44 protein-coding genes, 2 tRNA genes and 1 pseudogene are annotated in these 48,399 nt (G+C 61.7%); 28 read left to right on the top strand and 19 right to left on the bottom strand.

The window, feature by feature from the left end:
- The 7 genes from HMPREF7215_RS13700 to HMPREF7215_RS12560 all read left to right on the top strand — a co-directional run.
- On the top strand, positions 1 to 375 hold a 375-nt coding region (locus HMPREF7215_RS13700), incomplete at its 5' end, for a hypothetical protein (RefSeq protein ID WP_009165889.1).
- 300 nt (positions 376 to 675) lie between these two features.
- Positions 676 to 2,286, top strand: coding sequence for an ABC transporter substrate-binding protein (locus HMPREF7215_RS10635; protein WP_009165887.1), 1,611 nt, complete (start codon positions 676 to 678; stop codon positions 2,284 to 2,286).
- A gap of 133 nt (positions 2,287 to 2,419) precedes the next feature.
- Positions 2,420 to 3,385, top strand: coding sequence for an ABC transporter permease (locus HMPREF7215_RS10630; protein WP_009165886.1), 966 nt, complete (start codon positions 2,420 to 2,422; stop codon positions 3,383 to 3,385).
- A 14-nt stretch (positions 3,386 to 3,399) separates the two neighbouring features.
- Complete coding sequence (locus tag HMPREF7215_RS10625; RefSeq protein WP_009165885.1) at positions 3,400 to 4,299, top strand: ABC transporter permease; 900 nt, start codon at positions 3,400 to 3,402, stop codon at positions 4,297 to 4,299.
- Positions 4,300 to 4,309: 10 nt separating this feature from the next.
- Positions 4,310 to 5,293 carry an ABC transporter ATP-binding protein gene (locus tag HMPREF7215_RS10620; protein ID WP_009165884.1) on the top strand — a complete coding sequence of 328 codons (984 nt, stop codon included), beginning with the start codon at positions 4,310 to 4,312 and terminating at the stop codon, positions 5,291 to 5,293.
- Position 5,294: 1 nt separating this feature from the next.
- Positions 5,295 to 6,296 (top strand): ABC transporter ATP-binding protein, encoded by a 1,002-nt coding sequence (locus tag HMPREF7215_RS10615; RefSeq protein ID WP_009165883.1) that lies wholly within the window; start codon positions 5,295 to 5,297, stop codon positions 6,294 to 6,296.
- Positions 6,297 to 6,422: 126 nt separating this feature from the next.
- On the top strand, positions 6,423 to 8,219 hold the full coding sequence (locus HMPREF7215_RS12560; protein WP_009165882.1) for a C69 family dipeptidase: 1,797 nt from the start codon (positions 6,423 to 6,425) through the stop codon (positions 8,217 to 8,219).
- 151 nt (positions 8,220 to 8,370) lie between these two features.
- On the opposite strand, the gene HMPREF7215_RS10605 is transcribed toward HMPREF7215_RS12560, so the two are convergent.
- A complete protein-coding gene (locus HMPREF7215_RS10605; RefSeq protein WP_040551150.1) occupies positions 8,371 to 9,639 on the bottom strand; it encodes a nickel pincer cofactor-dependent isomerase, group 22 in 1,269 nt (422 codons plus the stop codon).
- 197 nt (positions 9,640 to 9,836) lie between these two features.
- Positions 9,837 to 10,466, bottom strand: coding sequence for a DUF6305 family protein (locus HMPREF7215_RS12555; RefSeq protein WP_009165880.1), 630 nt, complete (start codon positions 10,464 to 10,466; stop codon positions 9,837 to 9,839).
- A 186-nt stretch (positions 10,467 to 10,652) separates the two neighbouring features.
- Here HMPREF7215_RS12555 and HMPREF7215_RS10595 point away from each other — a divergent pair, with 186 nt between their 5' ends.
- From HMPREF7215_RS10595 to HMPREF7215_RS10580, 4 genes are read left to right on the top strand one after another with little or no spacing between them, the layout of a single operon-like run.
- Positions 10,653 to 11,597: a metal ABC transporter substrate-binding protein gene (locus HMPREF7215_RS10595; protein ID WP_009165879.1), complete on the top strand. Its 945-nt coding sequence runs from the start codon at positions 10,653 to 10,655 to the stop codon at positions 11,595 to 11,597.
- Between the two features lie 15 nt (positions 11,598 to 11,612).
- The gene (locus HMPREF7215_RS10590) at positions 11,613 to 12,326 is read left to right on the top strand and encodes a metal ABC transporter ATP-binding protein (protein ID WP_009165878.1); all 714 of its coding nucleotides are present in this window, start codon (positions 11,613 to 11,615) and stop codon (positions 12,324 to 12,326) included.
- Positions 12,326 to 13,177 carry a metal ABC transporter permease gene (locus tag HMPREF7215_RS10585; protein ID WP_009165877.1) on the top strand — a complete coding sequence of 284 codons (852 nt, stop codon included), beginning with the start codon at positions 12,326 to 12,328 and terminating at the stop codon, positions 13,175 to 13,177. Before HMPREF7215_RS10590 ends, HMPREF7215_RS10585 begins: the two co-directional genes overlap by 1 nt.
- Entirely contained in the window at positions 13,174 to 13,584 is a 411-nt protein-coding gene (locus HMPREF7215_RS10580; protein ID WP_009165876.1) for a hypothetical protein, read from the top strand. Before HMPREF7215_RS10585 ends, HMPREF7215_RS10580 begins: the two co-directional genes overlap by 4 nt.
- 259 nt (positions 13,585 to 13,843) lie before the next feature.
- Here HMPREF7215_RS10580 and HMPREF7215_RS10575 read toward each other — a convergent pair whose 3' ends face one another.
- From HMPREF7215_RS10575 to murJ, 5 genes are read right to left on the bottom strand one after another with little or no spacing between them, the layout of a single operon-like run.
- Positions 13,844 to 14,299, bottom strand: coding sequence for a type II secretion system protein (locus HMPREF7215_RS10575; RefSeq protein WP_009165875.1), 456 nt, complete (start codon positions 14,297 to 14,299; stop codon positions 13,844 to 13,846).
- A complete protein-coding gene (tsaD, locus tag HMPREF7215_RS10570) occupies positions 14,296 to 15,339 on the bottom strand; it encodes a tRNA (adenosine(37)-N6)-threonylcarbamoyltransferase complex transferase subunit TsaD (protein ID WP_009165874.1) in 1,044 nt (347 codons plus the stop codon). Before tsaD ends, HMPREF7215_RS10575 begins: the two co-directional genes overlap by 4 nt.
- Positions 15,327 to 15,503 carry a regulatory protein gene (locus HMPREF7215_RS13695; protein WP_009165873.1) on the bottom strand — a complete coding sequence of 59 codons (177 nt, stop codon included), beginning with the start codon at positions 15,501 to 15,503 and terminating at the stop codon, positions 15,327 to 15,329. Before HMPREF7215_RS13695 ends, tsaD begins: the two co-directional genes overlap by 13 nt.
- 6 nt (positions 15,504 to 15,509) lie before the next feature.
- Positions 15,510 to 16,052, bottom strand: coding sequence for a hypothetical protein (locus HMPREF7215_RS10565; protein ID WP_040551143.1), 543 nt, complete (start codon positions 16,050 to 16,052; stop codon positions 15,510 to 15,512).
- Positions 16,053 to 16,100: 48 nt separating this feature from the next.
- Positions 16,101 to 17,669, bottom strand: a complete 1,569-nt coding sequence (gene murJ, locus HMPREF7215_RS10560; RefSeq protein WP_050768913.1) for a murein biosynthesis integral membrane protein MurJ — start codon at positions 17,667 to 17,669, stop codon at positions 16,101 to 16,103.
- 128 nt (positions 17,670 to 17,797) lie between these two features.
- Here murJ and HMPREF7215_RS10555 point away from each other — a divergent pair, with 128 nt between their 5' ends.
- A complete protein-coding gene (locus tag HMPREF7215_RS10555; protein WP_009165870.1) occupies positions 17,798 to 18,256 on the top strand; it encodes a hydrogenase maturation protease in 459 nt (152 codons plus the stop codon).
- A gap of 15 nt (positions 18,257 to 18,271) precedes the next feature.
- Here HMPREF7215_RS10555 and lptB read toward each other — a convergent pair whose 3' ends face one another.
- The 3 genes from lptB to HMPREF7215_RS10540 are packed head-to-tail and all read right to left on the bottom strand — an operon-like array spanning position 18,272 to position 21,189.
- On the bottom strand, positions 18,272 to 19,006 hold the full coding sequence (gene lptB, locus HMPREF7215_RS10550) for an LPS export ABC transporter ATP-binding protein (RefSeq protein ID WP_009165869.1): 735 nt from the start codon (positions 19,004 to 19,006) through the stop codon (positions 18,272 to 18,274).
- Complete coding sequence (locus tag HMPREF7215_RS10545; protein WP_198004604.1) at positions 19,003 to 19,896, bottom strand: LptA/OstA family protein; 894 nt, start codon at positions 19,894 to 19,896, stop codon at positions 19,003 to 19,005. The genes lptB and HMPREF7215_RS10545 overlap by 4 nt, the downstream gene beginning before the upstream one ends.
- Before the next feature lie 30 nt (positions 19,897 to 19,926).
- On the bottom strand, positions 19,927 to 21,189 hold the full coding sequence (locus HMPREF7215_RS10540) for a class II fructose-bisphosphate aldolase (RefSeq protein ID WP_009165867.1): 1,263 nt from the start codon (positions 21,187 to 21,189) through the stop codon (positions 19,927 to 19,929).
- 251 nt (positions 21,190 to 21,440) lie between these two features.
- Between HMPREF7215_RS10540 and HMPREF7215_RS10535 the strand changes: the two genes are divergently transcribed.
- From HMPREF7215_RS10535 to HMPREF7215_RS12550, 4 genes are all read left to right on the top strand, one after another.
- Positions 21,441 to 21,514 (top strand) — tRNA-Gln (locus tag HMPREF7215_RS10535).
- Between the two features lie 9 nt (positions 21,515 to 21,523).
- Positions 21,524 to 21,599: transfer RNA gene (locus HMPREF7215_RS10530), tRNA-Glu, on the top strand.
- 201 nt (positions 21,600 to 21,800) lie between these two features.
- Positions 21,801 to 23,003 (top strand): alpha/beta hydrolase, encoded by a 1,203-nt coding sequence (locus HMPREF7215_RS10525; RefSeq protein ID WP_009165865.1) that lies wholly within the window; start codon positions 21,801 to 21,803, stop codon positions 23,001 to 23,003.
- Between the two features lie 197 nt (positions 23,004 to 23,200).
- Positions 23,201 to 23,614 carry a PH domain-containing protein gene (locus HMPREF7215_RS12550; protein ID WP_050768912.1) on the top strand — a complete coding sequence of 138 codons (414 nt, stop codon included), beginning with the start codon at positions 23,201 to 23,203 and terminating at the stop codon, positions 23,612 to 23,614.
- Between the two features lie 64 nt (positions 23,615 to 23,678).
- Here the strand turns inward: HMPREF7215_RS12550 and HMPREF7215_RS10515 are convergent, their stop codons facing one another.
- The 5 genes from HMPREF7215_RS10515 to citD all read right to left on the bottom strand — a co-directional run bounded on the left by HMPREF7215_RS10515 (position 23,679) and on the right by citD (position 28,076).
- Positions 23,679 to 24,182: a 3-isopropylmalate dehydratase small subunit gene (locus HMPREF7215_RS10515; RefSeq protein WP_009165863.1), complete on the bottom strand. Its 504-nt coding sequence runs from the start codon at positions 24,180 to 24,182 to the stop codon at positions 23,679 to 23,681.
- 14 nt (positions 24,183 to 24,196) lie between these two features.
- Entirely contained in the window at positions 24,197 to 25,447 is a 1,251-nt protein-coding gene (locus tag HMPREF7215_RS10510; RefSeq protein WP_009165862.1) for a 3-isopropylmalate dehydratase large subunit, read from the bottom strand.
- 71 nt (positions 25,448 to 25,518) lie between these two features.
- The gene (citF, locus tag HMPREF7215_RS10505; protein ID WP_009165861.1) at positions 25,519 to 26,928 is read right to left on the bottom strand and encodes a citrate lyase subunit alpha; all 1,410 of its coding nucleotides are present in this window, start codon (positions 26,926 to 26,928) and stop codon (positions 25,519 to 25,521) included.
- Positions 26,925 to 27,803, bottom strand: coding sequence for an HpcH/HpaI aldolase/citrate lyase family protein (locus HMPREF7215_RS13365; protein WP_009165860.1), 879 nt, complete (start codon positions 27,801 to 27,803; stop codon positions 26,925 to 26,927). Before HMPREF7215_RS13365 ends, citF begins: the two co-directional genes overlap by 4 nt.
- Complete coding sequence (gene citD / locus HMPREF7215_RS10495) at positions 27,804 to 28,076, bottom strand: citrate lyase acyl carrier protein (protein WP_009165859.1); 273 nt, start codon at positions 28,074 to 28,076, stop codon at positions 27,804 to 27,806. It lies immediately after the preceding gene.
- Between the two features lie 226 nt (positions 28,077 to 28,302).
- On the opposite strand from citD, the gene HMPREF7215_RS10490 reads away from it, so the two are divergent.
- Both HMPREF7215_RS10490 and HMPREF7215_RS10485 read left to right on the top strand, forming a co-directional pair.
- The gene (locus tag HMPREF7215_RS10490; RefSeq protein ID WP_009165858.1) at positions 28,303 to 29,481 is read left to right on the top strand and encodes an NAD(P)-dependent malic enzyme; all 1,179 of its coding nucleotides are present in this window, start codon (positions 28,303 to 28,305) and stop codon (positions 29,479 to 29,481) included.
- A gap of 100 nt (positions 29,482 to 29,581) precedes the next feature.
- Positions 29,582 to 30,880 (top strand): 2-hydroxycarboxylate transporter family protein, encoded by a 1,299-nt coding sequence (locus tag HMPREF7215_RS10485; protein WP_009165856.1) that lies wholly within the window; start codon positions 29,582 to 29,584, stop codon positions 30,878 to 30,880.
- 307 nt (positions 30,881 to 31,187) lie between these two features.
- Here the strand turns inward: HMPREF7215_RS10485 and HMPREF7215_RS10480 are convergent, their stop codons facing one another.
- Together HMPREF7215_RS10480 and HMPREF7215_RS10475 are read right to left on the bottom strand one after the other, a co-directional pair.
- Entirely contained in the window at positions 31,188 to 31,859 is a 672-nt protein-coding gene (locus HMPREF7215_RS10480; protein ID WP_009165855.1) for a GntR family transcriptional regulator, read from the bottom strand.
- A gap of 256 nt (positions 31,860 to 32,115) precedes the next feature.
- Positions 32,116 to 33,315, bottom strand: coding sequence for an FprA family A-type flavoprotein (locus HMPREF7215_RS10475; protein ID WP_009165854.1), 1,200 nt, complete (start codon positions 33,313 to 33,315; stop codon positions 32,116 to 32,118).
- 234 nt (positions 33,316 to 33,549) lie between these two features.
- Between HMPREF7215_RS10475 and HMPREF7215_RS10470 the strand changes: the two genes are divergently transcribed.
- Complete coding sequence (locus HMPREF7215_RS10470) at positions 33,550 to 35,244, top strand: dipeptidase (RefSeq protein ID WP_009165853.1); 1,695 nt, start codon at positions 33,550 to 33,552, stop codon at positions 35,242 to 35,244.
- 181 nt (positions 35,245 to 35,425) lie between these two features.
- Here the strand turns inward: HMPREF7215_RS10470 and HMPREF7215_RS10465 are convergent, their stop codons facing one another.
- The gene (locus HMPREF7215_RS10465; protein WP_009165852.1) at positions 35,426 to 36,112 is read right to left on the bottom strand and encodes a response regulator; all 687 of its coding nucleotides are present in this window, start codon (positions 36,110 to 36,112) and stop codon (positions 35,426 to 35,428) included.
- The gene (locus HMPREF7215_RS10460; protein WP_009165851.1) at positions 36,096 to 38,105 is read right to left on the bottom strand and encodes an ATP-binding protein; all 2,010 of its coding nucleotides are present in this window, start codon (positions 38,103 to 38,105) and stop codon (positions 36,096 to 36,098) included. The genes HMPREF7215_RS10465 and HMPREF7215_RS10460 overlap by 17 nt, the downstream gene beginning before the upstream one ends.
- Positions 38,106 to 38,653: 548 nt before the next feature.
- Between HMPREF7215_RS10460 and HMPREF7215_RS10455 the strand changes: the two genes are divergently transcribed.
- The 9 genes and pseudogenes from HMPREF7215_RS10455 to HMPREF7215_RS12920 all read left to right on the top strand — a co-directional run.
- The gene (locus tag HMPREF7215_RS10455; protein WP_009165850.1) at positions 38,654 to 39,019 is read left to right on the top strand and encodes an arsenate reductase family protein; all 366 of its coding nucleotides are present in this window, start codon (positions 38,654 to 38,656) and stop codon (positions 39,017 to 39,019) included.
- A 471-nt stretch (positions 39,020 to 39,490) separates the two neighbouring features.
- The gene (locus HMPREF7215_RS10450) at positions 39,491 to 41,149 is read left to right on the top strand and encodes a dipeptidase (RefSeq protein WP_009165848.1); all 1,659 of its coding nucleotides are present in this window, start codon (positions 39,491 to 39,493) and stop codon (positions 41,147 to 41,149) included.
- Between the two features lie 135 nt (positions 41,150 to 41,284).
- The gene (locus HMPREF7215_RS10445; RefSeq protein ID WP_009165847.1) at positions 41,285 to 42,886 is read left to right on the top strand and encodes a dipeptidase; all 1,602 of its coding nucleotides are present in this window, start codon (positions 41,285 to 41,287) and stop codon (positions 42,884 to 42,886) included.
- A 100-nt stretch (positions 42,887 to 42,986) separates the two neighbouring features.
- The gene (locus HMPREF7215_RS10440) at positions 42,987 to 43,547 is read left to right on the top strand and encodes a DUF6305 family protein (protein ID WP_009165846.1); all 561 of its coding nucleotides are present in this window, start codon (positions 42,987 to 42,989) and stop codon (positions 43,545 to 43,547) included.
- A 98-nt stretch (positions 43,548 to 43,645) separates the two neighbouring features.
- Positions 43,646 to 44,980: a C4-dicarboxylate ABC transporter gene (locus HMPREF7215_RS10435; protein ID WP_009165845.1), complete on the top strand. Its 1,335-nt coding sequence runs from the start codon at positions 43,646 to 43,648 to the stop codon at positions 44,978 to 44,980.
- 6 nt (positions 44,981 to 44,986) lie between these two features.
- Positions 44,987 to 45,151 (top strand): hypothetical protein, encoded by a 165-nt coding sequence (locus HMPREF7215_RS13690; protein WP_009165844.1) that lies wholly within the window; start codon positions 44,987 to 44,989, stop codon positions 45,149 to 45,151.
- Positions 45,152 to 45,167: 16 nt separating this feature from the next.
- Positions 45,168 to 46,337: a M14 family metallopeptidase gene (locus tag HMPREF7215_RS10425; RefSeq protein WP_009165843.1), complete on the top strand. Its 1,170-nt coding sequence runs from the start codon at positions 45,168 to 45,170 to the stop codon at positions 46,335 to 46,337.
- A gap of 33 nt (positions 46,338 to 46,370) precedes the next feature.
- Entirely contained in the window at positions 46,371 to 48,038 is a 1,668-nt protein-coding gene (locus HMPREF7215_RS10420; RefSeq protein WP_009165842.1) for a dipeptidase, read from the top strand.
- 263 nt (positions 48,039 to 48,301) lie between these two features.
- Positions 48,302 to 48,399: pseudogene (locus HMPREF7215_RS12920) on the top strand (IS200/IS605 family transposase); the annotation flags it as partial.

Below are 48,399 nucleotides of genomic sequence, written 5' to 3'. Positions count from 1 at the left end.
GGCGGAGCCGGCGGCATCGCCGGACTGATCGGCGGCGGTATCGCCGGCGCCAGCAAGAGCTGGGGCGTCAACGACTTCCGCAATCTGACCTTCCACGTCGGCGGCACCATTGACGACCCCAAGATCGGCAGTTTCAAAGTCAACGGCAAGACCTGGGACGCCCAAGAAGCCCAGCAGGAAAACGCCAAAGTCACCGACGTCAAGGCTCAGGCCAAGAACGCCGTTGAAAAGGCCAAAGAAGACGCCGTGAACAAGCTCACCGAAAAACTCATAGGCGGCAAAAGCGGGGCCGGCGACACATCCGGCAAGAACAGCGTCAAAGATCAGCTCAACAAAGAACTTGAAAAAGGACTGAACAGCCTCTTCGGCAAATAAGAGACGGACGCCCGCGGAACAGAAAAGCGGCAGTTATGAAACATGGGCGGCGGATTCGGCAGGAATCCGCCGCCCATGTTTCATGTCGCCCGAACGCCTTTTTCCATTCGCAAGAGCGCCGCCCAACGCGCGTGATGAAGAGGCGTTTCATCTGCGCCTTTGCCGATAGTAAACATTTTAATGCAAAATTAACTGTCATTATCGTAATGATTAATATATTTTAGTGTTGAATTTTGTATCCATAAAAATTATGATTCAAACGGCTCTTAAAACTTATCATCGAATCAGGAGGGAATTACCGTGAAGAAAAGTACTCTGTGGTGCGCGCTGGCCGCTCTGGCGCTGGGGACTTCGGCCGCCTGCGCGGCGGGCCCGCGGGACGTGACGATCGGCCTGACGGGCGACGCCTATTCGTTCTATCCCTACTCGCTGAACGAAGACCTCAACAACGCCATTATGGAACACGTCTTCGAGCCGCTCGTGACCCTTGACCGGGAGATCAAACCGCAGCCGCTTCTGGCCGAGAGCTGGGAGACCAACGAAGACGCTTCGGTCTGGACGTTCCATCTGCGCAAAGGCGTCACGTTCCACAACGGCAACGCTTTCAACGCCGACGACGTGCTGTTCTCGTTCGAGCGCGCCAATACGGCCGGCAAGTCGGCTTTCATTTACGCGTTCGCCACTGTCGACAAGAGCGAGAAGATCGACGATCACACCGTCAAAATCACCTGCAAGGCGCCCAACGTGCTGTTGCTGGCCCACGTCAAGGACGTGGTGATCCTCGACAAGGAGACCTGCGAAGCCCACGACGACGATTACAACGCCAACCATCCCGTCGGCACCGGCAAGTACACGCTGGCCGAGCACGTGCGCGGCGACCGCATCGTCTTCAAGCGCAACGAAGCCTACTGGGGCGCCAAGCCCGAGGCCGAGAACGTCGTCTACAAGCCGATCACCAACCCCGGCACCCGCACGGCCAACATGATGTCCGGCGCCGTCGACATGATCATTGACGTGCCGGTGCGCGACGTGGCCATGATCGAGCGCAACAAAAACATCAGCATCGTCAAGATGCCCAGCCTGCGCGTCATCTACCTCAATCCGTCCTGCGTGGAAAACCCCAGCAAGGATTCCAAGTTCCCGCTGGTCTCGCCCACGGGGAAGAACCCGATGGTCGACAAGCGCGTCCGCGCCGCCATGTATCACGCCATCAACGAGGACGAGATCGTCGCCAAGATCATGAACGGCTTCGCCCTTCCCGCCGCAACCTACTGCCCCGAGGGTTACAACGGCTACAATCCCGAGATCAAGCGCCTCGCCTACGATCCGGCGCTGGCCGAGCGTCTGCTCGACGAAGCGGGCTATCCCCGCCAGGCCGACGGCACGCGCTTTCAGGTAACGCTCGACGCGTCAAACGACCGTTACATCAACGACGGCCCCATCGCCACGGCCTGCGCGTCCTACCTCGAGAAGGTCGGCATCAAAGTCGTGCCCAATTTGATGTCGCGCAATATTTTCTTTTCCTATATCGGCGCCAGCAACAAGTCGGGAGACAACACGCATCTGTGCCAGACCGGCTGGGCCGATTCCGGCGGCGAAGGCGCGCTGATCGCCCTCGACATGATTTACTCGATGAAACCCGGCGAGTACGTCAAACAGGGCTGGGGCGGCGTCAATCGCGGCTACTACAGCAATCCCGAAGTAGACAAGCTGGTCGAGGAAGCGATGGCGACCGTCGACGCCGAAAAACGCGACCAGATCGTCCGTCAGGCGTGGAAGCTGGCCGCCGACGACGTGGCCTACATCCCGCTGCATTTTCAGATGGACGTGTACGCCGTCGGGCCGCGCATTGACTACGCGCCGCGCTATAACAAATACGTGTACGCGTGGGACGTCACGTTCAAGAAATAATTTCGGTTCCCGAAAACCACAAAATAACGCAGACGGTTCTTTTCACGCGAAAAGAACCGTCTGTCTTTGATGAAAGTCTTTTTCCGCCTTTTTCGCTCCGAAATAGGCTTCTTCCGCGGAGGTGACCTTTAAGGTGCTTCAATTTTTAGTCAAAAGGCTGACCCAGCTCGTGCTGGTCGTGCTCGTGGTCTCGCTGATCGTGTTCGTGCTCACGAGCGTGCTGGGCAATCCCGTGTATCTGATGGTGAGAGAGAACGCGACGCCCGAGGAGATCGCGGCCGTCTCGGCCTATCTCGGCCTGGACAAGCCGCTGTACGTGCAGTACTGGATCTTCGTCAAGAACGTCTTGAACGGCAATTTCGGCCAGTCGTACATGTACCATCTGCCGGCGCTGGCGCTGATCACCGAACGGCTTCCTGCCACGCTGGACATCGTCGCCGTGGCCATGGTGCTCTCGATCTTTCTCGGCATCCCGCTGGGCGTATGGTCCGGCGCGTACCCGAAGAGCCGTTTCAGCAAAAGCGTTATGGCCATGTCCATCGCCGGGATCTCCATGCCGTCGTTCTGGATCGGCATGGTGATGATTTATTTCTTCGGGCTGTATCTCGGCATCCTGCCTGTTTCCGGGCGCGGCGAAACGGGCGTGATCTTCGGCATCACAACCAGCCTCGCCACCGCCGACGGCTGGGCGCACATCATCCTGCCGTCGATCACGCTGGCGCTGGGCAACGTGGCGACGATCATCCGCCTCACGCGCGCGGGGATGCAGGAGAACATGCGCCAGGATTACGTCAAGTTCGCGCGCGCCAAGGGCGTGCCCAACCGCAAGGTGCTGTTCGGCCACGCGCTCAAGAACACGCTGATCCCGGTGGTGACGGTTTTCGGACTGCAGCTGGGCAATCTGATCGCGTTCACGACGATCACGGAGACGATCTACGCCTGGCCGGGCATCGGCAAGATGCTCATCGACGCCGTGACCAGCGCCGACCGGCCGATCATCGCCGCTTACATTCTGTTCGTGGCGGTGATGTTCGTGTTCATCAACTTCATCGTGGACCTGCTCTACGTTTTCATTGATCCGCGCATCGACTTGCAGTAGGAGGGGGACGAAAAATGTCTGACGCACAAGAGAAAAGCCGAGTCGCACGCTTTCTGGATTCGGAACTGTTTTACAATTTCCGCCACTCCCCTACGGCGATCGCCGGAGCGGCGATCGTCCTGCTCGTGATCCTGATCGCGGTCGTGGGGCCGCAGTTCACGGTGCAGAATCCCTACAACATGGCCGAGCTCGACCTGGGCGACGCCTACAAGCCGCCGTTCTGGCTGGAGGGCGGCGACCCCAAGTTCCTGCTGGGCACCAACCAGCAGGGGCGCGACATGGTCAGCGCCATGGTCTACGGCAGTCGCGTCTCGCTGGTCATCGGCCTGCTGGGCACGTTGATGGCCAGCGGCATCGGCATCGTGCTGGGGCTGATCTCGGGCTATTTCGGCGGCAAGGTGGACGCGCTCATCATGCGCTTTGCCGACGTGCAGCTGTCGTTCCCGTCGATGCTGATCGCGTTGTTTCTGATGTCCATGCTGGGGCGCAGCATCACCAACATCCTGCTGTCGCTGATGCTGGTCGGCTGGGTGCGCTACGCGCGCACGGTGCGCGGCGAAACGCTGCGCGTCAAAAAATGCGAATACATCGAGGCCACGCACGTGATCGGCCTGCCGAACTGGCGCATCCTTTACAAGCACGTGCTGCCCAATGTCTTCGCCTCCATCGTCGTGCTGTCCACGATCCAGGTGGGCGGCTTCATCCTCACCGAGGCGACGCTGAGCTTCCTCGGCCTGGGCGTGCCGATCTCGCGCCCGTCGCTTGGTATGCTCTGCAACGACGGCTTCACGGTGCTTTACAGCGGCCTGTGGTGGGTCTCGATCCTGCCAGGGCTGTACATCATGATCATCGTGTTCGGCATCAACCTTCTCGGCGACTTTTTGCGCGACGAGATGAACCCCAAGCTGAAATGAGGCGCCGCCCATGGACGATAAACTTCTTTTGCAGGTGAGGCACCTGCGCACGTGGTTCAAAACGTTCAAGGGCACCGTCAAGGCCGTGGACGACGTGTCGTTCGACATCAGGCAGGGCGAAGTGCTGGCCGTGGTCGGCGAGTCCGGCGGCGGCAAGTCGGTGACGGGATTTTCGCTGATCCGCCTGATCGAAGAGCCGGGCTATATCGAATCGGGCGAGATTCTGTTCGACGGCAAAGACCTTATGAAGCTTTCCGAGCACGAGATGAACAAGCTGCGCGGCAAGGACATCTCCATGATCTTCCAGGACCCGATGACGTCGCTCAATCCCGTCTACACGATCGGACAGCAGCTCGACGAAACGCTGCGGCTGCACACGGGCATGAGCCGCGGCGAGCGCCGCCAGGCCAGCGTCGATCTGCTCAGGGCCGTAGGCATTTCCAATCCGGAAAGCCGCCTTAAAAACTATCCGCACCAATTTTCCGGCGGCATGAGGCAGCGCGTCGTCATCGCCATCGCGCTGGCGGCCCGCCCGCGGCTGATCGTCGCCGACGAGCCGACGACGGCGCTGGACGTGACGATTCAGGCGCAGATCCTCAAGCTCATGACCGATCTGATCCGCGCCGAGGGCTCTTCGCTGATGCTCATCACCCACGATTTGGCCGTCGTTTCGGAAGTCGCCGACCGCATCAACGTGATGTACTGCGGCAAGATCGTCGAGAGCGGCGCGGCGCGCGACGTGATCGACCGCAGCGCCCATCCCTACACGCACGGGCTGATCAGCTCGATCCCCGATCTGGGCACGGAAAAAGAGCGCCTCGACACGATCCCCGGCATCGTCCCCAACATGTTCGACCTGCCTTCGGGCTGCTATTTCAGCCCGCGCTGTTCCCGCGCGCAGGAGCGCTGCCGCCGCGAAGCGCCGCAGCTGCGCGAGGTCGCCCCGGGGCACTGCGCCGCCTGCCATTTTCCGCTCTGCGGGGAGGTGAAGTAACATGAGCTGTCTGCTTTCAGTCAAAAATCTCGAACAGCGTTTCGACCTCGACCGCTCGCTCCTCAGCCAGATCCGTTTCGAAGGCGGGCGCGTCGTGCGCCGCAAACGTATCGTTCACGCCGTCAACGGTATCAGTTTCGACCTCGAAGAAGGCCAGGTCTACAGCCTCGTCGGAGAATCGGGCTGCGGCAAATCGACGGCCGCGCGCAGCATCATCCGCCTGATCGAACCGGCCGGCGGCTCGGTCCGCTACCGCGGGCAGGACATCGCGCATATTCCGCTGGACGAGATGCTGCCGCTGCGCAAAAAAATGCAGATGATCTTCCAGGATCCCTACGCCTCGCTGAACCCGCGCCAGAACGTCATGGAGATCCTCACGGAGCCGATGCTGTTCCACAGGGTTGCCGGCAGCAAAAAGGAAGCGCGCGCCCGCGCGCTCGACCTGCTGTCCCGCGTCGGCATCCGGCCCGAACAGGCGAGCCGCTATCCGCACCAGTTTTCGGGCGGACAGCGCCAGCGCATCGGCATCGCCCGCGCGCTGGCCGTGGAGCCGGAATTCATCATCGCCGACGAACCGGTGTCGGCGCTGGACGTGTCCATTCAGGCGCAGATCCTCAATCTGCTCATGGACCTGAAAGACGAGTTCCACTTCTCCTATCTGTTCATCGCCCACAACCTTTCGGTGGTCAAGCACATTTCCAACCAGGTGGCGGTCATGTATCTCGGCAGCATCGTCGAAAAGGGCAGCAAGGAGCAGATCTTCGCGTCTCCGCAGCATCCCTACACCAAGGCGCTGTTCTCTTCGATCCCGACGCTGACGGGACACAACATGCGCAACGCCGAAGGTCTGGAAGGCGAGATCCCCAGCGCCGTGAACCTGCCGTCGGGCTGCTGCTTCCACACGCGCTGCCGCTGCGCCATGCCCGTTTGCTCGCAGCGCGTGCCCGAAGAACGGGAGATCGCGCCGGGACATTGGGTGCAGTGCCACCTTTTTGATCGCTGAAATTTTTGACGTCCGCTCGAAGTTTTTCTATAATCGGCGGCGGAAAAGGAGAGGGAAAACTTTTCCTCTCCTTTTTTTGCAGAGGCTGTTTCGATTCCATCATTTTTTCGGGAAAGGATGCTTTTCATGGATCTTGTCATTCTGGCTCTGGCGCTTTTGATCGCGCTGCCCGCCGCGGCTCGCGCCTGTACGACCGTGGTGATCGGGCGCGAAGTTTCGCCGACGGGGCATGTGATCGTCGGCCACAACGAAGACGACGGCGGACGCCTCGTCAACCGACACGGCTGTGTCCCCGCCGCCGACCACGCTCCCGGCGAAACGCTGCCCGCCGAAGACGGGCACGCCGTCATCCCACAGGCGGCGCACACGCACGGCTTCTATTGGAGCGAGATGAAAGGCGCCGCCGGCGGCATGTCGACGGCCGATTCCTTCTACAACGACCAGGGCGTGCTGATCGTCAGCAACAGCTGCGTGGACTCCAAAGAAGACCCCGAAGACGCCTCGCGGCTCAGCGAGGGCGGCATCGGCTTTAACCTGCGCCGCGTCATGGCCGAGCGCGCGACGTCCGCCCGCCATGCCGTGGAAATCGGCGTCGAAATGCTCGAACGCTACGGCTACGTTTCTTCCGGAAGATCCTACACCTGCGCCGACGCCGACGAAGCCTGGATGCTCCAGGTCGTCAGCGGCCGCCGTTACGCCGCGTGCCGCGTCGGCGACCGCGAGGCGGCGTTCATTCCCAATTACTATACGATCCACGAGATCAATTTCGACGACCGCGACAACTTCATCGTCTCGCCCGATCTGGTCGAGTACGCACAAAAGAAAGGCTGGTACGATCCCGCTCAGGGCGCGTTCGACTTCGCGCGTGCCTATCAGGCCGAAAAGGACTGGATGGGGCCGGGCAACACGTACCGCAGCGCCGCCGGCTATTCGATCCTGACGCGCAGCCCCTTCTGGCGCGAAGACCGCTACCCCTTCGCCGTCGTGCCGAAGCGTCCCGTCGCCGTGGAACAGGTCATGGAAATCCTGCGCTGCTACTACGAAGGCTCGTTCCTCGACCCCGCCTGGGCGCGTATGCAGTTCCCCGGCGGCGCGCCGCACGACACGGAGATCCGCCGCATCTGCACGGGCACGACCATGGAATCGTCCGTCACCGTCTTCGGCGATCGGGATCGTCCCGAGACCACGACGATGTGGCTGTGCGCAGGACGCCCCAGCGAACTGCCCTATCTGCCCTTCCACCCGTTCTGCGGCGTGCCCGCCGCGCTGGACACGATGGGAGACGAAGCGCCGGCGCTTTTGGCCGTTCACTGCCGCCCCGACGCGGAGATCGCGACATGGCGCGACGACGGCTGGCAAAAGCTGCGCGACTTCCAGAACCTCTTCGAACTGGTCTTCCAGCAGCATCACGACGAGCACGAGCGCTGGCTGTGGAGCTACGAAAACACCCTCGCGCGAAGCGAAAGCGAACTGCAGGCGCGCGCCGCGACGCTCCACGACAGAGCGCGCGCCGTGACGCTGCTGAGCGAACGGGACGAAGCCGTCGCCGCGCAGGCGCTGCGCGACCTGGCGGAGCAGCAGAAAAACTTGCGCCCCGTCGCCGTGAGCGCTTTCCCCGCCGCCGCAGCGATGGACAGCGCCGAAGAGATCGAATTCGGCTTCGCGCTCACGGACGGACGGATCCCCGCCGAGGGGTCGCTGCTGCTCACGCTGGGCGGCACCAACGCCCGCCTCATGGGCATCCGCCCCGTCGCCGGCTCGCTGCGGGCCGACGGCGGCCGCTGGACCGTCCGCGTCAAAGCCGTCGACTTGCAGAAGGCCGGCGTGCCCGGAACCTTCGACTATTGGCTCGGCGGACGCGACCAATGGGGCCGCTCCTTCGGCGGGCGCGTCTTCTTCACGTTCACGGAACCCGCGGCATAGAAAAAGTTCCACGTGGAACATCCCGCATCGAACACGGACAGTCACACGATTCCTTCAACATGAAAAACGCACGATGACAAAAACGCCGCGGCTCGGTCAGCGCTGACCAGGCCGCGGCGTTTTTATCTCATACTGATTCTTTGCGGAGCGGTTAGAACAGGTTGCCGTCCGCGTCAAATTTCAGTTCGTACGGCGCGCCGACAACCTCCATGTGCGGATGGGCGGCAACCGTCGGCAGTAAAGCTTCGGAAACTTCGATCTCGTCGAGGGCAATGGTGTTCTTGATGCGCACGAGGCGCAATTTCGACGGGTCGAGCACGTTGCAGGTCTTGACGCACCCCTGGATGACCTGGCGGTCGCTCTTCAGCACCATGGGGATCTTCACCGTCAGCGGCACGGTGGAAGTGATGGCGTTCGGATAGGTTTGCTCCATGCTGAACTTTTTGTAGGCGCGCATGGTGGTCATGTCGAGCATGCCCAGACCGTTGCCGTTGCCGTGCGAGACGTCGGTGATGTCGAGCGCGGCGACGCGGGTGATTTTCGGGCCGCCGGAGGCGTAGGGCGTGTTGTAGCGTCCCACCACGTTCGTGTCGAAGCCCGTGCCGGCGATGTTCTTGCCGATCTCGTCCATGATCAGCACGTCGAACTCGTCGAGCTGGATCTTCGCCAGCAGCTCCCAGGCGCGCTTGAGCAGCGCCGGCTCGCGCTCGAGCACTTCGTCTTTGCGCATCAGCTCGATCTGCGCCGTCTCGTGATAGGCGTTTTCCAGCAGGGCCACGCAGCAGAGCACGTTCTTCTTGGCCAACGTTACGGCGGCGATGGCGGGAATGTTCTCGGCCATACGCCCGAAGCCTTCGGCGTGGCAGAAGTCAGCGCCTTTCTGCTTGCCCATGCCGATGGCGCACATTTTGCAGATGCCGCTCTCCACCGCGCCGCGAAATCCCGTGTGCGGCTTGACGCGGTTGACGACGATGATGGCGTCGGCCGCGTCGGCGTAGCTGTCGAGATAGACGGGGCGGCCGTTGGCCGCCGTGCCGAGCCGCACCGTTTCCATGGTGGAGCGAACCGGCGCGCCCATGGTTTCTTCGGTGATGCCGAGGCCGGCCAGCATGTTTTTCTGCCCTTCGGCGGTGGCGCCGCCGTGACTGCCCATGGCGGGGAAGATAAAGGGCTCGCCGCCGCGCCTTTTCACCGCCTCGACCAGCGTCCTGATGATCAACGGATAGTTTGTGATGCCGCGGCTGCCGGCGGTGATGGCAACGGTCATACCGGGCGCGACGGAATCGAGATAGCGCCCCGTTTCCAGCCCGGTACGCAACTCACCGGCGGGGTCCGGCACGCAAGGGCGGGGAAAGTTCTGGCGGACTTTCACGAACCGGGGGATCCGGATGGGATCCAGCGCTTCATCGATGAACGACATGAACATGCACTTCCTCTTCATGAAAAAATAGCGATCTTTCGAGGAGGTCCCGCGCAGGAGCGCGCATTCTCGAAAGTCGGACTGGCAATTCATTCCTATCACAAGTCCTTCTCTTTGTCCAAGTCGTGAAAGCGTATAACATCATGAACGCGCGGCTATGCGCCGAGGAACTCCCGCCGCCGGCTGCGAAGCGGCCATCAGGGCTGTATCATAAGCGGAATGATCTTCTTCAGGTCGGCGGTCTTTTCGATCGTGAAGAGCGGCACGCTTTTTTCGGCGCAGAGCGTGGTAAAATAGCCGTCGAGATTGCCGTCCGAACGGACGATCATGAAGTCGGCGGCGCTGGCGAAGGGCAGGAACGGTTCGGAGTTCTTGAGACGGCGCGGCTCGCCGCCCACGTGCATGGCGATGACTTTCACGTCGCGTTTCTTCGCCTCGGCCAGGATCTCGGAACAGCGAGCCGCTTCGTCGAGGATGCTCAGCCCCGACACCGTAGGGCTGGGTTTGCCGTCGCGGGTGATGACGATGGCCGTCGAATCGGCGTCGAACGAGCAGCAGTACACGCTGCTGCTGCACCCCAGGACGGCGAAGATGGTCTTGTAGCGGCTCCAGTCCACTTCCCCGGCGGGAACGTCGAGCTTGTAGTCATAGTCGATCTGCAACCGACGGCACAAAATGTTGACCGAATTGGTGTCCTGACTTTGACCGAAGCCAGTGATCAGCACGGGCGTTTCGACCCGGGGCAACGGCGGATTCGCGGCCGCGGCGTTTGCCGTCCGGAGGAAGACCGCGCAGAAAAAGACGCCCCAACAAAAGATTCTTCTCATCTTTGAAAATATCTCCTCAGCGTTACGGCAACCGAACTTATGCATTCTTTTCATTTGACAGCGGCGATGCCGCGTGCTAGCTTTTGAAATATATTTCTGCCCATGGCGCAAAAAAGTCCGCCCTTTTGCGATTATAGCACAGAGGCGCGGACAATTTTAAATTTTCTGTAACGGAGGTTTTCAGAAATGAGAAGATTTTTCCTGCTGCTGGCCGCGCTGACGCTGGCGTGCCGCGCCCCGGCCGCGGCGGCGGACAAGAAGCTGACCGTGGTCGCCACTGTTTTTCCGGCCTATGATTGGGTACGCGTCATTCTCGGCGAACGGGTCGGCCAGGTTCGCCTGAAACTGCTTTTCGACAACGGCGTGGACCTGCACAGCTATCAGCCTACCGTCAACGACATGATCCTGGTTTCGTCGTGCGACCTCTTCATCGGCGTGGGCGGCGCTTCCGACAGCGCTCTGTCCGGCGCGGTCAGCCGGGACGTGGCCGTGATCGATCTGCTTGCCTCTCTTGGCGAGAGCGCCCGGGAAGAAGTTCCCGCGGCCGGCGAAACGTCGGAGCATCACCATCATGATCACGCGCACGAAGAGCCGGAGCTGGACGAACACGTGTGGCTGTCGCTGCGTCATGCCCAGCGCTTCTGTCGTCTCATCGCCGAAAAGCTGGCGGCACTCGATCCCGAAGGCGCGCCGCTCTACCGCGCCAACGCCGCGGCCTACATCGCCCGGCTGCAGGCGCTCGACGGCGAATACGCGGCCATGACCGCCTCGGCCAAGCGCCGCGCCGTCGTCTTCGCCGACCGCTTCCCCTTCATCTACATGACCGAAGACTACGGACTGGCACACTACGCCGCTTTCAGAGGCTGTTCGGCCGAAAGCGAAGCCAGTTTCAAAACCTTGGCCGTTTTGGCGGGCAAGGTCAGGGAGCTCGACGTGCCCGCCGTGCTGGTGTTGGAAAACTCGGACCGCAAGATCGCCGCAACGGTGCTGCGCACGGCCGGCGGCCGGGAGCGGAAGATCGTCGTCATGAACTCCATGCAATCCTGCACCGCCGGGGATCTGGAACGCGGCGTGACCTACCTTTCGTTCATGCAAGACAACCTTGCCGCGCTGCGCGAAGCGCTCGACTAGGACGGGAAGACCGCCATGGCTCTGCTTACCTGCGAAAATGTCGCCGTCGGCTACGAAAACGCGGCCGTCGTGGAAGGGCTGAACTTCGCCGTCGAGCGCGGCGACTATCTCTACATCGTCGGCGAAAACGGCTCCGGCAAAAGTACGCTGATGAAGACCGTCCTCGGTCTGATCAGGCTGCGGAGGGGACGCGTCGTCACCGGTGAAGGGCTGAAACGGACCGAGATCGGCTACCTTCCCCAGCAAACCTTCGTGCAGAAAGATTTTCCCGCCAGCGTCAGGGAGATCGTGCTGTCGGGCTGCCTGAACCGCATGGGGCTGCGCCCGTTCTACTCGCGCCGGGAAAAGGAACTGGCGGCGCGGAACATGGAGCGCCTCAACCTGGCGGCGCTGGCTGGCCATTGCTACCGCGAACTCTCGGGAGGACAGCAGCAGCGCGTGCTTCTCGCCCGCGCGCTCTGTGCCACGCGCAAGCTGATCATGCTCGACGAGCCCGTGACCGGTCTCGACCCCAAAGTCACGACGGAAATGTACGAGCTTGTGGCGGCGCTGAACCGCGACGAGGGGCTCACGGTCGTCATGATCTCCCATGATATCGCCGCTGCCGTGCGCTACGCCACGCATATCCTCCACCTCGGCGACGGGAAATACTTCTTCGGCCCTTGCGCGGAATACCTAAGCAGCGCCGCCGGCCGGATCTTTACGCACGGGCAAGGGGGAAAGCAGTGATGTCAGCCATGTTCACACAACTCGCCGCGTATTTTCAGTATCCTTTCGTGCGCTACGCGTTTATCGTCGGCGTGCTCGTGGCGCTGTGCTCGTCGCTGCTCGGGGTGACGCTGGTGCTGAAACGCTTCTCGCTGATCGGCGACGGTCTGTCGCATGTGGCCTTCGGCGCCATGGCCGTGGCCGCCGTGCTGAAGATGAACAGCACCACGGCGCTGACGCTCCCCGTCACCGTGATCTGCGCCGTGCTGCTGCTCCAGGGCGGAAGAAATCGCCGCATCAAAGGCGACGCCGCCGTCGCCATGCTCTCCGTCAGCGCTCTCGCCTTGGGCTATCTGCTCATGAACGTGTTTTCACGCTCGGCCAATCTGTCCGGCGACGTGTGCAGCATTCTCTTCGGCTCTTTCTCGATCCTGACGCTGGACCCGTTCGAGGTCAAGCTCTGCGCTGTTCTGTCCTTCATTGTCATCGCCGTGTTCGTGCTGTTCTACCACAAGATTTTCGCCGTCACGTTCGACGAAGAATTCGCCGCTGCCACCGGCACGCGCGCCGGGCTGTACAATCTGGTCATCGCCGTCGTCGTCGCCGTGATCATCGTGCTGGCCATGAATCTCGTCGGTTCGCTGCTGATTTCGGCGCTGATCATTTTTCCGGCGTTGAGCGCCATGCGGCTGTTCTCGTCGTTCCTCTCGGTCACGCTCTGCTCCGCCGCCGTTTCCGTGCTGTGCGCCGCCGCCGGCATCGTCGTCTCCGTGCTGGCGGGGACGCCCGTGGGCTCCACCATCGTCGCCGGCAACATCATCTCTTTCTTGTTCTGCGCGGCGCTCGGCCGTTTGAGAGGCGTTTCGCGATGAAACGCCTCGCCGCGGCGCTGCTCCTTCTCGCGGCGCTGGCCATCCCCGCGCCGGGCGCGCCGGACGTCAACCTCACCGCCATGGGGCGCACGATGCTGTTCGCCGTCGTCCGCGACATCAAAAACAATCCCGAAAGCTACCTCGGCCGCCGCGTCAAAATGGCCGGCCAGTTCGCCATCATCCAGGGCGTCGACGCTCAGGGACAGCCCGATCCCGACAAGATTTTCTACAACTGCGTCATTCCGCTGGCGCAGAACAGCCTCGAGTTCGGCGTCGCCGGCGAGCTGTTCTACCCCGAAGATTTCCCCGATCTCGAAGCGCCCATCACCGTGGAAGGCGTTTACGAGAAATACGAGGACAACGGTACGACCTACTACCGCGTCGGCCAGTCCGCCATCGACTTTTAACGTCACCTCTTAACGGAACGGCCCGGCGGCGAGCGAGCGCCCAGATGCTAAGGCGTTCTCAAGAATCGATTGACAGTCCTATGACGCACGCGATGACAGAAAAAGGCGCTGAGAGACAGGTCTCTCAGCGCCTTTTTCATAATGCCGGGGGAACGACACTTCCGCTTTTTTCCCTTTTCAGTCTGCGGGCGTGCCGCAAAAAGCGGCGGCTTTTCTCGAAGCCTTGGCCGTCCCTTCCCCACTTTTTCGGGAACCAGCGTCACTTGACGCGCACATAAATGCCCGCCGTGCCGCCGTCGTACACGTCGGTGTCCGCCGAGGTCGTGCCGACACGCAAGCCGTTGGCGGCGGCCATTTTCTTCAGGTTCTCGCGCACGCCTACGTCGGCCCCCGCGACCTTGTAGCCGACGAACCACTGTCCCGCGTCGGCTCCGGCGACAAATTCGTACTGATCGCCGCTCAGCTTTTCCGGCGCGGTCACGTAGGTTTTCAGTCTGGCGATGTCGGGCGAGAGCGCGCCGCCGACGTTATCGGCGTAATACAGCCCGGCCGCCAGCTTGAGGCTGTGCAGATCGGTGACGATCCGCGTCGCTTCGGCCTTATCGGCGCTCGATCCCATCGTCAGCATCACGCTGCCGGAAAGGATGCCGATCACCGTGATCACGATCAGCAGTTCGATCAGCGTAAATCCCTTGCTCTTTCGCGCGTTCCTCATTCTCCGACCACCTCGTCTTCGCCGAAATCAAGCGCCGGATCGGGCGCCAGCCCAAGACCGCCGCGACGGCCGCTTTGCCAGGCCGCGTAGCCGGCCGCGGCCACCATCACCGCGTTGTCGGTGCAGAACATCTTCGAGGGCAGAAAGGGATTCCAGCCTTCGTGTTCCGCCACCGCGCGGCGAAAAGCGCTGTTGGCCGCCACGCCACCGGAGATCGCCACCGACGTCACGCCCGTCAGCCGCACGGCCTGTTCAAGACGGACGATCAAAGTCTTCACCACCGTGGCCTGAAAAGAAGCGCAGAAGTCCTCCAGCGGGACCGTTTCGCCCTTCTGGCGCAGGCGGTTCACCTGATTGATCGACGCCGTTTTCAGGCCGCTGAAACTGAAATTCAACCCGTCCAGATGGTGCACCATGTCGGGAAAACTGAACGCGTCCGCGTCGCCCGCAACGGCCAGACGGTCGATGACCGGGCCGCCGGGATAGGGCAGGCCGAGCACCTTGGCCACTTTGTCGAAGGCCTCGCCGGCCGCGTCGTCCTGCGTGGCGCCGAGCATTTCATATTCGCCGCAGCCCCTGACGAGCACGATTTCGGTGTGACCGCCGGAAACGACCATGCACAAAAAGGGAAACTGCAAATCTTCGTGATCGACCACGTTGGCGTAGATGTGCCCTTCCAGATGATTGACGCCGAGAACGGGAACGTTCCACGCCTGCGCGTACGCCTTGGCCGTCATCACGCCGACCAGCAGCGAGCCCATCAACCCGGGGCCGCGCGTCACCGCCACGAGGCCGATCTGTTTCGCGGGATCGGCGACGCCGGCTTCTTCGAGCACGGTTTGCGTCAGCGGCAGAATCGCTTCCAGATGCATGCGCGAGGCGTACTCCGGGACGACGCCGCCAAACGCCGCGTGTCGTTCGATCTGGCTGGAGATCTTCCAACTGAGGATGCGCCGCGGCCCTGCGAGCAACGCCACCGACGTGTCGTCGCAGCTGCTTTCGATCCCCAGCGTCAGAAAAACTTTCTCTAGTGACAGCATCCGCTGCAGCCGCCGCACGACCCCGTGCAGCCTGCCTTTCTCCGCAACGGTTCGCCCTCTTCATGGACGAACGCCTTGCCCCCGCACTTCGGGCAGCGCGCCGGGCGGACGTCGGAACTGACCCGCTCGCCGCAGAGCGCGCACTTGAACACATGCCCCGCCATTTTCACTCACCTCTCGGGAATCGTCAATTTCACGGAATATCCGTCGTAACCGAAAACGACCTCGCTGCCGCCGCGCGACTGCGAACGCAGCACGCCGAAGGCGATCGCGTCCTGCGTATCGGGCGCCAGATTGCCCGTCTCCTTGGAGAGCAGACTCGTGTAAATGCGCCCGGCCGGCAGCGGTTCGCCGTTGACCGTCAGCTTGCCGGGATCGAAGTTCCAGCGGTTCACGGCCCGGTAGCCGAGGATCACCAGATTGCACTTGGCGCGCGCCGCCTTGTCGATATACGACGCGTTCCAGACGATGTCGTCGGGAAAGTTGTTCGGCGCGGCGTAGATGCGCGCCGACAGAGTTCGATCCACGAACTGGAACTGCAGCTTGGCGTCGGCTCCGACCATCAGGTCGCCGACGCGCGTGCCGCCGATCCACAGCAGCGCCGAGCGGGCTCTCATCAGTTCCTCGTCTTTGCTCTTCGAAGCGGCGAGCGCCGAAACCGCCCCTATCGCCAGAAGCGCCGCCACCCCCAAAATTTTTATCGTCTTCCTCATCACTGCAAATTCACCTCCGCTTTATCCGCGCCGCGAAACAGACCGGCGTCATCTCTCCGGCGGCGCTTTCCGGCGCAGAGCCTGAGAGATCAGATTCCATTCTTCGCATTTCAGCTTCAACGTCGCAACGCCGTAAACGGCCGCGCATGCCGCGGCGATCCCGACGAGCCAGACGCCCCGCCACAGCAGAGACGCCTCAGCCGGATAGCGCCACAGCGCCCGCCAGGCCAGCCCCACGGCCGCGGTCGCCGCACAGGCCGCGGCGATCTTCGCCAGCCAGCCGCCTGAAAACAACCGCAGCGGCGCCGACATGGCACGACGCAGCAACGCCACGCCGACACCGCTCGAAAACGTGAACGCCAGCGAACTCGCCAGCGCGATGCCGTCCATCTCCATGGGGAACACCAGCGCCGCCGAGAACAGCAGCGTGCCCGCCACGCTGGCGGCCGTCATCGTCATCGCCGCGCGCGGCAGCGAACGGGCGAAAAGCGCGCGCATCAGCACCGTCGAACAGGCCATGCCCGGCAGTCCCAGCGCCGCGTAAAAAAGCGTCGAAGCCGTGCCGCGCCACGCTTCCACGCCGAAAGCGCCGCGGAAAAACAGAAAGTTCACAGCCTCGCCAGCCACGAGCAGCATGCCCAGAGTTACCGGCACGATCACGAACAGCGCGAAACGCAGCGCGTCGCGCAGCGTGCCCGCAAAGACCTCGTCGCCCTGCCGCACGCAGCGCGCCAGTTCCGGCAGCACCGCCTGCGAAATGGCGATCACCACCAGGCCGAGCGGCAGCTGGATGACGCGGTTCGAATAGTTCAGCATGGAGATGGAACCGTCGGACAGGAACGAACCGAACAACCGCCCCAGCACGGGATTGACCTGATTCAGCGACAGCCCGGCCGCGTAGGGCAGAAACAGTGCCAGCATGCGCCGAAGATCCGGATCCTGCCAATCCGGACGGGCGGGCGCCAGCAGCATGCCCTTGCGGGAGGCCGCCCACCACCACTGGAACGCCAGCTGCGCCGCGCCGCCCAAAAGCACCGCGCCGACCAGGCTTTCCACGCCGAATCTTGACGCGCAGAACAGGACGGTCATAATATAGACGGCGTTGCTGAGCGCGGGGGCGAGCGCCGGCACGAAAAAGCAGTTCAGGCTGTTGAGCGCCCCCATCGCCAGCGCAGCGACGGAAATCAGCAGCAGGAACGGAAAAAGCTGCCGCGTCATCGTCACCGCCAGAATTTTCTTTTCGCCCGCGAAGCCCGGCGCGATCAGGGCGATCAGCTGCGGGCTGAACACGATGCCGGCGGCCACCGCCAGCGCGCCGGCGCCGAGGATCACCGTCAGCGCCTGACGGGCCAGACGCTCGGCGCAGCGATGCCCGTCCCGCTCCAGAACCTGCGAGAACACCGGCACAAAGGAGGCCGACAGCGCGCCCTCGGCCAACAGCTGTCGGCCGAGATTGGCGACGGTGTAGGCCACGAAAAAAGCGTCCAGCGACCGCCCGGCGCCGAAATACGCCGCGGTGATCACCTCGCGCAGCAGCCCGAGAACGCGGCTTGAAAACGTGCCGATCATCATCGTCAGGGCGTTGCGGATCATGTTTCCCGATTTTTCGCTTGCCATAAAGTTTCTCCCGCTCTCATGCGTGTTTTCGCGGATTTTCCACAAAAGAGACTCGAACTGCCGAAACGGAATGTTCCACGTAGAACATTTCCGTTTCGGGCCGGCCAATCGAAAGGGGCCGCAAGAATATGAGAATCCATACCACCGTCTGGGGTCTCGGCAATCCCCTGCTGCGCGACGACGCCGCCGGGCTCGAGGTCGTGCGTCTGCTCGGCGAAAAGAAACTGCCGAACTTTTCGCTGCGCCGCTGCGAGCTGGCGCCCGCCAATTACCTCGCCACGCTCGAAGGGGAACGGCCGCGCCGTTTCCTGCTGATCGACGCCTCCGACATGGGACTGCCGCCCGGAAGCCTGCGACGTTTTTCGCTGACGCGCGTCGACGATCCTTCCTTCACCAGCCACGATCTGCCGCTGCCGCAGCTTTTGGCCGGCACGCTGCCGCCTGACTGCGAAGCCTGGGTCGTCGCCATCCAGCCGCAGAGCGTCGATTTCGGCATCGGGCTCACGCCCGCCGCGGCCCGGGCGGCGCAGGCGTGCGCCGCATGGATCGCCGAGGGACGGCTCGACGAGATCGCCGCGCTCGAATAAACCGGAACCGCCTCTTCAATCAAGACGAAACGAATCGCCCAGATAATATTTTCTCGCAAAGGGATCGTCGGCGATCTCCGCGGACGTTCCCTTCACCTTGATCTCGCCCTGATAGATGATGTAGGCGCGGTCGGTGATGGCCAGCGTGTCGCGCACGTTGTGGTCGGTGATCATGATGCCGTAACCCTTGTCCTTCAGGGTTTTCACGATCTGCTGAATGTCGCCGACCGCGATCGGGTCGATGCCGGCGAACGGCTCGTCAAGCAGGATGAAATCGGGATCGAGCGCCAACGTTCGCGCCACCTCAAGCCGGCGGCGCTCGCCGCCGGAAAGCGAATAGCCCATCACGTCGACGAGAGCCGTCAGACCGAATTCCTCCACCAGCTCGTCAACGATCTGCCGGCGCCGCCCCGCCTCGATGCCGCGCTCCTGAAGCACCAGATCGATGTTGTCGCGCACGGACAGGCTGCGGAACACCGAGGCTTCCTGCGGCAGATAACCGATGCCGCAGCGGGCGCGCTGGTACACGTGCAGTCCCGTGATGTCGCGGTCGTCGATCTTGACGACGCCCGAATCGGCCTCGATCAGGCCGACGATCATGTAAAAGCTCGTCGTCTTGCCGGCGCCGTTGGGGCCGAGCAGGCCCACCACCTCGCCGGTGCTGAACTCGAGGCTGACGTCGTTGACGACGTGGCGTTTTTTGAAGCTCTTGTTCAGCCCCGTCGCGCTCAGCGTTTTGACGGCGCTCATTTCTTGCCGCCTTTTTCGCTTCCCGCGGCAGGAGCGCCGTTCTTCGCGGGCGTTCGCGGCGACGGTTTCAGATTCGTCAAGTCCACGGAGATGCGCGGCGTTCCTTTGGCCTCGAGCCGTCCGGTGTCGGGATGGTAGATCAGCGTCTGGGCGCTGATGCGGCGGCCGTCCTGCACGGCCCGGGCGTTGCCCGTCGCCGTCACGACGTTGCCGCCCACGGAGTAGACGAGTTTTTCGCATTCGATCGTCGTCTCTCTGGTCCTGCCGCTTTTGGACTGCACGTGAATTTTGGCGTTGCCGGCCCCCGTCAGCGTGTCGGCCTCGCGGGAATAGGACAGCTCGTCGCACCAGAGGTGCGACGTTTTCTGTTCGTCCTGCTGCACGACCGTGACGCTCCCCTTTCCCTCGGCCGCGCGAAGCCCTTGAGCATCGTAATCGCCGCTCAGCGCGGCGCAGGTCATGACCATGTTGCGGTCTTTGTCCTCGAAATGCGTCACGTCCTCGGCTCCGAAAGTCCGCCCGCCCAGCCGCGCCACGGCCGCGCGCAGCACGCGGCTGCCGAAGACGGCGTCCACGTTGCCTTTCATCGCGTAACTGCCGCCAGGTGCGGAAAAGTCGGCCACAAGCTCGGCACATACGGCGTCGAGCTTTTCGCCGCGGTGGGTGCCGAAAGCGTGCACGTTCCGCCACAGGCGCGCCTTCTGCGTTTTCGTGCTGGCTTCGCCATAGGCGGAAGTCAGCGTCACGTCCTCGCGCTTCAGCGTCACGTGTCCCTGCGCCTTGAACTCGCCGCTTTCCATATCGTAGTCCATGGCGTCGGCGGTCAGCTGCGTGGCGACGGGAGCCGCCGGCAGCGCAGCGCCTCCCTCCGTCAGCAGCAGAACGCTCAAAAGAATTTTCGCGGAAAAGTTTCTCATCGCTTATTCTGAATAATCGCCGCCGTCGTTGCCGCCCTTGGTGGGCGCGGTGTCGGCGCGGAAATCGGCGCGGTCGGCGATGATCTTGCGCTCGGGCAGCGGATTCCACGTGCCGCGGCGGTTGACGACCTCGATCACCTTCTCGGCCGTGCCCTCGGCGTTGAACGCCTTGATGAAACGTTCCGCCCAGTACTCCGTCTCGTCGAGGATGCGGTCCAGGTATTTGTCGGGCAGGGCGAGAATCTTGTCGCAGAAGGGCAGATTCGCCTTCTTGTAATCGCCCGACTTGCGGCTCATGCCCTTGCCGTCGCAGTACGCCACGATCTCGTCCCACAGATCGACGGGGATGCCGCGGTCCGCTTCCTTGACGTAGGAATCGCCCTCGATCACCGCGTTGCCCGTGTCGGGCTCCATCTTGATGCCGAAGATCACGTTCTGGAACAGCGTCGCCACGTTGCCCTTGACGATGCCGTACTTGCGGAATCTGGCGCACTTTTCGATGTCGGTGCCGGAGATGCCGTGCTGGGCGATGCCGACGCCGTAAGGCCGCAGCGCCGCGGCGATCTCTTGCGTGCGATCGAGGTTGATGCCCTCGTCCTGCCCCATCGTCTTGTCGTAAGTGCCGTGCTTGCTGCCGTTGGAGATGGCGATCAGATCGGGGAAGATGCCCCACGAGTTGAGCCCGCCGATGAAATACAAAGCTTCTTCCACCGTGGAAAATTCGCCCGGTCCCTTGATCTCGCCCACCTCGGCCTCGAGCCCGAAATAAGGCGGGATGTGCATGGCCACGTCGCGCGTGGCGCAGAGATTGTTCCAGTCGTCGAGATGCGAGGCGTCGATGGCCACCGACGTCCAGCCCTTGGCGACGATCTCGCCCATCTGCGTGACCGCCTTCATCACGTCATCTTTGCCCTTGATGCCGTAATGATCGACGTGCATGGCGAAGACCGCGCCGTGCCCCAGTTCCCTGGAATACTGCACGGCATAATCGACGAGATTGCCGAAATTGGCGCCGCAGTAATTGGTCTCCGATTTGGCGATCTCGATCAGCACGGCGGCGTCGTGTTTTTTGGCGGCGCGCAGCACGCCCTTGGCCGTGAGCGGATGACGGGCGTTCGCCGCCAGCACGATCGCCTCGTTCTCCTTCATGGCGGCGAAAATATCGCGGCCGCTGAACAGTCCCACATCTTCGCTTTCCCAGCGGTTCCTCACGTTCAGGGGACGGCGGTCGAGAGCCTTGCGGTAAAGTTTGTCGTTGACGTTCATTTGTCGGACTCCTTTTGAAATAAATTTTGAGGAGAAAATGTGTGCCGCAGAAACTTTCAGCTCAATTATAGACTCTGGACGCCATAAGTTCAAACGCTGCGGCCCCTTTGGAGCGTTATTTTCGGACGAAATACAACCGCTTCGAGGACATTCCCGGGATTTTCTCGATCGGGGTCTTGCAATTTTTTTTGAGACATGCTATTATTCCCTTGCTTTGCGAAAGACGCCGAGCACAATTCGACATGCGGCTTTGGGATATCGTCCAACGGCAGGACATCTGACTCTGGATCAGAGAATTGGGGTTCGAATCCCTGTATCCCAGCCATTTTTATGCGCTCTCTTCGTCCAGTGGCCCAGGACATCGGGTTCTCAGCCCGGTAACAGGGGTTCGAATCCCCTAGAGAGTGCCATTTTTTTTATTCTCGCTCGGAAACGCGGCGGGGGAACGAAAAATATCGAGGCGCTTCACCTTCAGCGGGTGAAGCGCCTCGTCTTTTTATGAAAGAGCCGGCGGCGGACGATTTTCCGCCGCGTCTGCTATAATATTTAACAGATAAAAGTGAAAAGCGCGTCCGCATGCCGCGGAGGAACGGCCGAAAGGAGAGGAATTCATGAAAAAATACGACGTCAACGCGCCGATCGTCTTCAAAAAGGGCTTTCACGACCTCAACGACGAACCGCACATCAACTATCAGCTAAACCGCATGATCAACTGGAGCGGCGGCGATCTGGAGGAGGTGGAGCGCGTCTCGCGTCGGATCAAAGACTTCGACGACTGGAAAAGGACCCTCATGGAGCTCGGCGCCCGGGCGCTCGCCGAAGAGCGCGTCGCCAACGCCATCGCCTATTACCGGATGGCCGAATTCTACATGAGCGAAGACGATCCCGACGCCCTCGCGTGTTACGACAAAGCCCGCGAGCTGTTTTACGGATACTTTGCGGATTATTTCGCGCCAAGCGACGGCGGTCCGCCCATCGTCGAGCGTCTGGAAGTTCCCTATGAGGGCGTCGCGCTGCCCGTCATGCGCGCGGCGCCGGAGCGGGAGAAAAAAGGGACGTTTCTCGTTCACGGCGGCAACGACTCCTATTACGAGGAATTCTTTTTCCCGATGCTGTACCTGCGCGAGCGGGGCTACGAAGTCTATCTGTTCGAAGGGCCGGGGCAGGGCGCGGTGACGCGGCTGCGCGGCCTCCCCTTTACCGCCGCGTGGGAAAAGCCGGTCATGGCGGTCACGGAACGCTTCGGCCTGCGCGACGCGGCGATCGTCGGCGTCTCGCTCGGCGGCTATTTCGCGCCGCGGGCCGCCGCGTTCGACAAACGCATCTCGCGCGTGATCGGCTGGTCGGTTTTCCCCTCGTTCTGGGACGTCTATCGGGGCACGGCCGGGAAAGCGCGCGCCCAAGCGTTCCGCTTCCTTCTGAAAACGAACATGAGAAGCGTCGTCAACGGAATCTTCCGCCGCAGCGTGAAGAAGGGGGACCTGCACGCGCTGGCGCTGGCGAAAATGCTGCCGCATTACGGCGCGGCCACGCTGTTCGATTTCGGGAAGACGATCGGCGAGTACGATCTGGCGCCCGTCGCGGGAAAAATCGATCAGGACGTGCTCATCCTCGGCGCGCAGCGCGACATCATGATCCCCTACACGCTGATCGGCAAAGAGATCGCGCTGCTGAAAAACGCGCGCTCGCTCACCTTCCGCCTCTTCACCGACCGCGAAGGGGCCGGCGACCACTGCAGCTGCGGCGACACCGAGCTGGCGCTGGACACGATCTGCCGCTGGATGGACGCTCTGGACGCGAGAGACCGCGGATAAAAAAACGCGGAGCCGGCCGTCGTCGGACAGTCGGCTCCGCGTTCCCGTTTCCCTTTCCTCCCTCTCGAAAAAAGGCGATGCAGGTTCTCAAATTTCGAAATCGAGGGTATAATTTTACGAAGGATTTTCATGCCCTGAACAAAAAAATGAATCTTCTTCGTCATCCAATCCAGTATATTTTCAGGAGGGATTTTCCCATGCCAGTATCGAAAGAAGTCATTCGCGAGCAGCTGCGTAAAATCGGCCCCTATCACAAGTGGTTCACCGCAAAAGAACGCCGCGCCCTGCCCAAGATCCTCGACGAAGGCGAAGTGATCGAGTTCCTGACCAGCGGCTATGACGGCAGGAAGAACACCGTGCTCGTCGTGGCGACCAACCGCCGCTTCATGGTGCTCGATTCGGGCATCGTTTACGGCAGCGACGACCGCATTTTCCCCTACGGCAAGATCAACTCCATCCGCGGCGAGCGCGGCTTTTTCTTCGGCAGGCTCCGCATCAGCACCGCCGGCGTCTCCGGCGACGATGTGGTGATCTCCTGGGTGCGCAAGACCGACATCGCCCGCATGATCTCCACCGTGTCCAAAAACATCGCCCTCGCCAAAGGCGAGTAGTTTTTTCGAAAAATTGAACCGGCCCTGCCGCAGGGGCCGGTTTTTTCGTACCCAAACGCCCGTTTCAGCGCCGGCCGTAGAGCTCTTTCAGCAGCAGCTTGATGCCGCCGGCTTCGAGGATCGTCAAAGCGTAATCGCCGACGGGTTCGCAGGGCAGTTCCTCGCCACTGGTCTCGTTTTTCAGGAGCGAGCGGGAAAGGTCGAGCACAAGGCGGTCGCCGTCTTTGACTTTTTGGGAAACGCCCGCACAGGTCACGAGCGGAATGCCGAGGTTGACGCCGTTGCGGAAGAAGATGCGCGCGAAGGATTCGGCGACGACGGCGCTGACGCCGGCGGCCTTGAGGGCGACGGCGGCGTGTTCGCGCGACGAGCCGCAGCCGAAGTTCGTGCCGGCGACGATCAGACCGCCGGGCTGGAAGTTTTCCGCAAAGTCGGGGTCGGCGCCGGCCATGGCGTGGCGCTTCACGTCGTCGGGATCGGTCTCGGAGAGGAAGCGTCCGGGATAGATCTGATCGGTGTCGATGTTGCTGCCGAAGACGCTGGCGCGGCCGGAAATGATTTTTTCCATGGGAGGCCTCCTGATCACAGGAATTCGGCGGGATCGACGATCTCGCCGGCGATCGCCGCGGCCGCCACAGCGGCGGGAGAGCCAAGGTAGATGCGCGCCTCGGCGCTGCCCATGCGCCCGGGGAAGTTGCGGCTGGAAGAGCTGATGCAGTTCTCGCCCGCCGCGAGCATGCCCTCGTGCGTGCCCAGGCAGGCGGCGCAGCCGGGCGTGACGAACGTGGCGCCCGCTTCGACGAGCGTCTCCATGACGCCGCTTTTGACGGCTTCGAGCAGCGTTTTGCGGCTGGCCGGCACGACGACGAAGCGCGTGCCGCGCGGCACTTTCCGTCCCTTGACGATGCGCGCGGCGATTTCCAGGTCTTCGAAGCGGCCGCCCGTGCAGGTGCCGAGGAACGCCTGCTGGATCTTCGTGCCGGCGCCGTGCGAAATCGGATGCACGTTGTCGACGCTGTCAGGCTCGGCGATCTGCGACTCGAGCGCGCCGAGGTCGAAACGATGCTCCGCCGCGTAGCGGTAATCGGGGTCGGTCTCGTACACAACGTAGTCGCCGACGCCGAGACGTTCCATGTGGGCGAAGGTGATTTCGTCCGGTTGGATCCACGCCGTCTTGGCGCCGATCTCGGTGGTCATGTTGCACAACGTCAGCCGTTCCGACAGCGGCATGTCCGCGACCGCTTCGCCGCAGAACTCGATCACCTTGTACACGCCGTAATCCGCTCCGAGCGCGCCGATGACGTGCAAAATCGCGTCCTTGGCGAACACGCCTTTGCGCGGCGCACCGTCGAGGACGATTTTTATCACTTCGGGCACGCGGAACCACAGCTGCCCGGAGATCAGGATCGCGGCCATGTCGGTGGCACCGACGCCGGTCCCGAACGCCCCCAGCGCGCCGTGAGTGGTGGTGTGCGAGTCGGTGATCACCATCAGGCGCCCGGGGCGCGAAAATCCCTTGTCCACGCAGATCTGGTGGCAGACGCCTTCGTTCACGTCCATGAGGTTGGCGATGTTCTGCGCGTCGCAGAATTCGCGGAACTGTTTTTGGTTGTCGGCCTGCTGGATCGACGAGGCCGGCGCGTAGTGGTCGAGGAACATCACCACGTTCTGCGGCGAATGGACTGTGACGCCGCCGATCTCGAAAAACGAGCGCACGGTCTGCAGATACAGGTCGTTGATCCCGGCCACGTCGACCGTGCAGTTGACGATCTCGCCTGCCGCGACGGACGCGCGTCCGGCGTGGGCGGCGAGGATTTTTTCCGTGGCATGCATCTTGCCATCTCCCCCTTCGGCGTTTTCGCCAATGCGGGACCGCTCCGGCAAAAGGATTGCCCCGCGCAAAATTATTTCACGCTCTTGATGCTGTCGATCTGAGTTTCGTCGCGGTACACGACCTTCGCCACCTCGCGGGTCCCGCGCGCGGGGCGGCGGGGCGCGCCGGTCAGCTTCTCGGCCGCGGCTTTGAGGTCGTGGATGTCCACGACTTTGACGCCCGCTTCGGCAAGACGATCGCGCAGGGCCGCGCGGGCCGGATTGACTGCCACGCCTTTCTGCGTGACGAGCACGTCGACCGTGCGCCCCGGCGTGGAGATCGTAGTGACGCGGTCGGTGACGATGGGCAGACGCGCGCGGATCAGCGGCGCGACGATGATGCACAGTTTTGCGCCGGCGGCGACGTCGCTGTGGCCGCCGCTGCCGCCCATGATGAAACCGTTGGAATCGGTGTGCACGTTGACGTTGAAGTCGGTGTCGATTTCCGTCGCGCCGAGGATGGCCGCGTCGAGGCTGTCGACGCAGCATGACTTGGACGTCGGCGAGGCGTAGCGCGTCGCCGAGATCTCCACGTGACGCGGATTGTCGCGGATCGAGGCCACCGCGCCGAGGTCGAAGCACTGCACGTCCATGATCGAGCGAAAGCAGCCGGCGTTCAGCATGTCGACGATGGCGCTGGTGACGCCGCCGAGGGCGTAGCTGCCCTGGATCTTTTCGGCCAGCATGACGTCTTTGAGGAACTTGGCCGCGGCCAGAGAAGCGCCGCCCGCGCCGGTCTGGAACGAAAAACCGTCCCTGAGCAGCCCGGAGGCGCGGATCACGTCGACGGTGGTGCGCGCCATGACAAGGCCGACGGGATCGCGGGTGATGCGCGTGGTGCCGGAGACGATGCCCTGCGGATCGCCGATGCTGTCCACGGCGACGACGCCGTCGACCCACTGTTCCTGAATCATGGCGTCCTCGAGCGGATACGGGACGAGGTTGTCGGTGACGACGATCGTACGCTTGGCGCAGCGCGCGTCGGCTTCAGCATAGCCGAGCGAGCCGCAGGCGCTTTTGCCGATTTTTCCCGTGGCGTTGCCCATGGGGTCGGCCGTGGGCGCGGCGACGAACGCCACGTCGATCGGCGTGACGCCGTTTTCGACGGCGCTCGGGCGTCCGCCGTGCGAGCGGAAAACGACCGGTTCCTTCATGCCGCCTGCGGAGATGAAGCGCCCCACTTTGGCCCCCATGTAGTTGGTTTCGATGCGGCCGACGACGCCGCTTTTAACGTGGTCGATAATGGGACTCTGCACGTCGAACACGGAGCTGCTGTTGACCGTCAGATCGCGGTAGCCCATGGCGGCCAGCTCGCCCAGAACCATGTTCATCACGCCGTCGCCGTCGCGCAGGTGGTGATGGAAAGAAATCCTCATGCCGTTTTTCAGCCCGGAACGGAGGACGGCGTCTTTCAGCGTGGCGATGACTTTGCTGTCTTTCATTCTTCGCGCCCTCCTTTGGCGATGGCCTCGGCCATGGCGATAGTCTGCTCGGCGCGCGCGACGATCGGTTTGTCGATCATCTTGCCGTAAAGCGAGATCGCGCCGCGCCCCTGTTCCTTGGCCTGGCGGATGGCGGCCAGCACTTCGCGGGCGTAGTCGACCTCCTTCTGCGTCGGACTGAAGGCCTCGTTGACGGCGCGCACGTGGCGCGGCGAGATCACGGCCTTGCCGCTGAAGCCCAGGCTGCGCGCCAACCGAGCGTCCCTGACGATCCCCTCGTCGTCGTTGACGTCGGTGAACGGCGTGTCGTAGACGTCGATCCCGGCGGCGCGGGCGGCCGACACCATGCGGCTGCGCGCGTAGAAGATCTCCGCGCCTTCCTTGGTGCGGGGGCAGCGCAGGTCGGCGGTCAGGTCTTCGGCGCCGAGGAAGATCGCCGCCACGCGCGGCGAAGCGCCGGCGATGGCGTAGGCGTTTTCCAGCCCGCGCGCCGTTTCGATCAGCGGGATCAGCTTCACGGTCCCGGCGGGAAGGCCGTTTTTCTTTTCCACCTCGGCCATGTAGGCGTCGAGCGTCAGCACGTCTTCGGCGCCGCCGACTTTGGTGGGCATGATCAGGTCGGGACGCAGCGGCACGATCTCGTCGAGGTCGGCCCGCCAGTAGGGAGTGTCGAGCGAGTTGATGCGCACTGTCAGCTCGACGCTCTCGAAGCCGAGCGTCTTGACGGCGTTGCGCACGAGGATGCGAGCGGCGTCTTTCTGGTCCGGCGCGACGGCGTCTTCGAGGTCGAGGATGACGTTGTCGGCGCCGAGCGCGTCGCCGTTGACGATGATGTTGGGCGTGTTGCCCGGCAGGAACAGCATGGAACGGCGCATTTATTTTTCCTCCCCTTCCGCCGCGCGCTTGATCGCGGTCTCCATTCGGGCGCGGATCGTGCAGTCGAGCGCGCCGCGATCGACGACGCGCAGCGAGGCGTCCTCCACCGCGAATTCCTTCAGCACCCTGCGGACGGTTTCCTCGATCGCCGCGCCGAACTGCTCCGTTACGACCGATTCCAGCTCGACGGTCACGCCGCGCCCCGGTTCGATCTCCACGAGAACGTCGCTCGACTCGAGCGTGTCGGCGACGGCTTTTCTCCTGATCTCCAAATGGAATCCCTCCCTGTCAAAGGACGAAATCGCCTTTCTTAGGCGCCGATAGATCATCTGAATCGTTTTTATTCTAGCACGGCCATTCCGTCTGTAAACAATATTTTTCGTCAGTCGTTAAAAAATAAAAATACGGCATTTCCGAAGAGTTTCATGTATAATAGAAAAAATTACAACGTTTCGTTTACAGCAATCTCCGCTCCACACTCAAAAGGAGGAGTTATCGATGACAGAAAAGACAATTTACGAAATCGCGCTGGAACGCCACAAGGAGACCGTGGGCAAGTTCGCCATGGTCAGCAAGATGCCTGTCACCAACATGCAGGAGCTGGCCGTCGCCTACACGCCCGGCGTCGCCGAACCCTGCCGCGTCATCAACAAGAAGCCGGAGGAAGTCTACACCTACACGTCCAAGAGCAACGTCGTCGCCGTCATCAGCGACGGCAGCGCCGTGCTCGGCCTCGGCAACATCGGCGCCAAGGCGGCCATCCCCGTGATGGAGGGCAAATGCTGTCTCTTCAAGAACTTCGCCGGCATCGACGCGATCCCCATCTGCATCGAGACGCAGGACACGGAAGAGATCATCGGCATCGTCAAAAACATCACCGCCACGCTCGGCGGCATCAATCTCGAAGACATCGCCGCGCCCCGCTGCTTCGAGATCGAGGACCGGCTCAAGGCCGTCTGCGACATTCCCGTGTTCCACGACGACCAGCACGGCACCGCCGTGATCCTGCTCAGCGCCGTGATCAACGCGCTCAAAGTCGTGGGCAAGAAGATCGCCGACGTGAAAATCGTCCTCAACGGCGCCGGAGCGGCCGGCACGGCCATCAGCAAGATGCTGACGCTGGCCGGGGCGAAGAACATCATCGCCCTCGACAGCAAGGGCGCGCTCTCCGACGACATGGACCTCGCCCCCGCCAAGCTCGCGCTCGCCAAGATCACCAATCCGAATCACGAAAAAGGCCGGCTGGCCGACGTCATCAAAAGAGCCGACATTTTCCTCGGCACCTCCGTCGGCGGCGCGCTCAAGCCCGAGATGGTGAAGACCATGGCGTCCAAGGCGATCATCTTCGCCATGGCCAATCCCGTGCCCGAAATCTTCCCCGACGAAGCCAAGGCCGCCGGCGCGATGGTCGTCGGCACCGGGCGCTCCGACTTCCCCAACCAGGTCAACAACTGCCTCGGCTTCCCCGGCATCTTCCGCGGCGCGCTCGACTGCCGCGCCACACAGATCAACGACGAGATGCAGCTGGCCGCCGCTTATGCGCTGGCCGCGCTGATCCCCGACGCCGAGCTGACGCCCGACCATATCATCGCCGACTCGTTCGACAAGCGCGTCGTGCCCGCAGTGGCGAAAGCCGTGGCCGACGCTGCCCGCAAGACCGGCGTGGCGCGGCTGTAAAAACTTTTCCATCCCCTATGGCTGTACCGGCGCGGCGTCGCTCGAGCCGAGCGGACGCCGCGCCGCGAAAAATTTTCCGTTCTGAGGAGGAATTCCACAAATGTCTGAAGAAAGCAAAAGCCTCAGGCTGTTCAACATGCCCTGGCAGATCTTCGCCGTCTTCGCGGCCATCGTCCTTGTGGCGACGTATATGGGCGTGCTGCCCAAAGGCATGATCGGCGCCTTTCCGTTCATGATCGTCGTCGGCGCCGTTCTCAACGAGATCGGCAACCGTTGCCCGATCGTCAATACCTACCTCGGCGGCGGCGCCATCGTCATCATTTTCGGCATGGCGGCACTCTGTTACTATCATCTCATTCCCGACGCGACCGTCAAGATCGTCACCAACTTCATGAAGGGCGAGGGCTTTCTTGACTTCTACATCGCCGCGCTGATCTGCGGCTCGATCCTCGGCATGAACCGCGATCTGCTGATCCGCGCCGCCATCCGCTACCTGCCCGCCATCGTCGGCGGCGTCGTCGTGGCGCTTGGTCTCGCCGGCCTCGTCGGCGAACTGACCGGTTACGGCGCCAAGCAGGCCATCCTTTACATCGCCGTGCCGATCATGGGCGGCGGCATGGGCGCCGGCGCCGTACCGCTGTCGAAGATCTTCGGCGAAACGCTGGCGCAGAAACCCGAGGACATCATCAACATCATGATCCCCGCCGTCGCCCTCGGCAACGCCATGGCGATCGTCGCCGGCGGACTGCTGAGCAAACTCGGCAAGACCTTCCCCAGCCTCACCGGCAACGGCGACCTGCTGATCGCCAAGGGGGCCGACGACACCATCAAAGCCGACGAAGAATTCCTCAAAAAGCGCGATGCCGTCAGCCTGACAGTCATGGGCGTCGGCCTGCTGCTGGCGACGGCATTTTTCGCCTGGGGACGCATCATCGCTTTCTTCATTCCCAAGATCCACAGCTACGCCTGGATGATCATCTCCGTCGCCGTCGTCAAGGCGCTGGGCATTCTCCCCCAGTACTACGAGATCTGTTGCTACCAGTGGTTCCAGTTCATCATGAAGAATCTGACGGCGACGCTCCTCGTCGGCATCGGCGTGGCCTACACCGATCTCGGCCAAATCGTTTCCGCCTTCTCCGGACAGTATCTGCTGCTCGTCGGCGTGACGGTGCTCGGCGCCATCATCGGTTCGGCTCTGGTCGGACGCCTCGTCGGCTTCTATCCCGTCGAGTCGGCCATCACCGCCGGCCTCTGCATGGCCAACATGGGCGGCACGGGCGACGTGGCCGTTCTTTCCGCAGCCAACCGCATGGAACTGATGCCCTTCGCGCAAATTTCCTCCCGCATCGGCGGCGCCTTCATGCTGATCCTCGCCAGCGTGCTGCTGCAGATCATCTAATACTGTTTGTTGATCAAAAAGCCGAATACGAGGGCGCTGCGGGGGGAGATTCACAAAGCGATCTGCGCAGCAGTCGAAGCAGTCCTGAGCGACTGCCCCCCGCAGCGGCCGGAAAATTATGTTAACACTTTCTATCAAGAATTAGTATTAGATCTGCCGGCGCGGTTTGCCAACCGAACGAAAACGAAAGATCCTTCCGCAGGAATTCCCCCGGAAGGATCGGCAAAACACTTCATCCTGTTTCTTCATTTAAGAACTTGAGCTTCCCCGGAGCGCTGACCATACTCCGTTTCTGTCGAGAATCGGTTCACTTGTCGGGGCGGTAGGCTTTGTCCAGCATGTAGCTTTCGATACGGTTCTCTCCCAACGCCGCCAAATCGCCGCTTCTCAGGTTTTCCACGATGTTGGTGTGGAACGTGAGGATGCTGTCCAAGTCCTCGAGGCCGACGTTGTGGATCATGTACTGGAACAGGCGCGAATAAGTTTTCTTCAGGAGCTCGGAAGTCCAGGACAGTCCCGAGATCTCGTGGATATAGAAGTGGAAGCGGCACTCCAGATCGAAGAAGTCCAGCTGCCCTTCCTGAAGGTTTTTCTCGAAGGTCGTGCGGATGTCGCGATAATCGTCGATACACTTCATCAAATGCCTGTAATGTTCGTCGTTCAACAGATGGTTCTTCACGATCCGGGAATAGACTTTCGACTCGAGCAGTACGCGCACATCGTAGATTTCCCCCACGTCGGCGTTCGTATACTGCAGCACCAGGGCGCCGCGCCGCGGCAGAGTTTTGACGATGCCGTAAGACTCGAGGACCTTCAGCGCTTCGCGCACCGGCGAGCGGCTCACGTTGAGTTCGGTGGCCACGTCGTTCTCGCGGATAAACGAGCCGGGCTGGAAGCGTTTTCTCACCAGCAGCTGGCGATGCAAATAACGCGTCACTTCCTCGGTGGCGGACTGGGGAATTGCGGAGTGGTACGACATTTTCTCATCTCCTCGGAGAGAACGCTCCCACGGCGAGAAATTTTTCCCTCGCGGCAAAGAACGCCCCTTTTCAAGATATCGCGCCTTTCGCGTAAAAGACGCTCCTCAACGAACGAAAAGGACTGTGACCCCAACCTCGAACAAAGCGTTTTGCAATGACTCAAAAACTCGGGACGAAGCCGTCATCCTGCGGAGGCTTCGTCCCGAGTTTTGCGCTCTCCTGCCGGACGGTGGAACGCGTAAAATTTTACCGATGTCAGTCCGCCCGAATCCGACGCGCCATTTCCGCGCCCACTTCGCGCAGGGCAGCTTCGTCGGCTTCGGTGGGACAGCTTTTCACTTCCACGACGTTCTCGATCAGGTCCCAGCCGGGCTTGGCGGCCAGCGCCTGCAGCGGTTTGAGCTCGGCCCCCTTGCTCCAGCTGTAGCATCCGGCGACGGCGAGCACGCGGCCGCTGATCTTGCAGTTGTCGATCTTTTCCACCACGGGCATCATGGCGGGGAACATGCCCATGTTGTAGCAGCAGCTCAGCAGCGCCAGGCCGCGGCTGCACCACGCGTCGCGGATGATCCCGCTCAAGTCGGCCGTGCCGGCGTCGTGGACTTTGACGTCCGCCACGCCGCCGCGGCACAGGCCGTCGGCGACGCACTCGGCCATGCGGGCGGTGTTGCCGTACATGGAGCCATAGACGATCGTGGCGCTCTGCGTCGTCTCCTGGCGGCTCATGCCGTCGTAAAGCCGGACGATTTTTTCCACGCCGTCGCCACGGTGGATGGGGCCGTGCGAAGGGCAGATCATCCTGATCGGCAGCGCAGCGGCCTTTTTGAGGGCAGCCTGCACGTTGACGCTGAAGCGGGCCACGATAGTGGCGTAATAGCGGCGCGCTTCGTCGGTGTAAACGCGCATGTCCAGCTCGTCGCCGAAGATGCTGCCGTTGAGCGCGCCGTAGCCGCCGAAAGCGTCGCAGGTAAAGGCGATGCCGCTGGAGTTCTCGAAGGAGATCATCGTCTCGGGCCAGTGCACCATCGGGATCGTGGCGAAGGTCAGGCTGTGCGCGCCCAGCGGCAGCGTTTCGCCGTCCTTCACTTCCTTCGCGCTCATGGACGGGCCATAGAATTGCCCGATCAAAGCCAGCGCCTGTTTGTCGGCGACGACGGTGATGTCGGGGTACACCTGGCGCAGCATGCGGATAGCGCTGGAATGGTCGGGCTCGACGTGGTTAACGATCAGATAGTCCACGGGGCGGCCGCCGATGATGCTCTGGATGCGCTCGAGATATTCGCCGAAAAATTCCGCCTTGACGCCGTCGATCAGCGCCACTTTTCCGTCGTCGATCAGATAGGAATTGTAGGAGACGCCGTAGGGCAGCGACCACAGATTTTCGAAGAGCGGCGTTTTGCGGTCGTTGACGCCGACCCACCAGATTTTGTCCGATACGGAAATCGCCTTCAACATGAAAAAACCTCCCGGTCAGAATGAACTTCGACGCGCCGTCGGCACGAAACGAGCGATATATGAAAACCATACTATTCTATTATACGATTCGGGGTCGGGACATGCAAGGCGAGCGAACGTCTTTCCGTCTCACGCGCGTCCGCAGCGGGCGCCCGGAGCGTTTTCGCAAAAAAACGGCGAAAGGTTATAATGGACGGCAGGATACGATCACATTTTTGCAGGGAGGTTTTTGCGATGTCCTTCTTCGTTCTTTTCATCCTTTTAACGGCGGCCGCACTGGCGGCGCACGCCTCTGCGGCGCGGGCCTGCACGACCATGGGCGCGGGACGCAACGCCACCGCCGACGGTTCGGTGCTGGTCACGCACAGCTGCGACGGCTGGTACGACCAGCGCATCCGCGTGATCCGCGGCGGCGAGCACGCGCCCGGTGAGACGGTCGACATTTACAATGTCATGTGTCACGCCAACCACCCCGCCGAGCCGCTGCGCAAGGTCGGCTCCGTGCCTCAGGCGGCGCGCACCTACACCTATTTCCAGATCGCCTACCCGTTCATGAACGAGAAGCAGGTCATCATCGGCGAGTTCACCTGGACGGGGCGTCCCGAGCTGGCCTCGCCGCAGGGCGTCTTTTACATCGAGAATCTCGAAGCGCTGGCGCTGGCCCGCTGCGCGACCGCGCGCGACGCCGTGCGCCTGATGGGGCAGTTCGCCGAGGAACACGGCTACGCCGATGGCGGCGAGACTCTGGTCGTCGGCGACCCCAACGAAGCCTGGGTCTTCGAAATCGTCGGCGCCGGAACGGACTGGGAGCCCGGCTGCGGACGCCCCGGCGCGCACTGGGCGGCGCGGCGCATCCCCGACGACGGCTTCTTCGTGGGGGCCAACCGATCGCGCCTCGGCGTGATCGAACTGGCCGAAAGCGATACGCTCATGCTCGGCTCGGAGCTGACCGGCTACGCCGAAAAACAGGATTGGTGGAAGCCGGGCGAACCGTTCGACTTTTCCAAGATCTTCAACCCCGAACCGTATGGTTACGCATTCTACGCCTCGCGGCGCGAATGGCGCGCGCTGAATCTCGTCGCGCCGTCGCGGGGATTCCCCGTCATCGACTGCCACGAAGCCTATCCGTTCAGCGTCGTTCCCGACAAAAAACTGACCGTGCAGGATCTGATGGACGTGTACAGCGACCATCTGGAAGGCACCGACTACGACCTCACCAAGGGGCTGGCGGCCGGTCCCTTCGGCTGCCCCGTGCGCTGGTTCACGCCCGCCGCGAGCCGCCCCGAGGGGCGCAAAACCGACGACTGGGAGCGATCCATCGCCATCTACCGCTGCGCGTACAGTTTCGTGGCCCAGTGCCGCGGCTGGCTGCCCGATCCCGTGGGCGGCGTGCTGTGGTTCGGTCTCGGCGCCCCGGACACGACCGTCTACGTCCCCGTTTACAGCGGCGTGCTGGAGGTGCCCGCGCCGTGGCGCGAGGGCAAGAGCCACGTCTTCGACCGCAGCTGCGCCTGGTGGGCGTTTACGCTGGTGAACAACTGGGCCTGTCTGAGATGGGACGCCATGTATCAGGATATCCGCGCCCGTCGCGCCCGGTACGAAGAGCGTTTCCTCGCCGCGCAGACGGGCTTCGAGAACGAGATCGCCGACCTCTGCGCCCGCGGCCGCGGCGAAGAGGCCGTGCAGCGCGTCACCGAACACACCTGCGCGCAGATGGACGAGCTGTGCGACGGCTGGTGGAGCTTCGCCTTCGAGCTGATCGGGAAATACCACGACGGCGGCGTGATGACGCCGCAGGGGGCGATGACGACGCCCGGCTATCCCGCCGAATGGCTGGAACGGGTCGATTTCGGCGCGACGTCCGAACGCGACCTGAAAAAGCTGGGCGGCCCAAAGCTCAGCGGCTCGTTCTCGGGCATCTCCCTGTAAAAGCGCAAACGGACACAAAAGAACGAGGGCGGACGGCCGGATAAAATCCGGCCGTCCGCCCTCGTTCTTTTGATCGAAAACGCGCAATTTCTTTTTTTCTATACCACGCCGTTCCGGACTCCGACGGGATTTGAGGCGAAGCGTTCCACGTGGAACATGCGGAACCGGCGCGCCTCGGTCCTTATTTCCTCAGCGCGTAGCGGTTCGTGGGGCGGCCGACTTTCTGATATTCCAGTTCCAGCGTCGCCTCGCCGGCGGCGACAAGATACTCCAGATAGCGGCGCGCCGTGATGCGCGAGATCTTCAGGGCCTGCGCCGTTTCGACCGAAGACAGCGGCGAGGCGGCGTGCCCGAGGAGGTTCTTCACCTGCTGCAGCGTCTGCGGGTTCAGCCCCTTGGGCAGATCGTTGGTAGATGTCTCTTTCTGTTGGACCTGCAGCAGTCGATCCAGTTCCTTCTGGTCGATCTGGTCGGCGCCGCGGTTGAGGCGGTTTTCCAGCTGCTGGAACGAACGCAGCGACGTCTGGATGCGCTCGAAGACGAAGGGCTTGATCACGTAATCGAAAGCCCCCGCCTTGAGCACGGCGTTGATCGTGTTGGTATCGCGCGACGCCGACACGACGATGACGCCGACGGTGCGGTTCATCTCGCGGATCTTCTGCAGCGTGGCCACGCCGTCCATGCCCGGCAGGAAAACGTCCAGGATCACGAGGCGAACGGGATGCCGCTGCAAGAATTCCAGCGCGTCTTTGCCGCTGGAAACCACTCCCGCGACGATAAATCCCGAGACGGCGCCGATAAACTGGCGGTGGATCGCCGCCACCATCGGATCGTCTTCGACAATGAGCACATCAATAGCTTCCGGCATAAACGAGCTCCTCCTGTTTCTTCGGAAGAGGGATCGTCACGGTGAAATCCGTGTACTCCCCCTCCGCAAAATCCACTGAAATGTCGCCGCCAAGCGACGTTACGATATTGCTGATCGTATAAAGTCCAAAGCCCGAAGGCCGTCCTTTTTTCTTCGTGCTGAAGCCCTTGTCGAAAAGACGCTCCGCGATGCCGGCGTTCATCAGACCGGCGTTGTCGCGCACGCTCAGGAAGATGTAGCCCGATTCGTCGTACATGGAAAAACGGATCTCGGCGCGTTCGTCGACGCCCTTTTCCTGAAGCGCCTCCACCGCGTTCTGCATCAGATTGCCGACGACGATCACCAGCGACCGCTCGCTGATCTCGGCGCTGTGATCGGCGCAGGAGCTGTCGGCTTCGAGAACAAAATTGATGCCCTGCTCGCGGCACAGCCCGGCCTTGCCCATCAGCACGCCGCAGACGGCGGCGTTCTTGATCCGTTCCGTCATGAACGAATGCGCCGACTGGCTCGAATCCGTTTCCGCGGCGATGTAGGCCACCGCCCTGTCGTACTGCCTCAGCTGGATCAGGCCGGAAATGGCCTGGAGCGTGTTCATGAACTCGTGATTGTGGATGCGCAGCGATTCCACGTACATCTTCACGCCCGTCATCTCCTCCGCCATCGCCTGCAGTTCCGAAAGATCGCGCAGCGTGACGATGGCGCCGTAACAGTTCCCGTTGATGAACACCGGCACCTTGTTGCACGACACCAGCGCCTCGCGCAGGTTCTGCTCGAGATTGTACACGGGCTGACAGTCGCCGATCACTTTCTGGATGTCGAGCCCGGGGATCAGTTCGTCGGCGAGCTTGCCGACGTCGCTGTCCTTCAGGTCCAGCAGCAGTTTGGCGATGCGGTTCAGCATGGTGATCCGCCCCGAAGGATCGACGGCGAGGATCCCGTCGCAGACAAAATCGAGGATCCGGTCGCGCTCGCTGGCGGCGATGCGGATCTTCCGCTTCAGTTCGTGGTTCCAGAAGAGGATCGCGGCGATGAACAGCAGGACGACGCAGCCCGCCTGCATGAGGATCTGCGGACTGAGCACGAATTCGTCGTATTGCCCCAGCCATTTGTTCATCACGGCGTTGTAGCGCCCGTCGAGCTTCATCTCCGCCAGCGCGTGGCCGATCTTGAGCGCCATCGCCGCGTCGCCGTGCAGCACCACCAGCCCGCGCTCGTAAGACTGCAGCGGCAGCTTGCGCGCGTCGACGGCATAGCGGTACCGCCGCGTCTGCGCCAGCTGATAGCGCCCCTGGAACGTCTCGCAGACGAAGGCGTCGCACATGCCCGACGCCAGGATGCGCAGCCCGTCGGCCGCGGACGGACAGTGCATGATCTCCTTTTTGAATCCCAGATTCGTCAAAAATTTCTCTTCCGGCGCGCCGGCGACGACGCAGATCCTTTTTCCGCGCAGCTCGCTCAGCCCGTCGGTCCGCCCGCTCGGCAGAAACACGGTCGACGACTCCCACAGGAACGGCAGGGCGAAACACAGCGAATCCCGCTCGTTTTCGGGGAAGTCCTCGCGGATCCGCGCCACGTTCTCGGCCATGCCGGGATCGATCGGGTCGAGATTGCGCACGGGGAGATAACCGAATCGTTCCTGCTCGGGATCCACGGGGTACAGCGCGCCGAGCACGATCTCCGGCTGGATCTGGTACATGGAGTTCCTCACGTCGCCCGCGCCGCGCGGCGAAAGGAGAAAGCGCATCTTCTCCTTCTGGGCGATCAGTTCGAGCAGATCGACGTACACGCCCCGCATCCTGCCGCGAGAGTCGATCTGAAGATACGGAGGCTGCGTCTCCATGCAGAGCACGCGTATTGTCCGCCCTTCGCCCGCACCGATCACCATGTCGGGCGCCGCTTCAACCCCAGCGGCGGGTTTTCCGCTCCACAGAATCTGCATCAGGCAAAAAATCAACAGCGTCGTTCGCGACGCCGCACGGGAAATTCTCGTCATCTCAGCACCGTCACTCGTTCGGATGATCGATATCGCCATCTTGCGCATCCGCGCAAAAAGACAAAGATCTCATTTGTTAATAATAACACATGCCGAATGAAAATAAAAAGAGGAGACTCATGTAAAATGAAGTTAAACATCAGAGAGCGTAAAGAAAGCGACGCCGTTCGACAGAAGCGGTGAATTCGGATTTCTCCATGAAATCGCATCAACGTCCGCAGCGTGGGGGCGCAGTTGCGCTCTCCAGCTCCCTGAATGCTCGAGTGCCCGTCTTTGAGACGTCCCTGGATGGGGGCCACAGCGTAAGTCAGATGTTTTCCCTTTGGGCATCCTTCTGTGATAGAATGTGCCTGATCCGTAGCGGCATCCTCCGAGGTGGTATCGGCCGGCGCTTATATTTGACATCATATGGGTCTTGTTTTGTTTCTTACCTCTCTGATGTTCAACTTCATTTTACAATGAGCCACCATAACATTTCTGTGCGATATGGATTTCAAGACAAAGCCGGCCGCGCTGCCGGCGCAATCATGGAACGGAGCGTGAGAAGCATGAATCTTTTTCTGTGTTACGAGAGATGCAGCACGTGCAAAAAGGCCGAACAGTGGCTGAAAGACAACGGCGTTCCCTACGAAAAGCGCGCCATCGCGGACGATCGCCCCACGGCCGCCGAACTGCGCGCGTGGCACGAAAAAAGCGGTCTGCCTGTGCGGCGCTTTTTCAACACAAGCGGAATGCTCTATCGTTCGCTGAACGTCAAAGACCGCCTGTCCGACATGTCCGACGAGGAAGCGTATGAGCTTCTGGCCACAGACGGAATGCTCGTCAAGCGTCCCCTGCTGATTACGCCTGAAGCGGCGCTGCCCGGTTTCAAAGAAGCGGACTGGGGCAAGGCTCTGAAAAAACAACGCCTGTGAAAAACACTCGTCGCGGCGATCATAACCACTGGCCGTGCCGATGATTATGATTCTTTTTTGATGAACTCTATTCAGCGTTACAACACCGCGTATAATTCGGAACGAAGTGGCATCATTCACCTTGAAAGACAATTCTGTAGTTTTGGGGCAGCCTCTCTCAATGACTCATAATTTTCAGACAACAACACACGTAAAGAACAAAAACGACGGAATAATTTCCTAAATCTTTATCTTGTGGGGAAAAGCTGTTACACTTTTCACGATCTGAACGTTTCTTTAACCGAAAATTTGCGTCGACTTTCTCAATGCTTGAGAAGAGGCTTCGTTCAACGCCTTCCCCTCGGTTTTGCAAATTTCCGCAGGTTCCTTCTTCGAATATTTTCTGTGCAATACCGTTCTGCCCATGAGGGCGGCGCGGAGTTTTCTTAGATTCCTGCAAACGGCAGGCAGATTTCAAGGAGGTCATTAGGAATGGAAATGAAACGTTTCTCGGCAGCGGCCTTCGCCAGCGCCGCCCTGCTCTTCTCGGCGGCGGCGTCGATGGCCTGCACGCCCATGGGCGTGGGGGCCAAAGCGTCGGCGGACGGCTCCGTCATGGTGAGCCATACCTGCGACGGCTGGTACGACAACCGCATCAAGATCATTCCCGGCGGCGACCACAAAGAAGGCGAAATGGTCGACATCTACAACGTCATGTGCGTCGACACCCGCCCCAACAAGCCGCTGCGCAAAGTCGGCGAGATCCCGCAGGCCGCGCACACCTACACCTACTTCCAGATCGGCTATCCCTTCATGAACGATCAGCAGCTGATGATGGGCGAGTTCACCTGGAGCGGCCGCGACGAACTGGCTTCCACCGAAGGACTGATGTACATCGAGAATCTCGAAGCGCTCGGTCTGGCCCGCGCCAAGACGGCCCGCGAAGCGATCAAGGTCATGGGCGCGCTGGCCGAAAAGTACGGTTACGCCGACGGCGGCGAGACGCTGATCATCGGCGATCCCAAGGAATGCTGGGTCTTCGAAGTCTGCGGCGGCGGGCTGTGGAACAAGGATTCCGGCAATCCCGGCGCCCACTGGGCGGCCAAGCGCCTTCCCGACGATGAAGTGTTCGTCGGCGCCAACCGTTCGCGCCTCGGCGTCATCGATCTGAACGACACCGAAAACACCATGCACTCCACCGACATCACCAAGCTGCCCGAGGCCATGGGCTGGTGGAAGCAGGGCGAACCGTTCGACTTCTCCGCCATCTTCAATCCCGAGCCTTACGGCTACGCCTACTACGCCGCACGCCGCGAGTGGAGAGCCTTGAACCTGGTCGCTCCTTCGCAGAAGTTCCCCGTGCTGGCCAAGTGGGAAATGTACCCCTTCTCCGTCAAGCCCGACAAGAAACTCTCCGTCAAGGACATCATGGACGTTTACAGCGACCACCTCGAAGGCACCGACTACGACCTCACCAAGGGTCTGGCCGCCGGTCCCTTTGGCTGCCCCAGCCGCTGGCAGACGCCCAAGGACGTGCGTCCCGAGGATCGCAAAGGCGACGATTGGGAGCGTCCCATCGCTCTGTTCCGCTGCTCCTACAGTTTCGTCTCGCAGAGCCGCGCCGACATGCCCGACGCCGTGGGCGGCGTGCTGTGGTTCGGCGAGGATTCCCCCGACACCACCGTTTACGTGCCCATTTACTGCGGCGTGACCTCCGTGCCCAAGGCGTGGAGCGAGACGAAGCGCCACGTGTTCGACCGCGACAGCGCCTGGTGGGCGTTCAACCTCGTCAACAACTGGGCGACGATCCGCTGGGACGCCATCTATCCCGAGATCCGCGCCAAGAAGGCCAGCTACGAGGACAAGTTCTTCGCCGACCAGAAGACGATCGAAGACCACGCCGTCGAGCTGTACAAGAAGGATCCCAAGAAGGCGGTCGAATACCTGACGGCCTACACCAACAAGGCCATGAACGAAGTCAACGACGGCTGGTGGGATTTCGCCTTCGAGCTGATCGGCAAATACTGCGACGGCGGCGTCATGCAGCCCGACGGATCGCAGAAGACCCCCGGCTACCCCACGGAATGGCTCAAGGCGGTCGATTTCGGCGGCATGACCGAACGCGATCTGAAAGCAACCAACAGCAAATAACTTTTCGCTTCCGCACCAGCGTTAAAAAGCCGGCGGGGCTCTTTTCCGCTCCCGGCGCAAAAGGGCTCCGCCGGCTTTTCGTCTCGTAAAACGGAGAATTCGAACGTCTGACCCATCACAAGGAGGTAAAGAACCATGCGAGCAAAGCGCACCGTTATTTCCAGCGTACTTGGCGCCATGCTTCTCGCCGGAGCGGCTTCGGCCTGCACCGACGTGGTCGTCGGAGCGAAAGCCTCCGCCGACGGTTCCGTCATCACTTCCCATACCGCGGACGGCGCGTTCTACGACGCGCGGGTGCGCTTCATCCCCGGCGGCAAGCATGCCGACGGCGAGATGACGCCCGTTTTCTGGAACATCACCAACGACGAATCCGCCGAACTCACGAGGATCGGCGAAATCCCCCAGGCCCCGGAAACCTACGGTTATTTCCACGTCGGTTACCCCTTCATGAACGAATACGGTCTGGCGATCGGCGAAAGCACGTTCGCCCAGAAGGTGGAAATGAAGACGTTCCGCCCGGACGCGCGCGCCATCCTGACGATCGAGCAGCTCGAAGTCCTCGCCCTGCAGCGCGCCAAAACCGCCCGCGAAGCCATCGCCCTGATCGGCTCTCTGGCGGAAAAGTACGGCTTCCTCGGCTCCTGCGATTTCGAAGGCGAAAGCCTGACCATCGCCGACGGCAAGGAAGCCTGGCTGTTCGAGATCCGCGCTTCCGGCATGATGTGGACCCCCGAAAGCGGCAAGCCCGGCGCGTACTGGGTCGCCCAGCGCGTCCCCGACGACATGGTGCTGATCACCTGCAACGTGGCCCGCATCCAGGAAGTCCGCCCCGAAGACACGGACAATTTCATGGCCTCCAAGGACTACCGTCAGTTCGCCATCGACATGGGCTGGTGGGATCCCGCAAGCGGCGTCCCCTTCAACTGGGCGAAAGCCTACGCGCCCTACACGGGCGGCTGGGCGCTGTCGTCCGACTGGGTCCGCAACCGTCTCTACTCGCTGTACCGCCGTCTCGACCCCGAGCGCGAATGGGATCCGCTGGCGGAAGCGACGTCCTACCCCTTCGCCGTCAAGCCTAGCCGGAAACTCTCCGTGCAGGACGTGCAGGCGATGCTGCGCAGCCATCACGACGGCACGCAGTTCGATATGTACGACGCCGACGAATGGTTCATCCGCAAGGACGGCAAGCTCGTCAAAAGCCCTCTGGCTTCGCCGTTCCCCAGCCGCGACATGCGCGCGCTGCTGAAGATGAACTACAGCCGCCCGGTCTCGGTGATCAACTGCGCTTACAGCTTCGTCGCCCAGACCCGCGCCGGCATGCCCAAGCCGTTGAGCACGATCCTCTGGTTCGGCTTCGACGCGCCCCACACCACCTGCTACGTCCCCATCTACTGCGGCGCCACCGACACAAAAGCCAGCTGGCGTCAGTTTGACCGCGACAGCTACACGCCCGAATCCGCCCAGTGGACGTTCATGCTCGCCGACGACCTCGTCTTGAAACGCTACGCCGAGGCCATGGCGGACCTCGGAGCCGTGCGCGCCCCCCTCGAGAAGAGCTTCTTCGAGGAGACGGCCCGTATCGACAAGGAAGGCGCCGAGCTCTACAAGAAGGATCCCGCCGCCGCCGGCAAGATGGTCACCGATTTCACCATCGACTGCATGGACAAGGCCGAAAAAGCCTGGCATCAGCTGAACAGAACGCTGATCACCAAGTACATCAACAACAAGAAGAGTTAAGCATTCGGAAACGTCTGAACGATTCAGCGCCGCTTCCGCAGGAAAAAACGGGCTGAATCGTTCAGTTGCTTCGCCATTTAATTTTACGGGAGGTTTTTTCATGAAAAAGTTATCCGCCGTTTTTGTCGCCCTGCTCGCCATCGGCGTGCTGGGCAGCTTCGCGTTCGCCGTGGAAGTCCCCAAGCTGAACGCTCCCTTCATCGTCACCACCTGCGGCCAGAGCCCCGGCGCCGTTATGGTGCACATGTCCGCCATGCAGTCCAAGATTGCGGCCAATCACGACAACAAGCTCACCGCCGACAAGCTGGCCGCCGCCAACGCCAAGACGCTGATCGTCACTTCCGGCACCAGCATGAAAGGGATGGGCGCCGCCGGTACCAACGTTGAAAACGAAATCGCCCGCTGCACCGAACTGATCGCCGAAGCCAAGAAGCTCGGCATGACCGTGATCGGAGCTCACATCGAAGGCATGGCCCGCCGCACCGACAATTCCGACGCCGCTTCCATCGAGGCTGTCATGAAGGACGCCGACGTGATTCTCGTCGTCACCGACAGCGACAGCGACGGTTTCTTCACCAAGTATGCCCGGGAGCACAACAAGCCTCTGCTTGTCGTCAAGGACGCTCTGGCCATCGGCCCCGCGCTGAAGGCCGCCGAATAAGGCAAAGGCGTTCCCGCAGCCTGTTCGCCGCTGGAACGCCTTATTTTTCCGCGCTCTTTTCCATTTAAATTTTTTCCGTTGAAAGGACGTATTTGTCAATGACTATGTTTGTCCATTCTTCGCTGGTGCTGGCTGCGGTCGTCGTAGCGTTCGCCATCGGCAAGAAAATGAAGATAAGCACGGAGCTGTCCATGTTCCTCTCGGCCCTGGTCGGGCTGGCGGTGCACGCGCTGCTTCCGAAGGGCGTCGACCCCCGCTCGCCCCTTCCCTTCGTGGAAATGATCCGTCACGTGGTCGAAGGTTCCTTCACTTACTTCGACGTGTGCCTGACCTTCCTGACGGCCACGTTTTTCATGATGCTCTACAAGGAGTCGGGCGGCGTGGCCTACATCGTGCGCTGCATCGTGCGCAGCTTCCACGCGCACCGTTTCGTCTGCCTGCTCTTCCTTACGGTCCTGATGCTGGTTCCCGGCGCCATCACCGGTTCGGGAGCGACGACGGTGCTGACGGTCGGCTCTCTGGTCGGTTCGGTGTTGATGACTATGGGCGTCTCCGAAGACCGCCGCGTGGCGTTAATCTTCCTGCTCGCGGCCATGAGCGCAGCCTGCCCGCCCATCAACCTGTGGGCCATGATGGCGGCCGCCGGCGCGAACATGCCCTACGTCGGATTCGGCGCGCCGCTGGCGCTGATGTCGATCGTCGGCGCTTTGTTCTCCACCTTCTGGCTGGCCGGGCGCGGTAAACCGATCGACGTGGAGCAGGCGCTGAAGGAACTGCCCGAAGCTCCGGCCGGATGGAATTGGCAGAAAGCCGTCATTCCCTTCGTGGTGCTGGTCGGTCTGGTCATCGCCGGACGCGCGTTCCCCTTCAACTTCCCCGTCCTCGGCCTGCCGCTGGTGTTCATGATCTCGGCTCTTTCCGTCATCGTGCTGAGCCCCATTCGCCTGCGCATCTTCGCGGTCGCCCGTCAGACGGTCGAGAACCTGCTCGGCCTGGTCGGCGCGATGGTCGTCGTCGGCACGCTGATCCAGGTGCTGGCGCTGAGCGGCGCCCGCGGGCTGCTGTCGCTGATGGTGGTGACGCTGCCGCTGACGGTGCTGTTCGCCACGCTGTGGATCATCCTGCCGCTTTCCGAAGGCGTGCTCCAGTACGCCGTCGCGCCGCTGTTCGGCGTGCCGCTGATCATGCTGTTCAACATGCTCGGGCTCGACCCGATCGTGTCGCTTTCCACCTGGTCGGTGATGTGGCCCGTCGGCGACTGTCTGCCGCCCACCGCGGTGGTCGGGCGCGCGGCGGTCATGGAGCTTGACTACAAGGGAAGTTACTGGGGCGGTTTCGTCAAGACCGCGCTGGTCCCCATGCTCTTCATCCTCGCCGTCTGCACGGCCTGCATGGTGTACAGCAAAGAGCTCGCCGCTGTGATTGGAGGTTAGTCGATCATGATCATGCTGAACAATATCGTTATGTGGCTGTATTACGGGATCGCCGCGTTCTTCCTGCTGGCGGTGGTCATGAACTTCGTCAAAACGAAAGATCCGCAGAAAGCCGTGCTTTACAGCATCATCATGATGCCCTTCGTACTGCGCCTTCTGCGCCTCAAGTAAAAGGAGGGGGCGCGCAATGAATCTGAAAGCCGTAAAATGCCTTGCTCTCGTCGTCGCCGGAGCGGCGGCCGCCACCGCGGGCATGCTCTTCAAGGAGCACCGCGAATTCAAGGAACCGGTCGTGCCCAGCGCGGCGCTGACGCAGGTCAAAAAGCTGAGCGATTATTACCCCGAAGGCGGCCTCAAAGGCTCCGTCAACGACGCCAACGTGTACTTCTTCGACAGCGGCGTGCCCGGCGGCACGATTCTGATCATCGGCGGCACGCATCCCGAAGAGCCGGTCGCCAACATGTCGGCCCAGGCCTTCACGGAAAACGTCAAGGTCACGCAGGGACAGGTGATCGTCATCGACCGCCTGAACACCAGCGGCTCGACGCTCACGCGTCTGGGCGAAGCCTATCCCCGCTTCACTCACGTCAAAACGGACTGGGGCGTCAAACGCTGGCGCTTCGGAGACCGCGCCAGCAATCCTCTCGACTCGTGGCCCGATCCCGAAGTGTACATCCACTACCCCAGCGGCCAGAACCTGGCCTACATGGACATCCGCAACGCCAACCGCGCCTGGCCTGGGCGCGCCAACGGGCTGCTCACGGAACGCACGAATTACGCTGCCATGCAGCTGATCCGCCAAGAACACGTCGACATGACGATGGACTTCCACGAAGCCGAGCTGGAATATCCCGTCGAGAACACGATGGTCGTGCACGAAAAAGGACAGGACGTCGGCGCCATGACCTCGATGATGCTGACCTCGACGATGTTCGACGTTCCCATCGGCATGGAATTCTCGCCCAAGGCCCTGCATGGCCTGTCGCACCGCGAGATCGGCGACCACTCCGACGCCACGTCTTATCTGTGCGAAGTGGCCGAGCCAATGCTCGACCGTATCCGCGGCATCACCGACGAAGAGCTGGCGATGTCGGGCAAAGACCGCTTCGTCATGAAGGCCGGCGAGCACCATCTGCTCTACTCGCCCATCGACGAGAACGGCTGGCCGGCGGAAAAACGCGTGGCGCGACACGTACAGACCGTGCTGACGCTGATCGAAGTCAACAACATGATCCATCCCGACAAGACCATTCTGATCGAAGGCGTTCCCGGTTACGGCGAAATCATGGAGAAAGGACTGGGATTCCTGTTCCACAATCCCGCCGAAGCTCCCAAGGGTCGTCTGTACTACGATTAGGCCCCAAAACCAATTCACAAGGAGGAAAAGAACATGAAACGCATTTCCGCAACGCTTTTCGCTAGCGCCGCGCTGCTGGCCGCCGCTTCGGCGTCGGTCGCCTGCACGCCCATGGGCGTCGGCCCGAAGGCCACCGCCGACGGTTCGATCCTCGTCGCCCATACCTGCGACAGCTGGTACGACGCCCGCGTGCGCGTGGTGCCCGGCGGCGAGCACCAGCCCGGCGAAATGGTCGACGTCAAGATCGTCTCCTGCATGGACAGCCGTCCCGGCCGTTCGCTGACGGTCGCCGGACAGATCCCTCAGGCCGAGCGCACCTACACGTATTTCCACATCGGCTATCCGTTCCTCAACGAGCATCAGGTCATGATCGGCGAGCATACGTGGACCGGCCGCGACGAAGTGCAGAGCGCCAGCGGCCTGTTCTACATCGAGAACCTCGAGGCCCTCGGCCTGCAACGCGGCAAGACCGCCCGCGAAGTGATCAAGGTCATGGGCGAACTGGCCGAAAAATACGGCTACGGCGACGGCGGCGAGGGGCTGGTCATCAGCGATGGCAAAGAACTGTGGGTCTTCGAGATCTGCGGCGCCGGCCTGCTGTGGACGAAAGACAGCGGCAAACCGGGCGCCATCTGGGCGGCCCGCCGCGTGCCCGACGACGAGTTCTTCGTCGGCGCCAACCGTTCCCGCCTCGGCGTGATCGACTTCAACGACAAGGACAACTTCATGTATTCCGCCAACATCACCGCGCTGGCCGAAGAAATGGGCTGGTGGAAGAAGGGCGAGCCCTTCAACTTCTCACACATTTTCGACAACGGCAGCTACGGCGAAGCGGCCAAGAACAGCTTCGGCAGCTCGCGCCGCGAGTGGCGGGCCTTCGACATCGTCGCGCCTTCCCTCAAACTGACGCCCGGCTCGGGCCTTCAGGATTATCCGTTCTCGGTCAAGCCCGATCACAAGCTGACCGTTCAGGATCTGGAGAAGATCTACAGCGATCACCTCGAAGGAACGCCCTACGACATGACCAAAGGCCTGGCAGCCGGCCCCTTCGGTTCGCCCGCCCGCTTCCGTCCGCAGAAGCCCAAGCACGACATGGAAGACCGCAAGGCATGGGCTTCCTGGGAACGCGCTATCGCCGTGCCTCAGTGCTCGTACAGCTTCATCGGCCAGACCCGCGCCGACCTGCCCGCGGCGATCGGCGGCGTGCTGTGGTTCGGCCTCGCCGCTCCCGACACGACCGTTTACACGCCCATCTACGCCGGCGTCACCGAACTGCCGCAGAACTGGGGCGACAACGACCGCGTCAACTTCAACACGGAGAACCCCTGGTGGGCGTTCAACTTCGTGCAGCAGTGGGCGCAGCACCGCTGGGACATGATGTACCCCGAGATCCGCGCCAAGAAGGCCACGATCGAACAGCGTTATTTTGACGCGCAGCCCGGCGTCGAAAAACTGGCGCTTGAGCTCTACGCCAAAGATCCCGCCGCGGCCAAGGCGTTCCTGACCAACTACTGCGCCACCAACATGAAGGCGCTGGAAAAGGATTGGTGGGGCTTCGCCGCGCAGCTGATCTCCAAGTACGGACAAATGCCCTTCTACGTCGAAGACAACAAAATCAAGCAGCCCGGCTACAACCCCGCGTGGCTCAAGGCCGTCGATTTCGGCGGCACGATGGCCGACGACGTGAAGAACGGGCGCTAAAACTCCCCGAAAAAACGGCATGAATTAACCTGACAGCAATGTTCCACGTGGAACATTCGAAGAGGCCGAAGGCTGATGAATCAGATTTCATCAGCCTTCGGCCTCTTTTTGTTCAAAGAAAACCCCCGGCTGTGCCGGGGGTTCAGGAAGCTTTAAGCTATGGTTAAGTATTTTGTTTTTTATCGAAGTGAAAGAAATGCTCCCTGGGATTATGATAGAAGTGGCTGGCAACCGTATCCGAAATAATCGAAGGGAGCTTAGAAATGGCACAAAATGCCAATGAAACTTTATCACATACGACTTGGAACTGCAAATATCATGTTGTTTTTGCCCCTAAATTCAGACGTCGTCTCATATATAG

Origin of the sequence: Pyramidobacter piscolens W5455, assembly GCF_000177335.1 — a bacterium.
GTDB classification, from domain to species: domain Bacteria; phylum Synergistota; class Synergistia; order Synergistales; family Dethiosulfovibrionaceae; genus Pyramidobacter; species Pyramidobacter piscolens.
Note: the sequence above shows the minus strand (reverse complement) of the source record. Positions and strands in the feature narration are given on the sequence as shown.

What these genes read in the sequence shown, in the direction of transcription:
- HMPREF7215_RS10625 (WP_009165885.1), top strand. Translation starts at nt 3,400, where the DNA reads ATGTCTGACGCACAAGAGAAAAGCCGAGTCGCACGCTTTCTGGATTCG.
- HMPREF7215_RS10620 (WP_009165884.1), top strand. Translation starts at nt 4,310, where the DNA reads ATGGACGATAAACTTCTTTTGCAGGTGAGGCACCTGCGCACGTGGTTC.
- HMPREF7215_RS10615 (WP_009165883.1), top strand. Translation starts at nt 5,295, where the DNA reads ATGAGCTGTCTGCTTTCAGTCAAAAATCTCGAACAGCGTTTCGACCTC.
- HMPREF7215_RS12560 (WP_009165882.1), top strand. Translation starts at nt 6,423, where the DNA reads ATGGATCTTGTCATTCTGGCTCTGGCGCTTTTGATCGCGCTGCCCGCC.
- HMPREF7215_RS10605 (WP_040551150.1), bottom strand. Translation starts at nt 9,639, where the DNA reads ATGTCGTTCATCGATGAAGCGCTGGATCCCATCCGGATCCCCCGGTTC.
- HMPREF7215_RS12555 (WP_009165880.1), bottom strand. Translation starts at nt 10,466, where the DNA reads ATGAGAAGAATCTTTTGTTGGGGCGTCTTTTTCTGCGCGGTCTTCCTC.
- HMPREF7215_RS10595 (WP_009165879.1), top strand. Translation starts at nt 10,653, where the DNA reads ATGAGAAGATTTTTCCTGCTGCTGGCCGCGCTGACGCTGGCGTGCCGC.
- HMPREF7215_RS10590 (WP_009165878.1), top strand. Translation starts at nt 11,613, where the DNA reads ATGGCTCTGCTTACCTGCGAAAATGTCGCCGTCGGCTACGAAAACGCG.
- HMPREF7215_RS10585 (WP_009165877.1), top strand. Translation starts at nt 12,326, where the DNA reads ATGTCAGCCATGTTCACACAACTCGCCGCGTATTTTCAGTATCCTTTC.
- HMPREF7215_RS10580 (WP_009165876.1), top strand. Translation starts at nt 13,174, where the DNA reads ATGAAACGCCTCGCCGCGGCGCTGCTCCTTCTCGCGGCGCTGGCCATC.
- HMPREF7215_RS10575 (WP_009165875.1), bottom strand. Translation starts at nt 14,299, where the DNA reads ATGAGGAACGCGCGAAAGAGCAAGGGATTTACGCTGATCGAACTGCTG.
- tsaD (WP_009165874.1), bottom strand. Translation starts at nt 15,339, where the DNA reads ATGCTGTCACTAGAGAAAGTTTTTCTGACGCTGGGGATCGAAAGCAGC.
- HMPREF7215_RS13695 (WP_009165873.1), bottom strand. Translation starts at nt 15,503, where the DNA reads ATGGCGGGGCATGTGTTCAAGTGCGCGCTCTGCGGCGAGCGGGTCAGT.
- HMPREF7215_RS10565 (WP_040551143.1), bottom strand. Translation starts at nt 16,052, where the DNA reads ATGAGGAAGACGATAAAAATTTTGGGGGTGGCGGCGCTTCTGGCGATA.
- murJ (WP_050768913.1), bottom strand. Translation starts at nt 17,669, where the DNA reads ATGGCAAGCGAAAAATCGGGAAACATGATCCGCAACGCCCTGACGATG.
- HMPREF7215_RS10555 (WP_009165870.1), top strand. Translation starts at nt 17,798, where the DNA reads ATGAGAATCCATACCACCGTCTGGGGTCTCGGCAATCCCCTGCTGCGC.
- lptB (WP_009165869.1), bottom strand. Translation starts at nt 19,006, where the DNA reads ATGAGCGCCGTCAAAACGCTGAGCGCGACGGGGCTGAACAAGAGCTTC.
- HMPREF7215_RS10540 (WP_009165867.1), bottom strand. Translation starts at nt 21,189, where the DNA reads ATGAACGTCAACGACAAACTTTACCGCAAGGCTCTCGACCGCCGTCCC.
- HMPREF7215_RS10525 (WP_009165865.1), top strand. Translation starts at nt 21,801, where the DNA reads ATGAAAAAATACGACGTCAACGCGCCGATCGTCTTCAAAAAGGGCTTT.
- HMPREF7215_RS12550 (WP_050768912.1), top strand. Translation starts at nt 23,201, where the DNA reads ATGCCAGTATCGAAAGAAGTCATTCGCGAGCAGCTGCGTAAAATCGGC.
- HMPREF7215_RS10515 (WP_009165863.1), bottom strand. Translation starts at nt 24,182, where the DNA reads ATGGAAAAAATCATTTCCGGCCGCGCCAGCGTCTTCGGCAGCAACATC.
- HMPREF7215_RS10510 (WP_009165862.1), bottom strand. Translation starts at nt 25,447, where the DNA reads ATGCATGCCACGGAAAAAATCCTCGCCGCCCACGCCGGACGCGCGTCC.
- citF (WP_009165861.1), bottom strand. Translation starts at nt 26,928, where the DNA reads ATGAAAGACAGCAAAGTCATCGCCACGCTGAAAGACGCCGTCCTCCGT.
- HMPREF7215_RS13365 (WP_009165860.1), bottom strand. Translation starts at nt 27,803, where the DNA reads ATGCGCCGTTCCATGCTGTTCCTGCCGGGCAACACGCCCAACATCATC.
- HMPREF7215_RS10490 (WP_009165858.1), top strand. Translation starts at nt 28,303, where the DNA reads ATGACAGAAAAGACAATTTACGAAATCGCGCTGGAACGCCACAAGGAG.
- HMPREF7215_RS10485 (WP_009165856.1), top strand. Translation starts at nt 29,582, where the DNA reads ATGTCTGAAGAAAGCAAAAGCCTCAGGCTGTTCAACATGCCCTGGCAG.
- HMPREF7215_RS10480 (WP_009165855.1), bottom strand. Translation starts at nt 31,859, where the DNA reads ATGTCGTACCACTCCGCAATTCCCCAGTCCGCCACCGAGGAAGTGACG.
- HMPREF7215_RS10475 (WP_009165854.1), bottom strand. Translation starts at nt 33,315, where the DNA reads ATGTTGAAGGCGATTTCCGTATCGGACAAAATCTGGTGGGTCGGCGTC.
- HMPREF7215_RS10470 (WP_009165853.1), top strand. Translation starts at nt 33,550, where the DNA reads ATGTCCTTCTTCGTTCTTTTCATCCTTTTAACGGCGGCCGCACTGGCG.
- HMPREF7215_RS10465 (WP_009165852.1), bottom strand. Translation starts at nt 36,112, where the DNA reads ATGCCGGAAGCTATTGATGTGCTCATTGTCGAAGACGATCCGATGGTG.
- HMPREF7215_RS10460 (WP_009165851.1), bottom strand. Translation starts at nt 38,105, where the DNA reads ATGACGAGAATTTCCCGTGCGGCGTCGCGAACGACGCTGTTGATTTTT.
- HMPREF7215_RS10455 (WP_009165850.1), top strand. Translation starts at nt 38,654, where the DNA reads ATGAATCTTTTTCTGTGTTACGAGAGATGCAGCACGTGCAAAAAGGCC.
- HMPREF7215_RS10450 (WP_009165848.1), top strand. Translation starts at nt 39,491, where the DNA reads ATGGAAATGAAACGTTTCTCGGCAGCGGCCTTCGCCAGCGCCGCCCTG.
- HMPREF7215_RS10445 (WP_009165847.1), top strand. Translation starts at nt 41,285, where the DNA reads ATGCGAGCAAAGCGCACCGTTATTTCCAGCGTACTTGGCGCCATGCTT.
- HMPREF7215_RS10440 (WP_009165846.1), top strand. Translation starts at nt 42,987, where the DNA reads ATGAAAAAGTTATCCGCCGTTTTTGTCGCCCTGCTCGCCATCGGCGTG.
- HMPREF7215_RS10435 (WP_009165845.1), top strand. Translation starts at nt 43,646, where the DNA reads ATGACTATGTTTGTCCATTCTTCGCTGGTGCTGGCTGCGGTCGTCGTA.
- HMPREF7215_RS13690 (WP_009165844.1), top strand. Translation starts at nt 44,987, where the DNA reads ATGATCATGCTGAACAATATCGTTATGTGGCTGTATTACGGGATCGCC.
- HMPREF7215_RS10425 (WP_009165843.1), top strand. Translation starts at nt 45,168, where the DNA reads ATGAATCTGAAAGCCGTAAAATGCCTTGCTCTCGTCGTCGCCGGAGCG.
- HMPREF7215_RS10420 (WP_009165842.1), top strand. Translation starts at nt 46,371, where the DNA reads ATGAAACGCATTTCCGCAACGCTTTTCGCTAGCGCCGCGCTGCTGGCC.